Source organism: Haloarchaeobius sp. FL176 (assembly GCF_024609245.1).
In the GTDB taxonomy this organism is placed as follows: Archaea; Halobacteriota; Halobacteria; order Halobacteriales; family Natrialbaceae; genus Haloarchaeobius.
In genome coordinates, this window is record NZ_JANJYH010000002.1 from 436,945 (window position 1) to 493,064 (window position 56,120).

At 67.4% G+C, this 56,120-nt stretch carries 55 protein-coding genes and 3 tRNA genes (1 of these 58 running past the window's edge); 27 read left to right on the forward strand and 31 right to left on the reverse strand.

The window, feature by feature from the left end; genetic code table 11:
- A protein-coding gene (locus NO978_RS05445) for a hypothetical protein (protein WP_257298520.1) crosses the window boundary here: on the reverse strand, positions 1-519 show its start. Its footprint begins 945 nt before the window's first position; only the first 519 of its 1,464 coding nucleotides appear in the window; the start codon lies at positions 517-519; its stop codon lies off the left edge, out of view.
- Positions 520-652: 133 nt separating this feature from the next.
- Here NO978_RS05445 and NO978_RS05450 point away from each other — a divergent pair.
- Positions 653-809: transfer RNA gene (locus NO978_RS05450), tRNA-Met, on the forward strand.
- A gap of 238 nt (positions 810-1,047) precedes the next feature.
- Here NO978_RS05450 and NO978_RS05455 read toward each other — a convergent pair.
- Positions 1,048-1,848, reverse strand: a complete 801-nt coding sequence (locus NO978_RS05455) for a hypothetical protein (protein ID WP_257298521.1) — start codon at positions 1,846-1,848, stop codon at positions 1,048-1,050.
- A 172-nt stretch (positions 1,849-2,020) separates the two neighbouring features.
- On the opposite strand from NO978_RS05455, the gene NO978_RS05460 reads away from it, so the two are divergent.
- The gene (locus NO978_RS05460) at positions 2,021-2,557 is read left to right on the forward strand and encodes a hypothetical protein (RefSeq protein ID WP_257298522.1); all 537 of its coding nucleotides are present in this window, start codon (positions 2,021-2,023) and stop codon (positions 2,555-2,557) included.
- Position 2,558: 1 nt separating this feature from the next.
- Here the strand turns inward: NO978_RS05460 and phoU are convergent, their stop codons facing one another.
- The 5 genes from phoU to NO978_RS05485 are packed head-to-tail and all read right to left on the reverse strand — an operon-like array spanning position 2,559 to position 7,838.
- Positions 2,559-3,230, reverse strand: a complete 672-nt coding sequence (gene phoU / locus NO978_RS05465; RefSeq protein WP_257298523.1) for a phosphate signaling complex protein PhoU — start codon at positions 3,228-3,230, stop codon at positions 2,559-2,561.
- 41 nt (positions 3,231-3,271) lie between these two features.
- Positions 3,272-4,156, reverse strand: coding sequence for a phosphate ABC transporter ATP-binding protein PstB (gene pstB / locus NO978_RS05470; protein WP_257298524.1), 885 nt, complete (start codon positions 4,154-4,156; stop codon positions 3,272-3,274).
- Between the two features lie 3 nt (positions 4,157-4,159).
- Positions 4,160-5,818 (reverse strand): phosphate ABC transporter permease PstA, encoded by a 1,659-nt coding sequence (gene pstA / locus NO978_RS05475; RefSeq protein ID WP_257298525.1) that lies wholly within the window; start codon positions 5,816-5,818, stop codon positions 4,160-4,162.
- Position 5,819: 1 nt separating this feature from the next.
- Positions 5,820-6,779, reverse strand: a complete 960-nt coding sequence (gene pstC / locus NO978_RS05480; RefSeq protein ID WP_257298526.1) for a phosphate ABC transporter permease subunit PstC — start codon at positions 6,777-6,779, stop codon at positions 5,820-5,822.
- Between the two features lie 57 nt (positions 6,780-6,836).
- Positions 6,837-7,838 (reverse strand): PstS family phosphate ABC transporter substrate-binding protein, encoded by a 1,002-nt coding sequence (locus tag NO978_RS05485; protein ID WP_257298527.1) that lies wholly within the window; start codon positions 7,836-7,838, stop codon positions 6,837-6,839.
- A gap of 332 nt (positions 7,839-8,170) precedes the next feature.
- Here NO978_RS05485 and NO978_RS05490 point away from each other — a divergent pair, with 332 nt between their 5' ends.
- Both NO978_RS05490 and NO978_RS05495 read left to right on the forward strand, forming a co-directional pair.
- Complete coding sequence (locus NO978_RS05490) at positions 8,171-9,166, forward strand: phosphate uptake regulator PhoU (RefSeq protein ID WP_257298528.1); 996 nt, start codon at positions 8,171-8,173, stop codon at positions 9,164-9,166.
- 292 nt (positions 9,167-9,458) lie between these two features.
- The gene (locus NO978_RS05495; protein ID WP_257298529.1) at positions 9,459-10,133 is read left to right on the forward strand and encodes a TVP38/TMEM64 family protein; all 675 of its coding nucleotides are present in this window, start codon (positions 9,459-9,461) and stop codon (positions 10,131-10,133) included.
- 3 nt (positions 10,134-10,136) lie between these two features.
- Here NO978_RS05495 and NO978_RS05500 read toward each other — a convergent pair whose 3' ends face one another.
- Positions 10,137-10,229: an HVO_2523 family zinc finger protein gene (locus tag NO978_RS05500; protein ID WP_303647217.1), complete on the reverse strand. Its 93-nt coding sequence runs from the start codon at positions 10,227-10,229 to the stop codon at positions 10,137-10,139.
- An 84-nt stretch (positions 10,230-10,313) separates the two neighbouring features.
- Complete coding sequence (locus tag NO978_RS05505) at positions 10,314-13,439, reverse strand: adenosylcobalamin-dependent ribonucleoside-diphosphate reductase (RefSeq protein WP_257298530.1); 3,126 nt, start codon at positions 13,437-13,439, stop codon at positions 10,314-10,316.
- A 363-nt stretch (positions 13,440-13,802) separates the two neighbouring features.
- On the opposite strand from NO978_RS05505, the gene NO978_RS05510 reads away from it, so the two are divergent.
- The gene (locus NO978_RS05510) at positions 13,803-14,045 is read left to right on the forward strand and encodes a hypothetical protein (protein WP_257298532.1); all 243 of its coding nucleotides are present in this window, start codon (positions 13,803-13,805) and stop codon (positions 14,043-14,045) included.
- Between the two features lie 23 nt (positions 14,046-14,068).
- Here the strand turns inward: NO978_RS05510 and trpG are convergent, their stop codons facing one another.
- From trpG to trpD, 4 genes are read right to left on the reverse strand one after another with little or no spacing between them, the layout of a single operon-like run.
- Complete coding sequence (trpG, locus tag NO978_RS05515; RefSeq protein WP_257298533.1) at positions 14,069-14,698, reverse strand: anthranilate synthase component II; 630 nt, start codon at positions 14,696-14,698, stop codon at positions 14,069-14,071.
- Positions 14,695-16,305: an anthranilate synthase component I gene (gene trpE / locus NO978_RS05520; RefSeq protein ID WP_257298534.1), complete on the reverse strand. Its 1,611-nt coding sequence runs from the start codon at positions 16,303-16,305 to the stop codon at positions 14,695-14,697. The genes trpG and trpE overlap by 4 nt, the downstream gene beginning before the upstream one ends.
- Positions 16,302-16,979, reverse strand: coding sequence for a phosphoribosylanthranilate isomerase (locus NO978_RS05525; RefSeq protein ID WP_257298535.1), 678 nt, complete (start codon positions 16,977-16,979; stop codon positions 16,302-16,304). Before NO978_RS05525 ends, trpE begins: the two co-directional genes overlap by 4 nt.
- Positions 16,976-17,980 (reverse strand): anthranilate phosphoribosyltransferase, encoded by a 1,005-nt coding sequence (gene trpD / locus NO978_RS05530; RefSeq protein ID WP_257298536.1) that lies wholly within the window; start codon positions 17,978-17,980, stop codon positions 16,976-16,978. Before trpD ends, NO978_RS05525 begins: the two co-directional genes overlap by 4 nt.
- 113 nt (positions 17,981-18,093) lie before the next feature.
- Between trpD and NO978_RS05535 the strand changes: the two genes are divergently transcribed.
- The 3 genes from NO978_RS05535 to NO978_RS05545 all read left to right on the forward strand — a co-directional run bounded on the left by NO978_RS05535 (position 18,094) and on the right by NO978_RS05545 (position 20,739).
- Positions 18,094-18,819 (forward strand): PKD domain-containing protein, encoded by a 726-nt coding sequence (locus NO978_RS05535; protein ID WP_257298537.1) that lies wholly within the window; start codon positions 18,094-18,096, stop codon positions 18,817-18,819.
- Between the two features lie 110 nt (positions 18,820-18,929).
- Positions 18,930-19,004 (forward strand) — tRNA-Val (locus tag NO978_RS05540).
- 331 nt (positions 19,005-19,335) lie between these two features.
- Complete coding sequence (locus NO978_RS05545; protein ID WP_257298538.1) at positions 19,336-20,739, forward strand: PAS domain S-box protein; 1,404 nt, start codon at positions 19,336-19,338, stop codon at positions 20,737-20,739.
- Positions 20,740-20,758: 19 nt separating this feature from the next.
- Here the strand turns inward: NO978_RS05545 and NO978_RS05550 are convergent, their stop codons facing one another.
- The 3 genes from NO978_RS05550 to NO978_RS05560 form a co-directional block, all read right to left on the reverse strand.
- A complete protein-coding gene (locus NO978_RS05550) occupies positions 20,759-21,289 on the reverse strand; it encodes a DUF21 domain-containing protein (RefSeq protein ID WP_257298539.1) in 531 nt (176 codons plus the stop codon).
- Between the two features lie 60 nt (positions 21,290-21,349).
- Positions 21,350-21,886, reverse strand: coding sequence for an adenine phosphoribosyltransferase (locus NO978_RS05555; RefSeq protein WP_257298540.1), 537 nt, complete (start codon positions 21,884-21,886; stop codon positions 21,350-21,352).
- A 149-nt stretch (positions 21,887-22,035) separates the two neighbouring features.
- Positions 22,036-22,350: a lycopene cyclase domain-containing protein gene (locus NO978_RS05560; RefSeq protein WP_257298541.1), complete on the reverse strand. Its 315-nt coding sequence runs from the start codon at positions 22,348-22,350 to the stop codon at positions 22,036-22,038.
- Between the two features lie 133 nt (positions 22,351-22,483).
- Between NO978_RS05560 and NO978_RS05565 the strand changes: the two genes are divergently transcribed.
- Positions 22,484-23,641: a CBS domain-containing protein gene (locus NO978_RS05565; RefSeq protein WP_257298542.1), complete on the forward strand. Its 1,158-nt coding sequence runs from the start codon at positions 22,484-22,486 to the stop codon at positions 23,639-23,641.
- 42 nt (positions 23,642-23,683) lie between these two features.
- On the opposite strand, the gene radB is transcribed toward NO978_RS05565, so the two are convergent.
- Positions 23,684-24,382 carry a DNA repair and recombination protein RadB gene (radB, locus tag NO978_RS05570; protein WP_257298543.1) on the reverse strand — a complete coding sequence of 233 codons (699 nt, stop codon included), beginning with the start codon at positions 24,380-24,382 and terminating at the stop codon, positions 23,684-23,686.
- A 72-nt stretch (positions 24,383-24,454) separates the two neighbouring features.
- Here radB and NO978_RS05575 point away from each other — a divergent pair, with 72 nt between their 5' ends.
- Entirely contained in the window at positions 24,455-25,219 is a 765-nt protein-coding gene (locus tag NO978_RS05575; RefSeq protein ID WP_257298545.1) for a hypothetical protein, read from the forward strand.
- A 64-nt stretch (positions 25,220-25,283) separates the two neighbouring features.
- Here the strand turns inward: NO978_RS05575 and NO978_RS05580 are convergent, their stop codons facing one another.
- Positions 25,284-25,538 carry a hypothetical protein gene (locus tag NO978_RS05580; RefSeq protein ID WP_257298546.1) on the reverse strand — a complete coding sequence of 85 codons (255 nt, stop codon included), beginning with the start codon at positions 25,536-25,538 and terminating at the stop codon, positions 25,284-25,286.
- Between the two features lie 302 nt (positions 25,539-25,840).
- Here NO978_RS05580 and NO978_RS05585 point away from each other — a divergent pair, with 302 nt between their 5' ends.
- From NO978_RS05585 to NO978_RS05595, 3 genes are all read left to right on the forward strand, one after another.
- Entirely contained in the window at positions 25,841-28,066 is a 2,226-nt protein-coding gene (locus tag NO978_RS05585) for a CDC48 family AAA ATPase (RefSeq protein WP_257298547.1), read from the forward strand.
- A 259-nt stretch (positions 28,067-28,325) separates the two neighbouring features.
- Positions 28,326-29,951 (forward strand): hypothetical protein, encoded by a 1,626-nt coding sequence (locus tag NO978_RS05590; RefSeq protein ID WP_257298548.1) that lies wholly within the window; start codon positions 28,326-28,328, stop codon positions 29,949-29,951.
- 58 nt (positions 29,952-30,009) lie between these two features.
- Positions 30,010-30,243 (forward strand): hypothetical protein, encoded by a 234-nt coding sequence (locus NO978_RS05595; protein WP_257298549.1) that lies wholly within the window; start codon positions 30,010-30,012, stop codon positions 30,241-30,243.
- An 8-nt stretch (positions 30,244-30,251) separates the two neighbouring features.
- On the opposite strand, the gene NO978_RS05600 is transcribed toward NO978_RS05595, so the two are convergent.
- The gene (locus tag NO978_RS05600) at positions 30,252-31,169 is read right to left on the reverse strand and encodes a DMT family transporter (RefSeq protein WP_257298550.1); all 918 of its coding nucleotides are present in this window, start codon (positions 31,167-31,169) and stop codon (positions 30,252-30,254) included.
- Positions 31,170-31,291: 122 nt separating this feature from the next.
- Here NO978_RS05600 and NO978_RS05605 point away from each other — a divergent pair, with 122 nt between their 5' ends.
- A complete protein-coding gene (locus NO978_RS05605; protein ID WP_257298551.1) occupies positions 31,292-31,927 on the forward strand; it encodes a ribonuclease H in 636 nt (211 codons plus the stop codon).
- Here the strand turns inward: NO978_RS05605 and NO978_RS05610 are convergent.
- Together NO978_RS05610 and NO978_RS05615 are read right to left on the reverse strand one after the other, a co-directional pair.
- Complete coding sequence (locus tag NO978_RS05610; protein WP_257298552.1) at positions 31,924-32,388, reverse strand: hypothetical protein; 465 nt, start codon at positions 32,386-32,388, stop codon at positions 31,924-31,926. The two genes, NO978_RS05605 and NO978_RS05610, sit on opposite strands and share 4 nt — an antisense overlap.
- Positions 32,389-32,695: 307 nt before the next feature.
- Positions 32,696-34,960: an NADP-dependent malic enzyme gene (locus NO978_RS05615; RefSeq protein ID WP_257298553.1), complete on the reverse strand. Its 2,265-nt coding sequence runs from the start codon at positions 34,958-34,960 to the stop codon at positions 32,696-32,698.
- A 151-nt stretch (positions 34,961-35,111) separates the two neighbouring features.
- Here NO978_RS05615 and NO978_RS05620 point away from each other — a divergent pair, with 151 nt between their 5' ends.
- The 10 genes from NO978_RS05620 to bioD all read left to right on the forward strand — a co-directional run bounded on the left by NO978_RS05620 (position 35,112) and on the right by bioD (position 43,830).
- Positions 35,112-35,621, forward strand: coding sequence for a COX15/CtaA family protein (locus NO978_RS05620; RefSeq protein ID WP_257298554.1), 510 nt, complete (start codon positions 35,112-35,114; stop codon positions 35,619-35,621).
- Between the two features lie 37 nt (positions 35,622-35,658).
- Positions 35,659-35,883: a hypothetical protein gene (locus NO978_RS05625; protein ID WP_257298555.1), complete on the forward strand. Its 225-nt coding sequence runs from the start codon at positions 35,659-35,661 to the stop codon at positions 35,881-35,883.
- A 135-nt stretch (positions 35,884-36,018) separates the two neighbouring features.
- Complete coding sequence (locus tag NO978_RS05630; protein ID WP_257298556.1) at positions 36,019-36,831, forward strand: transporter substrate-binding domain-containing protein; 813 nt, start codon at positions 36,019-36,021, stop codon at positions 36,829-36,831.
- Positions 36,832-36,846: 15 nt separating this feature from the next.
- Positions 36,847-37,725, forward strand: coding sequence for an amino acid ABC transporter permease (locus NO978_RS05635; protein ID WP_257298557.1), 879 nt, complete (start codon positions 36,847-36,849; stop codon positions 37,723-37,725).
- Positions 37,722-38,462: an amino acid ABC transporter ATP-binding protein gene (locus NO978_RS05640; RefSeq protein WP_257298558.1), complete on the forward strand. Its 741-nt coding sequence runs from the start codon at positions 37,722-37,724 to the stop codon at positions 38,460-38,462. Before NO978_RS05635 ends, NO978_RS05640 begins: the two co-directional genes overlap by 4 nt.
- A 67-nt stretch (positions 38,463-38,529) precedes the next feature.
- Positions 38,530-39,480, forward strand: coding sequence for a hypothetical protein (locus NO978_RS05645; RefSeq protein ID WP_257298559.1), 951 nt, complete (start codon positions 38,530-38,532; stop codon positions 39,478-39,480).
- A 180-nt stretch (positions 39,481-39,660) separates the two neighbouring features.
- Positions 39,661-40,785 (forward strand): biotin synthase BioB, encoded by a 1,125-nt coding sequence (bioB, locus tag NO978_RS05650; RefSeq protein ID WP_257298560.1) that lies wholly within the window; start codon positions 39,661-39,663, stop codon positions 40,783-40,785.
- A gap of 37 nt (positions 40,786-40,822) precedes the next feature.
- Positions 40,823-41,890, forward strand: a complete 1,068-nt coding sequence (locus tag NO978_RS05655) for a transcriptional regulator (protein WP_257298562.1) — start codon at positions 40,823-40,825, stop codon at positions 41,888-41,890.
- A gap of 63 nt (positions 41,891-41,953) precedes the next feature.
- Positions 41,954-43,168, forward strand: a complete 1,215-nt coding sequence (locus NO978_RS05660; RefSeq protein ID WP_257298563.1) for an 8-amino-7-oxononanoate synthase — start codon at positions 41,954-41,956, stop codon at positions 43,166-43,168.
- A complete protein-coding gene (gene bioD / locus NO978_RS05665) occupies positions 43,165-43,830 on the forward strand; it encodes a dethiobiotin synthase (RefSeq protein ID WP_257298564.1) in 666 nt (221 codons plus the stop codon). Before NO978_RS05660 ends, bioD begins: the two co-directional genes overlap by 4 nt.
- A gap of 114 nt (positions 43,831-43,944) precedes the next feature.
- Here the strand turns inward: bioD and NO978_RS05670 are convergent, their stop codons facing one another.
- Positions 43,945-45,426 (reverse strand): hypothetical protein, encoded by a 1,482-nt coding sequence (locus NO978_RS05670; protein ID WP_257298565.1) that lies wholly within the window; start codon positions 45,424-45,426, stop codon positions 43,945-43,947.
- 112 nt (positions 45,427-45,538) lie between these two features.
- The gene (locus tag NO978_RS05675) at positions 45,539-47,041 is read right to left on the reverse strand and encodes a replication factor C large subunit (RefSeq protein WP_257298566.1); all 1,503 of its coding nucleotides are present in this window, start codon (positions 47,039-47,041) and stop codon (positions 45,539-45,541) included.
- Positions 47,042-47,184: 143 nt separating this feature from the next.
- Here NO978_RS05675 and NO978_RS05680 point away from each other — a divergent pair, with 143 nt between their 5' ends.
- Positions 47,185-47,853 carry an HAD family hydrolase gene (locus tag NO978_RS05680; RefSeq protein WP_257298567.1) on the forward strand — a complete coding sequence of 223 codons (669 nt, stop codon included), beginning with the start codon at positions 47,185-47,187 and terminating at the stop codon, positions 47,851-47,853.
- A 119-nt stretch (positions 47,854-47,972) separates the two neighbouring features.
- Positions 47,973-49,187, forward strand: a complete 1,215-nt coding sequence (locus tag NO978_RS05685) for an MFS transporter (protein WP_257298568.1) — start codon at positions 47,973-47,975, stop codon at positions 49,185-49,187.
- 123 nt (positions 49,188-49,310) lie between these two features.
- Here the strand turns inward: NO978_RS05685 and NO978_RS05690 are convergent, their stop codons facing one another.
- Positions 49,311-49,892, reverse strand: coding sequence for an NADPH-dependent FMN reductase (locus NO978_RS05690; RefSeq protein WP_257298569.1), 582 nt, complete (start codon positions 49,890-49,892; stop codon positions 49,311-49,313).
- A gap of 111 nt (positions 49,893-50,003) precedes the next feature.
- Between NO978_RS05690 and NO978_RS05695 the strand changes: the two genes are divergently transcribed.
- Positions 50,004-50,426: an SHOCT domain-containing protein gene (locus NO978_RS05695; protein ID WP_257298570.1), complete on the forward strand. Its 423-nt coding sequence runs from the start codon at positions 50,004-50,006 to the stop codon at positions 50,424-50,426.
- Between the two features lie 9 nt (positions 50,427-50,435).
- Here the strand turns inward: NO978_RS05695 and NO978_RS05700 are convergent, their stop codons facing one another.
- The 7 genes from NO978_RS05700 to cmk form a co-directional block, all read right to left on the reverse strand.
- Positions 50,436-51,254: a DUF4097 domain-containing protein gene (locus tag NO978_RS05700; RefSeq protein WP_257298571.1), complete on the reverse strand. Its 819-nt coding sequence runs from the start codon at positions 51,252-51,254 to the stop codon at positions 50,436-50,438.
- A 111-nt stretch (positions 51,255-51,365) separates the two neighbouring features.
- Positions 51,366-52,682 carry an erythromycin esterase family protein gene (locus tag NO978_RS05705; protein WP_257298572.1) on the reverse strand — a complete coding sequence of 439 codons (1,317 nt, stop codon included), beginning with the start codon at positions 52,680-52,682 and terminating at the stop codon, positions 51,366-51,368.
- A gap of 51 nt (positions 52,683-52,733) precedes the next feature.
- A complete protein-coding gene (locus NO978_RS05710) occupies positions 52,734-53,669 on the reverse strand; it encodes a ZIP family metal transporter (protein ID WP_257298573.1) in 936 nt (311 codons plus the stop codon).
- 93 nt (positions 53,670-53,762) lie between these two features.
- Entirely contained in the window at positions 53,763-54,065 is a 303-nt protein-coding gene (locus tag NO978_RS05715) for a hypothetical protein (RefSeq protein ID WP_257298574.1), read from the reverse strand.
- Between the two features lie 408 nt (positions 54,066-54,473).
- Positions 54,474-54,544, reverse strand: a tRNA-Pro gene (locus tag NO978_RS05720).
- Between the two features lie 55 nt (positions 54,545-54,599).
- Positions 54,600-55,505 (reverse strand): RNA-guided pseudouridylation complex pseudouridine synthase subunit Cbf5, encoded by a 906-nt coding sequence (locus NO978_RS05725; RefSeq protein ID WP_257298575.1) that lies wholly within the window; start codon positions 55,503-55,505, stop codon positions 54,600-54,602.
- Between the two features lie 3 nt (positions 55,506-55,508).
- Positions 55,509-56,084, reverse strand: coding sequence for a (d)CMP kinase (gene cmk / locus NO978_RS05730; RefSeq protein WP_257298576.1), 576 nt, complete (start codon positions 56,082-56,084; stop codon positions 55,509-55,511).
- Between the last annotated feature and the right edge of the window lie 36 nt (positions 56,085-56,120).

Sequence of the window (56,120 nt, forward strand, 5' to 3'; positions counted from 1 at the left end):
CCGGCCGTCGACCGTCAGCACGAGCTGCGTGGCGACGCTGCCGTCCTCGAAGTCGAGGCCGGTCACGTCCGCGAAGTGGTACTCCTCGTAGTCCTCGTCCCAGACGGCGCTCCCGACGTGCTTGACGAGCCGCTCGGAGGTGATGACGAGGGTCAACTCGTCGAGACGGAACGTCCGTGTGACGGTCTCGTCGGGGTCGGTGACCCCGCTGGCGTTCAACACGCCAGCCAGCACGGGGTGGAGGACGTCGTCGGTCGCGTTCGAGGGGACCGTGAACTCCTCAGTTCCGTCCAGGGAGTACTCGAGGCTGAGACGGGTCTTGCGGCGACCCTCCTTGACGGTAACCCGCTGTGCGTTGTGGGGGTACTCCTCGACCGATTCGTCGCTGAGGAACCCCTCGGACTGGTAGATGAGTGTTCGGCTGGGCGTCACGTAGAGGACGTTCTCGCCGCCGAGCGAGACCTCGGCAGCGATCTCTTCGCCCTCCAGCGCCGATTCTACGATGCCCGGAACGTCCATGCCCACTGGTTTACCACCCCGCGGTATAAATCCGTGGGGCTGCCTAACCGCACGCCGAGAGGCATGCGACCGCAGGACAGCCCGGGCAATAGTTGAGAAGGCTTAAGTCATCTACCCGGTAACGGGAGAGTGAGGCCGGGTGGCTTAGCTGGACATAGCGCCGCACTCATAGGGTTTCAGAGATTCGGTGCGGTACCACAGCCTTGGAAGGCTTACGCGTGACCTCGGGGCCCGCCGAGCCTCGAACCTGGGTCATGCGGAGATCGCGGGTTCGGAGCCCGCCCCGGCCATTCTCAAGTCGTCACGAGCCGACAGGCGAGTGGCGACACCGTAGATTGCCGGGTGCTGGCGGCAGAACCCGCTTGCGGATCCCGCGAACGCAGTGAGCGAGAGGTCGATGCACGACGAACGGAGTGAGGAGTGAATCGGAAGTTCGGAGCCCGCTCCGGCCACTTCCGCTTTACGACGACACTCCAGAACGGTCCCCCCTTGTCCTCGGCGTGAGGCGACGCGAACAGCGAGGGGCGACTACGCCGTCGGGTCGACGAGCTGCGAGCCGTCCTGTGCGACGAGCGCCTTCTCGATAGCGGTGTCGATGACCGCACTGCACTCCTCGACGTCGATGTCGTAGGCACCGACGGCGACGTCCTCTATCTCGCTGCGCTCGATGGGGAAGTCGCGGTTCTGGAGCAGGCGAACGACCTTGTTGTACGTCTGGGGTGAGAGGTTCACCGTACCCTGCTGGCCCTCGGAAGCGCTGGTCGCGGCGTTCCCGTTCCCGGAGTCCACGGTACCGGGACCCGCGGTGCTGCGGTCGACCGTGGAACCCAGCGGGCGACCGCCCTCCGTGGTCTCCGGGTCGCTTTGCTGGCTGGTGTCCGCGCCGGGGTCACCGAAGCTGACGGCGTCGTCCGGGGTCGAGAAAACGGAGTCGGTCCCATCGGAGTCGTCGGGGTCGCCGAACACCGAGCGCTGGTCGTCGTCCCCGTCGTCGTCGGGTTCTCGGAAGGAGATCTCGTCCGCGCCATCGACGGCCGCCTCCGGCGTCGACTCTTCGGACGTCTCGGCGTCGTCGATGGGCGGTGCGGGGGCGTCGTCCTCGGACGACGGGATCATCGTGGGGTCGGTGAAGCCGGCCGCCGGCTGCTCTGTCGGTTCGCTGGCGTCGTCGGCTGCCGTCGGTCCGGCGTCGTCGGCCGCCGACTCGTACTCCAGTTCGAGCCTGACCGAGGTTATCTGCGAGAACTCGATCGGCGCTGCTTCGAGCATCGCCCGGAGGTTCTCGTAGGCGTCTTCGGGGTCGTCCACCTCGATTGTCAACGAACTCACAGCTTATCACCCGTCAGCGTGGTGCGCCATCCACGACCGCATGTCAGGTCCGTCATCGGGGTAAATCACGACAGCCCCCTATCTAAAACTTAGGCTATTTCGCTGAAACACCCCATTTCTTGCCGTTCTCACGTGGGAAAAAATAATATGGTTCGGTTACGTTGCGGACTGTATGAGCCAGAACGAACGCGGGACCACCGGCGGGACGTCGGTCCAGCTCACACCCGACCGTGTGCTGGCGGCGTTCGACGGGCACGCGCCGGAGACGACGCGCTCGCTCGCCGCGGAGCTGAACGCCGCGAACGAGCGCGTCGACGAGACGTGTCGGGCCCTCTGCGACCGGGACGCGCTCGCCCGGCGCGAACTGGACTGTGAGCACGGCACCGTGACGGCGTGGTACCGACCGGCCGACGCCGAGGCCGACCTCGAGGAGCGAGCCGAGCGGACGCTCGCAGAGCTGTCGGTTCCGGGCACGAGCGAGATGATGCGGGACTGGCGACGTGACGCCGTCCGCGCGGCGTTCGAGTTCGTCGTCGAGGACGGACCGGTCGTGGAATCGGAGTTCATCGAGCACGTGTTCCCCACACAGAACGCGGGCTACGACGACGCCGAACAGTGGTGGGAGATGGTGGCACCGCGGCTGGCGGAGGTTCCGGGCGTCTCGCCGCCGACGGACGGCGAGGTGTGGACCAGCGACGTGAGCCGGTGAATCAGTAGATGAGTTCGTCGTCGTTCTCGACCATGTAGAGGGTGCGTGCGGCGATGTTGACCGCGTGGTCGCCGATACGTTCGAGGTCACGGACGGTGAGCAGCAGCCGCGATACCTCTTCGAGCACCGTCTCGACATCGGTGCCGTCGTCGATCTCGTTCTCGATGAGCTCGCGGACGACGGACTGGCTCGCGTGCTCGCACATCGCGTCGAGCTCGTCGTCGCTCTCGTTGATCTCGAAGCAGGCGTCGGTGTCCTGTGCGGCGTAGGCTTCCATCGCCTCCTCGACCATCGATACAGTCTTGTCGCCGATCGACTGCACGTCGACCTCGGGGTAGACGTCGTGGCGCGCGTCGAGCGTGTACTCCCCGAGGTTCGTCGCGAGGTCGCCGATGCGTTCGAGGTCGGTGATGATCTTGAACGACGCGGCGATGAAGCGGAGGTCGCCGGCGACAGGCTGTTGCAGGGCGAGCAGGTCGACGCACTGCTGCTCGATGTCGAGGTAGAGCGAGTTGATCTCGCTGTCGCCGTCGATGACCTCCCACGCGGCGTCGTCGTCCTTGTTCTCGAGGGCAGTGAGCGCGGTCCGTAGTCGGTCGACGACGACCTCGCTCATGTAGAGGACGTCCGATTCGAGACTATCCAGTTTCTCCTGGTAGTTCTGTCTGGCCATTGTGAATCAGAAAGTGCTGGTGTTGATGTGCGTTCCGTTGCTCATCCGAACTTGCCGGTGATGTAGTCCTCGACGCGTTCGTTGTCGGGGTTCTCGAATATCTTCTTCGTGTCGCCGAACTCGACGAGCTCGCCGCCGGTGAGGAACACCGCGGTCTTGTCCGAGATACGCGCCGCCTGCTGCATGTTGTGCGTGACGATGATGACGGTGTAGTCCTCCGCGAGCTCGTCGATGAGGTCCTCGATCTTCGAGGTGGCGACGGGGTCCAGCGCGCTCGCGGGCTCGTCCATCAGGATGACCTCCGGGTCGGGCGCGATGGCGCGTGCGATGCAGAGCCGCTGCTGCTGGCCGCCGGAGAGGTCGAGGCCGGACTCGTCGAGCTGGTCCTTGACCTCGTCCCAGAGTGCGGCGCGCTTCAGCGACTCCTCGACGATGGCGTCGTGGTCGCCGCCGATGTCCTGGATGTTCAGCCCGTAGGCGACGTTGTCGTAGATGCTCTTCGGGAAGGGGTTCGGCTTCTGGAACACCATGCCGACGCGCCGGCGCAGCGCTACCGGGTCGACGTCGTCGTCGTAGACGTTCTTCTCGCCGAGGTAGAGCTCGCCCTCGACGCGGGCGGCGTCGATCATGTCGTTCATCCGGTTGATGCAGCGGAGGAACGTCGACTTGCCACAGCCCGACGGACCGATCATCGCGGTGACCTTGTTCTCGGGCACCTGCATCGTGATGTCACGGAGTGCCTGGTCCTGGTTGTACCAGACGTTGACGTCCTTGGCCTCGACGATGGTCCGCTCGTGTGTCGTCCGCGAGCCCTGAGTGCCCTCTTCGAGCCCGGACGTCACGTCGGTCTCGAGGAGCATGTCGTCGTCCGTCGGGTCCTCGGTCGGCGATTCCACGTTGTCGTTACTCATGTTCTCTTGGCTCATTGGTTACGTTTCTCGCTGATACCTGTTGCGCAAGACGATGGCGATGGAGTTCATCGCCAGCAGGACGGTGACGAGGACGACGACACCGGCCGGCACGGCCTTCTCGTAGAAGTCGTTCGTCGCGAAGTAGCTCGCCCAGCTGTACACCTGCAGCGGCATCGCGCTCACCTTCGAGGAGAGTTCGGACGGGAACGAGTAGAGGACGTTCGGCGCACCGATCATGATGAGTGGCGCGGTCTCCCCGATGGCACGGCCGAGCGCGAGGATGGTCCCGGTCAGGATGCCGGGGAACGCTCGCGGCAGCACGACGTTCTTCATCGTCTGCCAGCGCGTCGCGCCCATGCCGTAGGACGCCTGTCGCATCTCGCTGGGCACCGACCGGATGGCCTCCCGCGACGAGATGATGACGATGGGGAGGATGAGCAGCGCCAGCGTCGCGCCGCCGACGAGGATAGTCCCCGTGGACTGACCGAGGCGGGTCACGAACAGGCCGAGTCCGAGCAGGCCGTAGACGACCGAGGGGACACCGGCCAGGTTCGAGATGTTCACGTCGATGAACCGGGTGTAGCGGTTGTCCGGTGCGTACTCCTCCAGGTACAGCGCCGCACCGACCCCGATGGGGAACGAGAGCGCGGCGACGGTCAACATCAGGAGGATGGAGCCCGCGATGGCGGGGTAAAGTCCCGCGTTCGCCGCGGTCCCGCTGTGATCGCTGGTGAGGAACTGCCAGTCGACCCACGACTGCGGGCCCGCGTAGCCGAGCGTGTCGACGAGCACCTCGCCCGCCAGGGCACCGGCCACGATCACCACCGGGAGGACGAGGCCGATGCGTGCCTGCTCGCGGGTGACCGCCGTGCCACAGACGTACGCCGCTGTCGGGAGGACTGCGACGGACGCCAGGACGACCGAGGGGATGGGCCCGACACCGACGACGGCCGGCCCGACGACCGCCGATGCGGCGACCGTGGCAAGCGCAGCAGCACCCGCGATCAGCCCGGTCCGACGGTCACTGATAGCGGACGCGTAGAGTGCGACGGGTGTCGCGGCGAACACGCCGACCGTCAGCGTGAGCTGTATCCAGTCGAGCGGGACGATCGGCGCGAACAGGATGAGGGTGGCGACGCTCGGGATGAGCTGGGGGAGTTCGGCGTAGCTCCCGACGATGCCCGGGAACCCGAACAGCGAGAGGTAGAACGCGAGCGTTGCGAGGGCGAACCGGGAGACGAACGGGATCTGTCGGCTCCGTTGCTGGAGTCCGACCGTCACCGCGACCGGGACGGCGAACGCGATCACGTACGCGAACCAGACCAGCGGCGGGAGCACCTCCAGGAAGATGATGGCGACCCCGCCACTGAACAGCAGGCCGACGACGAACAGCCCGAGTGTCATCGCGCCGAGTTTGAGCCCGTCGACGTTGGACCAGGCGAGGTAGCCCCCAGTCGCGAGCGATGGGAGCACGAGCGTCAGGAAGAAAGTCAGGTGCCAGCCCGCGTCGGCGGTGAGCGGCTGGATGGCGTCGTTGGCGACGTACACCAGCAGGATCGCCAGTACGGCGATGCCGAACAGCGTCGCGGCGAGCAGCAGGTACCGGAAGATGATCCCGACGGTCCGGCTGACCTGTCCGAATCCGTCTGCGTAGCTTCTGCGGTCTTCCGTCGCCATCTCAGTACTCCTCCCTGTACCGCTGTGCGACCAATTCACTGATGACGTTCATTGCGAAGGTGATGACGAAGAGCGTGAGCCCGATGGCGAACAGGCTGCGGTAGGCGAGCCCGCCGCCGGTGATGTCTCCCGTGAGCAGGTTGACCATCGTCGCGGTCATGGGCGAGCCACCGTCGAGGTACGCCGCGGGGTTGAACGGGTTGTGGAACTTCGCTTGCGCACCCGCGGCGACGGTGACTGCCATCGTCTCGCCGATGGCCCGCGAGAGGGCGAGGATAAAGGACGAGAGGATGCCCGAGAGCGCCGCCGGCACGACGATGCCGGTCGACACCTCGAACTTCGTCGCCCCCATCCCGTAGCCAGCCTGCCGGAGGTCGTCCGGCACCGCCGACATGGCGTCCTCGCTGATGGACGCGACCATCGGGATGATCATGATACCGACGACGATGCTCGCCGAGAGCAGGTTGAACGTGCCGATGCTCGGGAAGACGGTCCGCAGTGCGGGCGTGATGTAGATGAGTGCGAAGAAGCCGTAGACGACGGTCGGAACGCCCGCGAGGATCTCGAGTGCGGGCTTCAGCAGCGACCGCACCTGCGGGTCGGCGTACTCGCTGAGGTAGATGGCCGTCGCGACGCCGAGCGGCAGGGCGATGATGGCGGACCCGAGCGTCACCATGACGGTCGAGGTGACGAGCGCGAGGACGCCGAACTTGCCTTCGCCGATTATCCACTCTGTACCGGTGAGGAACTCGACGACCGACGCGGTCTCCCCCTCGATGCCCATCAGCGGCGCGGTGACGCTGAAGAACTTCGCCGCCTCCGTCACGAGCAGCGCGATGATCGCGAGCGTCGTGAAGATGGAGAGGACGGCACAGAGGAAGAAGAAGGAGCGTGTCAGGAGCTCCGGAGGCGCGTTGGCCGTGTTCCGTGTGAGGTCTTCTGTGAGGTCGTCAGTGCTCATTGAGTGTTGTTCGTTTTCGGTGGATTGTGATCGCGCGATTCGTTCGCCGCTCGGTGGTCAGTTATCCGTGTTCGCCTCCCAGATTGCCGCCTCCAGCCTCGCCAGCTGTTCGGCCTGCTGTTCGGCGTCGAGCGGGACGTAGCCGACCTCATCGGCGACTATCTTCCGGTTCGTCGCGTTCGCGAGCCAGAAACGCGCGAACGACGCGACCTGTTCATTCGCGAGCGACGACTTCGCCGGGTACGTGAACAGCGGCCGCGAGAGCGGGCTGTATTCGCCGGATTTGGCGTTCTCCAGCGACGGTTCGACCGGCCCATCGCCGTTGTCGACGGCGAGGGCCTTCACGCGGTCGGTGTTTTCGCTGTAGTACGCGTAGCCCATGTAGCCGATTGCGAACTCGGAGCCCACGACGCCCTGAATGATGGTGCGGTCCTGTTCGGTCGCAGAGTAGTCCTGCCGGTGGCTCAGCTCGTTCTCGCCGCCGTGGAGGATGGCCTCGACGAAGTAGTCGTACGTGCCGGAGGCGTCCGAGGGGCCGTACAGTTCGATGGGTTCGTCCGGCCAGTCGTCGTTCACGTCGGCCCAGGTCTGTGGTTGCTCCTCGCCGGACCACATGCTCGCGAGCTCGTCGACGGTCACGGAGTCGATCCAGTCGGCGTCGTTGTTGACGATGATTGTCAGCGCGTCCGTCGCGACGGTCAGTTCGACCGGCTCGACATCGTTCGACGCGCAGGCGTCCTGCTCCTCGGACTTGATGGGACGCGAGGCGTTGTTGAAGTCGGTTCGGCCCGGGCAGAAGTGGTTCGCGAAACCGCCCCCGGACCCGGTGGACTGAAGGTTAAAATCGACGCCGTCGTGGAGTATCTTGAACCGCTCGGACATCGTCGTCGCGAGCGGGAAGACGGTCGAAGACCCGGCGATATCGATGCTGCCGGAGAGTCCGCCGCCTCCACCCGCGCGGACACGGTCGTTCTCGACACAGCCGGCGAGGCCGAGTGCACCGAGCGTGCTCCCCGCGGCTGCCACGAACTCCCGTCGATTGATTCCGTCCTCTGCCATTACCGGTGAGAGGGCGATATCCGAATAAATACCCTGCTATGATAAATATATAGAGGTACGTAGTGCAATAGAGTAGTGTATAATTCGGCGGGTGAGAGCCGGCGTAATCACAGAGATTGGCGTTGAATGCAGGGGGTGAGGATAGCCCATACCGCAGCACCAGGGCGTATCTGGCTGCTGTGATGACTGGGTACGCTGTTGGCCTGTCCAGACGAAGGGGTCCGCAGTACCAGCGTATCGGGTTCGCATAGCACTGGGGCCCAGTCCCGCTTAGTGAGTCGAGATATATAGGAACAGGCAGATTTATTTTGCACCCAACCAGACGACCACACATGGAGACCCGCAAGGTCCAGGTCACGGGCGGTTCCACGTTCACTGTCTCGCTACCGAAGTCGTGGGCGACGGACAACGGCGTCTCGGCCGGCACGACGGTCGAGTTCTACCCCGAGGACGACTCGCTGCTGCTGACGCCCCAGAGCGAGATCCAGCGAACCAAGGGTCACCTCGACGTGTCCGACCTCGACGGCGACCGACTCACGCGTGCCGTCATGACAATGTACGTCTCCGGCTTCGACATCATCTCGCTGGAGGCCAACCGCATCACGACCGACCAGCGACGTGCCATCCGCCAGGCTACCCAGAGCCTCGTCGGCGTCGAGGTGCTCGAGGAGACCGGCGACAAGGTGGTCATCCAGGACCTCCTCGACTCCTCGGAGCTGAGCATCCACAACGCCGTCACCCGGATGCGCCTCATCGCCGAGTCGATGCTCCACGACGCGGTCGTCGCCCTCGTCGAGAACGACGACGACATGGCCCGCGACGTACGCGAGCGCGACGACGACGTGGACCGCCTCTGGTTCGTCGTCTCTCGCATCTTCCGTGCCACCCTGCGCTCACCTCACGCCGCCGAGGAGCTCGGGCTCCCGCGCGAGACATGTTTCGACTACCACTCCAGCGCCCGGCAGCTGGAACGCATCGGCGACCACGCCGCGAAGATCGCGTCCCACGCGCTCAACATGGAGGAGATCGACGAGGAGCTCGGCGAGGCCCTCCTCGAGCTCCACGAGGACTCCGCCGAAGTGCTCGAGCACGCCATGGACGCGCTGTTCGCGGAGGAGAGTGACGAGGCGACGCGGCTCGCCAACACCGCCCGCGAGAGCATCCTCGACATCGACGAGCACACCCGGACCATCGACGAACTGCTCCGCGAGCGCGAGCCGCACTCCGCCCAGTCCATCGGGCTCGTCGTCGACTCGCTCTCTCGCTCCGCCGACTACGCCGGCAACATCGCCGAGACCGCGCTCCAGAAGGCCGCGCCGCGTCCCTGAGAGCGCATTGGCCTTCGGTCCCCGACTCACTGCTTCTGCGGCGAATCCTGACGTTCCCACGTGGCGCGCGGCTGTCTCGGGATCGCACCGCGATTCCGATGGCCAGTGAGAGCGAAGCTCTCACGCTGGCGTGCGTGCCGAGCACAGCGAGGGCCGGATAGCTGAGAGCCTCTGGTTGTCTGGCTGTTCGAGTTCCCAGTTCGAGCACGGAGTGCCGGAGAACACTCTCGACCCAACCTATCGACAGATATGACCGAAACAGGGTAGGCCGTGGAAGGTCGACGGAGAGACGATGCGAGTCGAGTTCGGCCGGCGGGCGCTCGCGGGTGCGGTCGTCGCCTGCGCCGTGGTCGCGAGCGTCGCCACATCGCCGGCTGCGGCGATGGGGTACGTCTCAGCGGTCGCGAACGACCCGTTCGCCTTCGCCGCCGTGCTGGTGGGGCTCTACACGGTTCGGCCGTTCCTCGCGTGGCCGGCGACGCTGCTCGCGGCCGTCGTGGGCTACGGCTACGGCGTCACCCTCGGGGTGCCGGTCGCGCTCTCGCTCGTGGTCGGCACGTCGCTCATCCCGTTCTACGCGACGCGCTGGTTCGACGGGGGGACGCTGGCGCCGACCGACACGCCGGACGAGTCGGGCGGCCGACTCCGGGGCCGGGTCGAGGCCTACTTCGGTGCGGCCGGAGACGTGCGCGGGGTGACGGCCGCCAGGCTCGTGCCAATCCCGGCGGATATCGTCTCCTGTACGGCGGCGGTCAGCGGCGTATCGACGTCCGCGTTCGTCGTGGGGACGCTGCTGGGCGAGCTCCCGTGGACCATCGCGGCGGTCCTCGTCGGGAGTTCGGCGAAGGAGCTGTCGACGGGCGGGCTGGGCTCGGTGGGGCTGCCGCTCGGGGTCGTGACGGTCGCCGCGGCGATAGCGCTGCTGGCTGGGCCGGCGTACCGGAGCTACGCGCAGTCCTCGGAGTAGTGGCTAGAAGGTGAAGGGGTCCGAGCAGTCGACGACGACGCCGTGCTGCGGACAGACGTACTTGCAGTGGCGCTTGAACAGCCGTTCCTCGCACATCGGGCAGGTCCGGTCGGAACGGGCGTCGTCGGCCGTCACGCCCGAACGTTGGTGTGACCGGATGCTAAAACTGTCGTCCGGCGTCTAGCACTCCGACCAGCCGCAGGACTCGCACGTCTTGCAGCCCTCGGAGTAGTACAGCGTCATCGACCCGCAGTCGGGACACTCGGGGCTCTCCCCGGCGTCGATGAGCGACTGCGTGTCGTCGTCAGCGCCGCTGTTCTGCTCGGCGACCGCACCGCCGCTGCCGTCGGTCTCGCGGGACTCGGCGGCCGCGGCCGTGCGCTCGGCCTCCTCGGCGGCAGTCTCGTCGAGCGTCGCCTGCTGTGGGTAGTGGGCCTTCTCGATGTCGCCGTCGAGGTAGCGCCGCATCGCGGTGCCGATGGCGTCAGGGATGGACTGGATCTGCTCGCCCTTGTCCCAGGCGACCTTCGGGCTGCGGATGCCCTCGAGCTCGTTGGCGATCTCCCCGGGGTCGACGCCCGAGCGGAGCGCGGTCGAGATGGTCTTCGCCAGCGCCTCGGTGAAGGAGGCGGTGAAGCCACCGGAGTTGCCGATGTTGGCGAACAGCTCGAACGGCCGGCCCTGCTCGTCCTCGTTGATGTTGACGTAGAGCTTGCCGTAGCCGGTGTCGATGCGCTGGGTCACGCCGTGGAGCACGTCCGGCCGCGGGCGCTTGTCGGCGTAGGCGATGCCCTCGTCGGCAGCTTCGAGCAGTCCCGCGACCTCGCGGTCGAGTGCGGCCTGCACGTCGTCGTTGTCGAGGAAGCCCTCGATGCCGCCGAAGATCTCCTCGATCTGGGCGACGAGCTGCTCGGCGGCCTCGTCCTCGTCGGCGAAGTCCGCGTTGTCGGCGCGCGTGGTGAGGACCTGCTTCGAACGGGTGCCGTCCCGGTAGACGGTGACGCCCTTGCCGCCGTTGCGGTAGATGTAGCGGTACACCTCGTCCATGTCCTCCATGGAGGCGTCGTTCGGGAAGTTACAGGTCTTCGAGATGGCGGAGTCGACGCCTTCCTGGCAGGCGCACTGGACGGCGGCGTGCTCCTTGCCGGTGAGGTCCTGCGTGGTGACGAACAGCTCCGTGATGGCGTTCGGCACCGCGTCGAGGCCCTCGACGCCGTCGAACTCGTTGTTGCCCATCTGCTCCTCGGCCTCGGCCATGACGGCGTCGACGTCGATGTCGTTGGCCTCCAGGGTGCGGAGGAAGTAGTCGTCGAACTCGACGAGCATCTCGTCGCCCTGCACGTCGTCGGAGACGTTCTTGTAGTAGGCGACGTTGTAGATGGGCTCACAGCCACCGGTCGTGTTCCCCACCATCGAGGTGGTGCCGGTCGGCGCGATGGTCGTCGTGTTGTGGTTCCGGATGGGGAAGCCGTCGTCCCACTCCTCGGCGTCGAGGCCGGTGTGGTGCTCGAACCAGTCGGCGTACTCGGTCGGGTTCGCGTACTTCGAGTCGTCCCAGTCCGCGAAGGAGCCACGCTCCTCGGCGAGCTCGTGGGAGGCCCACTTCGAGCCGTGGTTGATGTGGCGCATGAGCTGGCGGGCGACCTCGTTGCCGGGGTCGGAGCCGTACTCGATGCCGAGCTGGACGTAGAGCTGTGCGAGTCCCATGACGCCCAGGCCGATCTTGCGCATCTCGCGGACCTTCTGCTCGATCTTCTCGACCGGGAAGTCCGACATGGTGACGACGTTCTCGAGGAAGCGCGTCCCCATCTCGATGCGTCGGTCGAACTCCTCGACGTCGATTGCCTCCTCCAGGAAGGCGTCGATGGCCGCCTCCATGTCCTCGTACTCGTCGGCGTGGCGGTCGGACCAGACGCGCCAGTCGGGCGCGTCGAGGTCGGCCAGCGTCGAGAGGTTGATGTGGCCGAGGTTGCAGGCCTCGTACTCCTCGAGGGGCTGCTCGCCGCAGGGGTTCGTCGCGAGGATGCGGTGGTCCGGATGCTCCTCGACGTCGAACGAGTGCATCTTGTTCACGCGCTCGAGGTAGATGACGCCGGGCTCGCCGTTCTCGTGGGCGCCCTCGACGATGTCCTCCCAGACGACCTCGGCGGGCATCGACAGGACCTCGCCGACCTCGACGTACTCGCCGAGGCCGAACATCTCGTAGAGCTCCTTCGTCTCCGGCGTCGCGACGTGGGGCTCCTCGGTGCGCGGGTTGGTGAAGGTGAACTCCTCGCCGTTCTCGAGGGCGTCCATGAAGTCGTCGGTGATGCCGACGGAGATGTTGAAGTTCGACAGATGCCCCTCGACGGCGTTGCGCAGGTGCTTCGGCACCCGGCCCTCGTCGTCGATGAGCTCGCGGGCCTCCTCCAGTGCGTCGGCGAAGGAGGTGTGCGTGTAGTCGTCGGGGTCGTTCAGGCGGAGGCTCTGGGCGAGCGAGACGTCCTTGTTCTTCGCGTGGATGAACTGGATGACGTCGGGATGGGAGACGCGCATGACCCCCATCTGTGCGCCGCGTCGCGCCCCACCCTGCGCGATGGTCTCGCACATCTGGTCGAACGTTCGCATGAAGGTGATCGGGCCGGAGGCGATACCGCCGGTCGAACCGACCGCGTCACCGTAGGGGCGGAGCCGCCAGAAGGCGTAGCCCATGCCGCCACCGGACTGGAACACCTGGGCCGCCTCCTTGGCGGTCTGGTGGATGTCGTCGATGTCGTCGTCGGGCGAGTCGACGAAACAGGCGGAGAGCTGCTGGAGCTCGTCGCCCGCGTTCATGAGCGTCGGCGAGTTCGGCATGAAGTCCAGCTTCGACATCATCTCCTGGAACTCCTCGGACACGTCCTCGACGTGCGTGCGGACGTCCTCGGGCAGCTCCGGGACGATGGTGTCGTAGGCGAACTTGTTGACGTTGTAGACGGTGAGTTCGGTCTCCGCGTCAGCCTCGGCGGTGACCCCCGTCCCGAAGACCTCCGCGGCCAGCTCGTCCCGTCGCGGGTGGTCCGGTTTGAGCTGGTCGGGCGTCACCGTGATGGTCTCGTCCTGTTTCTCGGCCTCGTAGACGGCCTCGGCCAGTGCGATGTTCTTGCCGACGCGCTCGAAGAGGTCCTCCTGTTGCTCGATGAGCTCGCCGTCGGCGTCCTTCCGGAGGTAGCGTGCCGGCAGGATGTTGTGGTACGCGTTGGCGGTCAGGCGCTCCTCGAGGGTGTCACCCTCGGTGCGCTTGACCGGTAGCTCGAGTTCGTCGGCGGACAGATCCGACCGACTCATTCGTGCCCCTCCCCACCGGCAGCGACCGGCTGCCGGACGTTTCCGTGTGTCGAGTGTGATGTCGTTTGCATCGTTCGTAGACGAAGTTTCGTTACTGTTGCACCCGTCATAAATGGACAGGTTACGGTTCGTTTGTGTTACTGCAATCTCGGTTGTATTCGCAGCGTTGCCACTGTGCCAAGATGCTGCGATTCCCCGAGCCACGGCTGTCTGTGGCTACGCGGAGAAGTACGATGTGCGCATCTATAACCCCACGGAAACCGGAGTGAAAGTGAAATCACGGCGAAACGACGAGGGGGTACTGGTCGCAGCCCAACTAGTTTCGCCCGCATCCTTATGCCGCCACGGAGTGTCGGCCCGGGTATGGTAGACGCCTTGTCCCTGCTCCCGTTGCAAACGACGGTTGAGCTCGTCGGCGCGGCCGTGCTGCTGGTCGTCGCGCTCGTGGTCATCTTCAAGGTCATCCGGCTGGCCTACAGCATCGCGGTGAAGATAATCGTCATCGCCATCGCGGCGCTCATCGTGCTCTACGCGCTCGCGCTCGCCGGCATCAACCCGCTGGGGCTGCCGATGGCGATGGCCGTCCCGGCGCTCTTCGGGTTCTGAACGGGGCGCTGAACGACGACCGCTCAAGCTGTCGGTGACTGGCGGAGCGAGCCGAGGAAGTTGTCGACCACGTCGTGTCCTCGCCCCGTGAGCACCGACTCCGGGTGGAACTGCACGCACTCGATGGGGTGCTCGCGGTGCCGTACGCCCATGACGAGCTGTTGCGTGCTGTCCGTGCCCGTGTGGTCGGCCGTCGCGGTCACCGCGAAGCAGTCCGGCACCGTCTCGGCGACCAGCGAGTGGTAGCGGCCCGCCGAGAACCCCTGCTCGATGCCCGCGAACACGCCCGCGTCGTCGTGGTCAATGGGCCACGCCTTCCCGTGGACCGGCTCTGGAGCGCGCCCGACGGTTCCGCCGTAGGCGTAGACGGCGGCCTCCAGCCCGAGACAGACGCCGAACGTCGGCACGTCGGGGCTGACCTCGCGGAACACGTCGGGCGTGACGCCGACGTCCCGCTCGTTCTCCGGGTGCCCCGGCCCGGGAGAGACGACGATGGCGTCGGGGTCGAACGCCCGTACCTCCTCGAGCGTCGCGGTGTTCCGCAGCACCAGCGTCTCCGGGTCGTCGCCCGATTCGAGCAGCGACGACTCGACGTACTCGACGAGGTTGTAGGTGAAGGAGTCGAAGTTGTCGACGAACAGCACGCGGGTCATCGCGGCACCTCCGGCACGGGCTCGTCGGGGTCGCGCTCGACCCGCCGGAGCGCGGTCAGCACGCCGTCCATCTTGGACTCCGTCTCCTCGTACTCCGCCGTGGGGTCGCTGTCGGCGACGATGCCAGCACCCGCCCGGACGCGAACGTTGTCGCGGCCGTCAGCGGCCGCGCCGCGCTCGACCGTCGCGGTGCGGATGACGATGGCAACGTCGGCGTCGCCGGTCCACGAGTAGTAGCCGACGCCGCCGCCGTAGAGCCCGCGGGGGTCGTCCTCGAGTGCGTCGATGATCTCCATCGCGCGGACCTTCGGCGCGCCGGTCAGCGTTCCCGCCGGGAAGGCCGCCCGGGTGGCGTCGAACGCGTCCGCGTCGTCGGCGAGCGCACCCGTCACGGTGGACTCGATGTGCTGGACGTGACTGTACTTCAGGACGTTCATGAACTCCTCGACGCGGACGGTGCCCGGCTCGGAGACGCGACGCACGTCGTTGCGCGCGAGGTCGACGAGCATCGTGTGTTCGGCGCGCTCCTTGTCGTCGGCGAGCATCTCGCCGGCCAGCCGGCGGTCCTCGACGGGGCTGTCTCCTCGCCGGCAGGTGCCCGCAATGGGATTCGAGGTGACGCGACCGCCGCCGACAGAGACGAGCGTCTCCGGGCTCGCGCCGACGCCGTGTCGGTCGCCATGGGCGAGCAGGTACATGTACGGCGACGGGTTCACGTCCCGCAGCGCGGCGTACAGCCCGAGCGGGTCGCAGTCGCCGACGAGCTCGCGGGTCCGTGAGATGACGCCCTGGTAGATGTCGCCGTCGAGGACGTGTTCCTTCGCGTGCTCGACCGCGCGCTCGTACGACTCGCGCGAGCCTGCCGTCCCGTCCGTCCGAACGAAGCCGTCGGGGTCCGGGTCGGCGGCGGCCGCGAGCACGCCGGCGACGTACTCGGCTTCGGCGACGAGCGAGTCGTACACCGCGCCGGTGTCCTCGTCGTCGCGGACGACGGGTGTGACGACCAGGCTCACCTCGTCGGCGTGGTGGTCGAAGACGAGCGTCTTCGTCGTCAGGACGAACTCGGCGTCCGGCACGTCCGAGTCGGGACGTTCGAGACCGACCTCGTCAAGGAACAGGTCGTAGACGGACTCGTACCCGAGGAATCCGACGAGTCCACCGCCGAGCTGCTGGCGCTCCGTGTCGGGGAAGCCGACCGGTTCCGCGTCGGGCATCGCCGAGCGGAGCGTGTCGAGCGTGTCCTCGCCGTCGGGGGCGACGAGCCCGTCGTATCGGTCGTCGCAGACGTCGACCGTCGCCTCGTTGTCGGTAATGGTGACGACCGCGGCGGGGTCGTAGCCGACGAACGAGTAGCGTGCGTGGCGGTCGCCGTCGTCCGGCCGGAACGCGCCGTCGGGGTCGCTGGAGGCCGTCTTCTCCGCGCTCTCCAGCAGGAACGAGTGCTCGGCCTCGCCGGAGAGGGCGGCATACGCGGCGAGCGGCGAACTGTCCACGTCGAGGGTCGTCTCCGCGCGGACGACCGCCGGGGTCTCGGCGGTGGCGGTCGCGTCGACGAGGTCACGGAAGGTGTCGCGGTCGGGTGTCAGTGCAAAACCGGCGTCGTTCATGGCTCCACCGTCGGCCGGTCGGCGACCGGCTCCCCGTCGGAGGTGGCCCGCCCCGCGGCGGCGATGAACGCGGCGACCGCGTCGTGGTCCTTCACGCCGCTGCTCGCCTCGACGCCGCTGGCCACGTCCACGGCGAACGGGTCGAGCGTCGCGACGGCCTCGGCGACGTTCGCCGGGGTGAGCCCGCCCGCGAGGATTATCGGGACGTCGAGGTCGGCGGTCGCCGCGCGGGTTCGCTCCCAGTCGTGCGTCTCGCCGGTCCCGCCGCCGCCGTCCTCCCCGATGGAGTCAACGAGGAGCGCGTCGACCACGTCCACGTACCGCGCGGCGGTCTCGGGTGTGGCCGCGTCGACGTGCTTGATGACCCGGGCGTCGACGCGCGAGCGGAGGTACGCCACGTCGCCCGGCGGCAGGTCGCTGTGTACCTGGACGGCGTCCGGCTCCACCCGTTCGACGAGGTCGGCGGCGCGGGCAGGTGCCTCGGGCATCGTCACGAGCACGGTCGTCACGAACGGCGGCGCGCGGGCGACGAGTTCGGCCGCACGCTCTGTGGAGACCTCTCGCGGCGTGTCGACCGGCACGTCGACGACGAAGCCGAGGGCGTCAGCGCCGGCCTCGACGGCCGCGTCGACGTCCGTCTCACGGGTCAGCCCGCAGACCTTCACGCGGGTCATTGCGCGACCGCCGACTGGAGATCCGCCAGCTGGTCGGCGGCGGCGCCCGACTCGATGGCCTCGCGTGCCCGGTCGATGCCGGCCTCGATGGTGTCGGCCTCGCCCGCGACGTAGATCGCCGCGCCGGCGTTCGCGAGGATGATGTCCCGCTTCGCCCCGGTCACGTCGCCGCGGAGGATGCCTTCGAGGTCGGCGGCGTTCTCCTCGGGCGAGCCACCGGCGACCGCGTCGACGGGCGCACGCGCCAGGCCGAGGGCCTCGGGCGTGAGCGTGTACTCTTCGACCTCGCTGCCGGTGACCTCGGCGACGACGGTCTCGTCGTGGATGGCGATCTCGTCCATGCCGGAGCCGTGGACGACCAGTGCGCGTTCGACATCCATCCGGGCCAGCGCCCGCGCGAGCACGGGAACGAGGTCGGGGTCGTAGACGCCGATGACCCCCGCGTCGGCCCCTGCGGGGTTCGTCAGCGGGCCGAGTACGTTGAACACCGTCCGCATCCCGAGCTCCTGGCGCGGGCCGATGACGGCCTTCATCGCGGGGTGGAACACCGTCGCGAGCATGAACCCGATGCCGTCGTCCTCGATCTGAGCCTCGACGGCGGCGGGCTCTGCGGCCACGTCGACCCCGGCGACCTCCAGCACGTCCGCGCTCCCCGAGGACGAGGAGACGGAGTAGTTCCCGTGCTTGGCGATGGGGACGCCCGCGCCGCTGGCGACGAGTGCGCTCGTCGTCGAGACGTTGATGGTGTCGTAGTCGTCACCGCCGGTGCCGACGATGTCGACCAGTGGCGAGCGGTCCGGCGAGATTGTCCGTGCCGCGGCGTGCATCCCCTCGGCGAAGCCGGCGATCTCGGTCTCCGTCTCGCCCTTCACGCGGAGTGCCGTCAGCAGCGCGCCGATCTGGGCGTCGGTCGCGTCCTCGAAGATGTGGCCTGCGACCTCGCGGGCCTCGGTCTGTGTCAGATCCTCTCCCTCGGTCACACGTTCGATGTAGTCCTTCATTGTAAGTCACCAATGTATGATTCAGTCTTACGATGTACAAATTCGTACATTAACTTAAACGTGTCGTCACTGGCGAGGGTTCAAGTACCGGAACGGGACCACTCCGGGGCACGATGTCGCGAGACCACAGCCGACGACACGTACTGCGGACAGCTGCCAGCGCCCTCGCAACGGGCGGCCTCGCCAGCGCCAGCCTCATCGGAACGGGGGCCGCAGCCGAGGGGGAACCTGCCGAGGGCGACGCCGAGGAACCGGCGGTCGCCGTCCACGGGGCCGAAGCGGTCGCGTCAGGCGAGGACGGCCACTACCGGACTGTCGCCGGCCGTGAGGTCCGATTCGCACTCGCCCGGATGACCACGATGGTCGTCCGCCCCGGTGGGGCTCGCGTCAGCGAGTGCCGCTGGAGCATCGACGGGACGGTCTCGCTGTCCGGACCCGCGGTGACGCGGACCTGGAAGACCACGGGCACACACGAGGTCGGGCTCACTGTCGAGTACAGCGACGGCTCCTCGGCCCGCCGCACGCTCCAGGTCGACGTCGTCGAGGACAACGAGGCCCCGCTTGCCGTCCCCGACGTCTACCCCGCTCGGTGGTTCGACGACGGTGCCATCGTCACCGCGGGCGAGGTCGTGACCTACGACGCGGCCGGCAGCGAGGACGACGACGGCACGGTCGTCGATGTGACCTGGGACTTCGACGGGTACGTGGCCGACGGACTGGTGGTCGAGCACGAGTTCCGCCGCACCGGTCCCAAGACGGTCACTCTCTCCGTGACCGACGACGAGGGTGCGATCGACGAGACGGAGCTGTTCGTCTACGTCGAACGCCCGGACCGCTGACCCGCCGCTGTCGCCCTGTCTCGCACCACCACACGCCGCCCCAATCGAAACCCTTTTTTATACCAGCGGTGAACGATTGAGTGCACGCAGCAGAAGACCAGTGCGCCACCGGGTTGGTGGTCTAGTCTGGTTATGACACCTCCTTGACATGGAGGAGGCCGGCAGTTCAAATCTGCCCCAACCCACTTCTTCCAACACTACGACCACGAGCGGAGCGAATTGTCCGTGCTCGGAGAACTGTGGTCGGCAGATTCGAACCAGGGAGCGGAACGGAGTGGAGTGACCGTGGTTCAAATCTGCCCCAACCCACTTCTGACGACGTTACGACCACGAGCGTAGCGGCGGCTCTCCGCCGCTGAAGCGGTCGACGGATTGGTGACCAGAGGGGCTGCACAGTCCACCGGACGCGCCCGACCGTTCGCCGGATTTACTCTCCGGAGAGATGTTCCGACAGCGGTAGTTTCCCGACGTGTCTTGACAGAAGCCTTTTACGAGGTGGTGCCTTTAAGTGAACAGATGAGTTCACCCACCGATTCCGAGCAACCGACGTGGGTGGCACTCTACGCCGACGCGTCTGACCTGCTCGGTGGGCGGCTGGCTGCGTTCGACGACGCCACGCTTCGCCGGGTCGACACGGTCGACGCGTTGCTCGACCGTGTGGACGACGGGCTAGACTGCGTGGTCTGCACCGGTCCGGACGCGTTCACGGTCCTCGACGGGATTCGGGGCGACCATCGGACACCGGTTGTCGTGGTCGACGAGGCACCCGACGTGACGCGTGCGAGCCGCCTCTCCGAGTACCGGAACACCCTCTACGTGCCCGTCTCTCGGCTCGACGATGCCGACTACGACCTGGAGACGGCGGTCAGGGAGCTTGTGACGGACTGGCGGGAGACGAGCGACAGTCGACGGCGGCTCGCGGCGCTGGAGTCCGCACGGGAAGGAATCGGCATCCTCGACACGGACGGGAAGTACGTGTACGCGAACCGGGCCTACGCGGCGAAGTACGGCTACGATTCGTCGGAGCTCATCGGCGAGCATTGGCGGCTGCTCTACCCGAGCAAGGAGGTGGCCCGCTTCGAGGAGGAGATACTGCCGACGCTGGCGCGCGAGGGCACGTGGACCGGGACGGCCATCGGCCGCCGGGTCGACGGGGAGGAGTTCCCAGAGGAGCTTTCGCTCGCGACGCTCGACGACGGGGGCCACGTCTGCGTCCTCCGCGACATCACTGACCGGCAGCAGCGCGAGGAGCGACTGCAGGTGCTCGACCGGGTCCTCCGGCACAACCTCCGGAACAAGATGTGCGTCGTCCAGGGTCACATCGACGACGCGATGCGGGTGACAGCCGAGGACGCGGTCCGCGAGCCGCTGGAGACCGCCAAACGGGAGAGCGAGGACCTTCTGGCGCTCGCCCGGAGGGCCCGCCGGTTCCACCGGCTGCTCGACCGCGCGACGCTGGACCAGACGTCCGTCGACCTCACGGAGTTCGTCGCGGGCGTGGTGACGTCGATATCGCAGGACGGCTGGCGTATCGAGGTCGAGACGCCCGACGACGCCGTCACTGTCGACGCGGATCCGGAGGTACTCGAGACAGTCATCCAGGAGCTCGTCACCGTACTCGTCGAAGCCAGCACCACCGGCGGACCGGTCACCGTGCGGGTCGACGTTGCGGCACCCCGCGGCGCGGCGGTCCAGCTTTCGGTCCCTGGCGCGTCGCTCCCGTCCTCCGAGTTCGATGTCGTCGAGCGAGGGGAGGAGACGCCACTGTACCACGGCGAGGGCATCGGCCTCTGGTTCGTCCGCTGGGCGAGCGTGCTGATGGGTGGCCGTGTCGAGTTCGACACGGACGAGGAAGGCGTGCGGCTCTCGCTCCCGCGCACCGACACGACGGTCGGCGGTGCGGTCGTCGACGAGCCCTGACCGCGGCAACTGCTACCTGCTACAGTCCGTCGTCGTCGTCGACGTACGGCTCCTCGACTGCGGCCTCGCCACCGATGGCCGTGCTGAGCCGTCGCGTCGCCACGTCGAAGACGACGACGAGCGGGAACAGCACAAGCTCGATTACACGGAGCGGCCGCGCTACCCGGAGCGCCCACGCGAGCGCGTTCCCGAGCCCGTAGGACTTCGGGACGATCTCGCCGAACACGAGCACCGTCGCGCTCGCGACGACGGTCGCCAGAACCACGGCGATACCCGTCGAGAACGACTCCACGAGCAGCGCGGTCGTGATGCTCGAGATAGCCACGTTCACCACGTTGTTCCCGACGAGCAGCGTCACGAGCAGCCGGTGTGGGTCCTCGCGCATCTCCGAGAGGCTGCTCGCACGCTGGTCGCCTGCCTCGGCACGCTTGGTCAGCTGCTCGACCGGGAGCGAGAAGATGGCCGTCTCGCTGGAGGAGAAGAACGCACTCAGACAGACCAGTACGACCACCGCGGCGACGCCGAGCAGGACGAGCGGAACTGTGACCATACCACCGCGTCCAGCCACATCGGGAAGAAACCCCGGTCGCCCTGCGGTCGAGGGTCGCGCTCAGTCCACGATCTCGACGCCATCGCCGCTCACGCGCACGTCGAGGAGGCTCTTGACCTCGTGGTCCATCGGCACCGGCTCGGTCTCGACGCGCCGGATGACCGTCACCACGTCGACGACGTTCGCGCCGACTTCCTCCAGCGCCTCCGTGATTGCCGCGAGGAACGCGCCCGTGTTCGTCAGGTCGTCGAGGACGAGCACGTCGTCGCCCGCCTCGACGTCGTTCAGGTAGAGCCGGTTGTCGCCCGCGTCGAAGCCGTACTCGTCGTCGAAGCCGTACTGTCGGTCGCGGATGACGACCAGCGGGATGTCCGAGACGAGCGACACAGCCGTCGAAACGTGGACGCCCATCGTCACCGGCGTCGCGATGACGTCAGCGTCGGCGAGGTCCGCCACCTGGCAGATGCCGTTGACGACCTCGCGGACCAGTCCCGGGTCGAGCGTCGGGATGCCGTTGCTGATGGGGTGGACGAGGTACGGCTGTCCGTTCCGTTCGGTGACTGGCGACTCGTGGACCGAGCGCTCCAGGGCGTCCATGGTGGTGGCTGCTCCGTGGGGTAGGAGTAAAACTACGTGGATTTCCGTTCGCCTTCGTCGACGGCGTGAGAGCTGACGACGACACCAGCCGGAACAGCCCTGCCGACTCGACGGGGAGGCTTGCCAGGCGTTTACAACGAACGTACACCTCACTCCCGGTTTTCGTCCCGCAGGCGCAGGTTCTCGTGGATACCGAGCACGAAGGCGGGGACGACGACGATGAAGATGTGCTCCTCGACCGGGATCCAGAGGAGTTCGACGCCGGTCCGCATCTCGATGGAGAACACGCCGACCGCCAGCGTGTACCAGTCCCAGACGTACGCGACGGGGTAGAGGATGGCGACGGTCCTCGCGGCGCGGCCGACGGCGTCGGCCCGGAGGAGCAACAGGAGTGCAGCAGTGCCGAAGACGACCTCGGTCGCGAGGTACGTCCACGGGCCGAGGACGGTGATATCAGGGAGCATGCCGGAGGGTTGGGGCCGGAGCGACATGGTTCCAGTGCCGTCGCGGATACCGGTGGGGCACGCAGACTGGACGCGAGTGGGTGGGAATTGGCGGTATCTTCAAGACCGGTCGGGCGGAACTTGCAGACGTACTATGGATATTTCTGATATTGCGACCGAGGAGTTCATCGAAGTCGACGTGCAGACCCGGCTGGGGAAGGTCCGGTCCCTGTTCGAGCGGGAGAACCCGAAGGGAATCATCGTCACCCGGGATGGCGAGTACGATGCGGTTCTCACCGAGCGAGAGATCATCCAGTCACACGTCGAAGACGATGCGAAGGTCGCGGCGCTGGTCAAGCCGAGCCGGAACGCACCGGCACCCAAGGTCGACCGGCACGAGGACATTCGGGAGACGGCACGTGTCCTCGTCGAGGGCGGTGTGAAGGTCGCACCCGTCTTCGAGGGCGACAACCTGTGGGGAATCGTCACGGCCGACGCGATTCTCGAGGCCGTGCTGGACAACCTCGACGCGCTCGACGTCGAGCAGATATACTCCGACGACCCGGTCGTCGTCAGCGACGACGACAGCCTCGGGAAGGTCGTCAACCTGCTCCGGGAACACGGGGTCTCGCGCCTGCCAGTCCTCGACGACGCCGGCGGGCTGACCGGCGTCGTCACGACCCACGACGTCGCCGACGTCGTCATCCGCGGGATGACCAAGTCGACCCGGGGCGAACGCGCCGGCGACACCGACCGGATGCTCGACATCCCGGTGGTCGACATCATGACCAGTCCGGTCCAGACGACGACGCTCGGCCAGTCCGTCGAGGAGGCGGTCTCGCGGATGCTCGAGGACGACTTCGGCGGCCTGGTCGTGGTCGACGCCGAGGACGACGACCACGTCGTCGGCGTCGTCACCAAGACCGACGTGCTGCGTGCGCTGACGTTCACCGAGGAGGAGCACATGGACGTCCAGATCACCAACATCTCGCTGCTGGACACGCTCTCGCGCGAGAAGATCCGCGACTCGCTGACGAACGTGCTCGACAAGTACCAGAAGATGCAGGTGGTCCACGTCCACGTCCGCTTCCAGCAGCACAAGGAGAAGCTCCGTGGCACGCCGCTCATCTACAGCCAGATCCGGGTCCGCACCACCAGCGGGCAGGTCGCGGGCTCCGGTGAGGGCTACGGCGCGGAGAGCGCGTTCCGCGTCGCGCTCGACAAGCTGGAGCGCAACGTCCTCGAGATGAAGAACTACCGGTCCGACGAGGAGTACCGCGGCCAGCTCGCCCGGAAGCTCAACGAACTGTAGGTCGGCCCGCGTGGGGCCGACGGCCTCGCGTCCACCGGCGGCTCACAGTTCGGTCGCCGCGATACCGCTGTCCGTTATTTCGAACTGAATCGACTCACCGGCGGGTTTGGCTCGATGTTTCTCCAGCGTCGCTCGCCGGTTCCCGCCGCGGAACCGGTCGATGCGGACGACCGTGCCCATCCAGTGCTCCAGCGTGTTGCCACCCAGAGCCCGCGTCCGGTCGCCGTCCGGGTCGCTGAACACCTGGTTCGTCAGCAACACGGCGAACTCGTGTCGGCGCGCGAGCGAGAGCAGGTGGGTCACTTGTCGTCCGACCTTCCGGAGTGCGTCGCCGGCCTCGCCGTCCTCGCCACGTTTGAGGCGGTAGAAACCCGTCGCGGAGTCCACCACCACGAGGTCCGCACGCTCGGCGAAGCCTTCGACGTCGCGGACGGCCTCCTCCTGCTCCTCGAAGTCGAGGGCCTCCTCGACGACGATGCGGTCCGTGATGGCAGAGAGCTCCTCGTCGGAGCGCTCGGCGCGGGCGCTCGCGACCTGCTCGAACCGGTCGAGCGAGAGACCCTCGGTGTCGACGTAGACCACCGTCCCGCCCTGTGCGGCCGTCTCGACGGCGGCCACCAGCGCGATGTTGGTCTTCCCGGCGGCCGGGGGGCCGTACACCTGCGAGACGGTGCCGCGCTCGAAGCCGCCGCCGAGGAGCTCGTCGAGCGGCTCGTACCCGGTGGTGATGCTCTCGGTCACGTCTGCCCCTGAGTCGGCTCCGGATAAAAGTCCACGGAAGGCGTTAAGCCCGCTCGCACTGAACTTTGGAGAGTGATAGTCGTCGCGACGGCTGACTTCGAGCTGTACCACGAAGTCGTCACGGAGCTGCGGGACCGTGGGGTGGCGTTCACGACCGTCGAGGCGGGCGACCCGCTCCCGGACGGCACCGACGTGGTCGTCGTCGGCGAGGACGAGGAGGTCGACGTGCCTGCCGACGAGGACGACCGGCCCGCGCCGAGCGTCCACGTCGTCCACGGCTCGCCCGACGCGCCACGGCGCGCGGTCGACGCGGCGCTGGCGTACCTGCGTGGCGGCGACGGTCGAACCGTCATCGGTGTGGACCCCGGCCGCAAGCCCGGCGTCGCGGTGCTGGCCGGCGACACGGTCGTCGCGGCGTTCCAGGTGCCACGCGACGACGCGGCGGCCGTCGTCGAGGCCGAGGTGGCCGACGCGGCGGACCCGGTGGTGCGGGTCGGCGACGGCGCGCGGCTCGACGGTGCGGCCATCGTCAACGAGCTGGAGGACGTGCGCGTTGAACTCGTCGACGAGACCGGGACGACGCCGTACCTCGGTACCGGGGCGCGCGGGATGGGCGACGTGCTCGCGGCGGTGAACATCGCCCGGCTGGAGGGCGAGGTCGTCGAGCATCGCGAGGTCGAGCCGACCGCTGGCGAGCTACAGGTCATCAAGGACCGCTCGCGGGAGCAGTCCGCGGAGAACCGGGCCATCGACGAGGTGCTCGCTCGGCGGGTCGCCGCTGGTGAGTTGAGTATCGAGGAGGCGCTGGAACAGCACGGAGCGTCGAGCGAGGAGTAGTGCCCGCGTGGAGTCCCCCAACTCCACGACACGGGCTGTCGGTGTCGTCGGTCGAGCCTGGCCGTCAGCGGGTGTTCCAGTCGCAGTCGGAGCAGGCGGGCACTCCCTGGACGTTGAGGAGGTCGCCGGTACACGACGGGCAGTCCATCGTCACGGCAACGCCGCCGTCGGTGACGGCGGTCGGCGTCTCGTCGGTTGTCCCGCCAGCGTCCGGTTCGTCCTCGGTGGCGGGCTCGGCGGTCCGCCAGATACCGAAGTTGAACGGGTGGTGGTCGTAGATTGTCTCGCCTTCCCCGGTGGTGTCGTTCTCGGTGGGCATGGCCTCGTACCTATCAGAAAATCATGTGCCCATTCTATATAAGGTTAGCTGACCGTATGTATAGAGGACTAATGAGTATTAATACAGTCTAAGGTTTCTGGCTGTATGCCTATGTATGCAACATATTCTCGTGGGTCGGTCAGGGAGAGCGACACGTGGCCGGTAGGATTTAGAGTGCGACGGCACGAATCTCACGTGCTAGCATGACTCAGTATCGCGTCGCCGGCGGGCGTGCCGCCCCCGGTAGCAAAAGACATATCGGGCCACGAACCGGAGTGGTCACCATCCCCGTAGCCTGAATCATGAACGAAGTTCAACTGGAGGTTGCCAAGGCGTACCCGAACGACTCGGGGCGCGGTATCGCCAGGCTCGACCCGGATACGCTGTTACATCTGAAGTTGAGTCCCGGCGACATCATCGAAATCGAGGGTGCAGACACCACCGCGGCCAAGGTGTGGCGTGCGGACCGGCAGGACTGGAACACCGACACGGTGCGCATCGACGGGTTCACCCGTCAGAACGCCGACGTCGGAATCGGCGAACGGGTGACAATCCGGAAGGCGGAGGCGACGAAAGCGGAGACGCTCGTCCTCGCACCGCCCGAGGAAGCGTCGGTGCAGTTCGGCTCCGACGCGGCCGGCATGGTCAAGCGGCAGATACTGAAGCGGCCGGTCGTCGAGCGCGACATCGTCCCGGTGATGTCGAGCACGAACCACCCCTTCATGCGCTCGCCCGGCCAGGCCATCCCGCTCATCGCGGTCGAGACCGAGCCGGAGGGCGTCGTCCTCATCACCGAGGACACCGAGGTCGAACTCCGCGAGGAGCCCATCTCGGGCTTCGAGAAGACCGGCGGCGGCATCACGTACGAGGACATCGGCGGACTCCAGGGCGAGATACAGCGGGTCCGCGAGATGGTCGAGCTGCCGATGAAGCACCCCCAGATCTTCAAGAAGCTGGGCATCGAGCCGCCCCAGGGGGTCCTGCTCCACGGCCCGCCCGGCACCGGGAAGACGCTGCTCGCGAAGGCGGTCGCCAACGAGACCTCCGCCAGCTTCTTCTCCATCGCCGGCCCGGAGATCATCTCGAAGTACTACGGCGAGTCCGAACAGCAGCTCAGAGAGATCTTCGAGGACGCGAGCGAGGAGTCACCCTCCATCATCTTCATCGACGAGCTCGACTCCATCGCGCCCAAGCGTGAGGACGTGACCGGCGAGGTCGAACGCCGTGTCGTCGCCCAGCTGCTGACGATGATGGACGGCCTCGAAGCCCGGGGTCAGGTCATCGTCATCGCGGCGACGAACCGCGTCGACTCCGTCGACCCCGCCCTCCGTCGCCCGGGTCGGTTCGACCGCGAGATCGAGATCGGCGTCCCCGACGAGGTGGGTCGCGAAGAGATCCTCCAGATCCACACGCGCGGGATGCCGCTCTCTGACGACGTGAACCTCTCGCACCTCGCCGACGAGACCCACGGCTTCGTCGGTGCGGACATCGAGAGCCTCACCAAGGAGGCCGCGATGAAGGCGCTGCGCCGGTACCTCCCCGAGATCGACCTCGACGAGGAGGACATCCCGCCGAGCCTCATCGACCGGATGATCGTCAAGCGACAGGACTTCCGCGGCGCGCTCAACGAGGTCGAGCCGAGCGCGATGCGCGAGGTGCTCGTCGAACTGCCGAAGATATCCTGGGACGACGTCGGCGGCCTGGAGGACGCCAAGGACAACATCGAGGAGTCCATCGAGTGGCCGCTGAACCAGTCCGAGAAGTTCCAGCGGATGGGCATCGACCCGCCGAAGGGCGTGCTGCTCTACGGCCCGCCCGGCACCGGGAAGACGCTGATGGCGAAGGCGGTCGCCAACGAGACGAACGCCAACTTCATCAGCGTGCGTGGCCCGCAGCTGCTCTCGAAGTGGGTCGGCGAGTCCGAGAAGGCAATCCGGCAGACGTTCCGGAAGGCCCGGCAGGTGGCCCCGACGGTCATCTTCTTCGACGAGCTCGACTCGCTCGCGCCCGGTCGGGGCGGCGAGATGGGCTCGAACGTCTCCGAGCGCGTCGTCAACCAGCTCCTCACGGAGCTCGACGGGCTGGAGGAGATGGGTGACGTGATGGTCATCGGCGCGACCAACCGCCCGGACATGATCGACCCGGCGCTCATCCGCTCGGGCCGGTTCGACCGGCTCGTCATGGTCGGCCAGCCCGACGTGGAGGGCCGCGAGCAGATCCTCAAGATCCACACCGAGGACACGCCGCTCGCGACCGACGTGAGCCTGCGCGAGCTCGCCGAGCTCACCGACGGCTACGTCGGCTCCGACCTGGAGTCCATCGCCCGCGAGGCCGCCATCGAGGCGCTGCGCGAGGACGAGGACGCCGAGGCGGTCGACATGCACCACTTCCGGTCGGCCATGGAGAACGTCCGGCCGACCATCACCGAGGATATCCTCGACTACTACGAGCAGATGGAAGACGAGTTCAAGGGCGGTACGGCGGACGTCGGGCCGGACCGTCGTGGCGGGCGCATCGGCTTCCAGTAGCGCGATTCGGAACTTTTTCTGCCGCTCGCGCGATTCACCAACCACGAGCAGTGCGCGGTCCGGAGCGAGTGAAGCGAGCGAGAACCGCGACGGCGAACGGGGAGCCTGCGACCCGTGAGTCGGTGCGAGCCGCCGCCCGTTTTCTCCATGTGCTTCTCGAGGAGTGCTCCGGGCGAAAGAGAGCCCGACGAGGAAAGAGATGGTCGTGAATCGGCGGACGGGCTTAAGTTGCTGCCCCACCCATCAGTGGGTAGAGCAGATGCCGCCGGATGCACCCCGTCCAGTTCCCGGTTCGGCTCCCATCCGGGCGGACGACCGTTATCGCCCCCTCCGCGACCCACAGGTTATCGTCCTCGTACTCATCGTGCTGGGGACGTTCGTGGTCATGATCGGCGGACTCGGGACCGGCCCGCCGTTCGGCGACGACAACAGCTCGGACGGGCCGGTGTTCCCGGTCTTCGACTACGACGGCGAGCAACAGCCCGAACCCGAGGAGGTCAGCCTGTCGGCGAACCGGACCGTCGTCGACCCCGACGGCTCCATCGAGTTCACTGTCCGCGCGGGCGACAAACCCGTTGCGAACGCCACCCTGCGGGTCGCCGGCCAGTCCGTGGAGACCGACCGGAACGGCACCGCGACCCTCCGCCTGGACACGCCCGGTGACTACACCGCACGCATCGTCGAGCCCGACGGTGACAACGCCACCGTGGCCCGCCTGCCACTCCGAGTCCGGCGGTTCAGCGTCTCGCTGTCGGCGTCCGCGTCAGCGACGACCGTCGTCACCGACGAGGCGGTGCGGGTCGCGGTGACCCGGGCCGACACCGGTGAGGCGGTGACCGGCCGGGTCGTCGTGGCGGACGGACGGACCGTCCAGACGAACGAGTCGGGAGTGGCGTCGCTCTCCTTCGATACCGCGGGCGGCTACGAGCTACGGGTCGAGAAAGAGCGGACGGAGACGGAGCGGTTCGAGTCGGTCCGCATCCCGGTCTCGGTCGAGCGCCGGGCCGTCGCGCTGGACGTGACGCTGTCGTCGGAGCGGACGCGGGTCGACGGGACGGTGACGGCGACAGTCACCCGGGCGGACACGGGCGAGCCGGTGAACGCCTCGCTGACGGTCGCCAACGAGAGCGTCTGGACCGGTCCGGAGGGGGAAGTCCCGGTCGAACTGGACGCCAGTGGCACGTACGACGTGACGGCCTCCGCGCCACAGACGGACGCCGTCAGGTTCACCGACGGCGCGACGAGCCTGCGGGTGCGACCGCGGCTGGTCGGGCTCGACCTCGCAGCGAGTCGCACGATGGTCCCGGCAGGCGAGCGCGTGACGTTCACCGTCACCCGTGCGACGACGGGCGAGCCAGTCGTGGGCACCGTCGAGCTGTTCGGAACGCCGTACGTGACCGACGAGGACGGCGAACTACGGGTGGCGTTCCAGGTGCCGGGCGAGGTCACGGCGGTCGCGCGGGCCCCGGAGACGCCCCGTGAACGGTTCCTCGCGGACCGGGTGAACCTCACCGTCGTCGGGGCAGACTACACTGTGACCGAACTCGACGCGCCCGCGACCGCCGCGCGCAACGGGACGATGACGGTCGCAGCGACGGTGACGAACGAGGGCAACGCACGGGAGTCGGAGACCGTCACGTATCGAGTCGGTGACACGGTCCTCGCCACGGAGACGGTCGCCCTCGACCCGAACGAGTCCTCCCGGGTCGAGTTCGTCGTCGAGCGGCTACGTGTGCCACCGGGCGAGTACGTACAGACCGTCGCAGTGGGGAGTAAAACCGTCGAGACCGGACTCACGGTGACGGCGAACGAGTCGGCCACGTGGCTCCCGTTGGCGTGGAGTACACAGGCGCTGTCGGCCAGTAATCAACGCCCACACATATAAAAGAACGAAACAGTTTCTGCTGGTTATAAGTCTCTGCGTCCGGTAGCACCGGCCGACGATGACGGGCCAGTCCCTCCTCGGACGCCTCCCCGAGCGCCCCATCGATACCGTCGCCCGGTCGGTCCCCCGGTCCGTGCGCATGGTCGGCTTCTGGAGTGCCATCTCTCTCCCGGTCGTGAACCTCGGCCTCCTCGTTTGGGGGCTCGACAGCACACCGAAGACGGCCGCGTTCCTCCTGTTGCTCGTCTGGAACGCGCTCGCGCTGGTCGTCGGGAAACGGTACGACCCCTGAGACGGCAGTCAGCTCGATTGCAACAGCTCGACCTCCCGCGCGACGGCCCGCCGTTTCACCACGACGAAGCCTACGAAGATGACCAGGAAGCCGACGACGGTGGCGGGCGTGAGGGCCTCGCCGAGCACCAGCCAGCCCGACAGCGCGGCGAACACCGGGGCGACGTACGAGACCATGTTGATCTCGACGGGACCGAGGCGGTCGAGCAGGTCGAAGTAGACGAGGAACCCGACCGCGCTGGCGGCGACCGCGAGGTACGCGAGGGCGAGGAGGGCGGTGGCGTTCCACTCGACCATCGCGAACGACTCCGAGGGCATCGCGACGCTGACGGCGTGCATCAGGCCCGCCCCGAGCAGCATCGACCACGCCTCCATCGTCTCTATCCGGAGGTCGCCGTTGACACGGCGGGTGAGGACGCTGCCGAGCGCGAACGCCGCGGCGGCACCGAAGACGAGCGACTTCGAGACGACGGCGTCGGTCAGCAGGCGCTCGGGGTCGGGGTTCATCAGCACTACGACGCCGACGAGCGCGAGGCCCATCCCGAGCCACGTCGTGGCGGTCACGGGCTCCTCGGGCAGGAGCAGCCGGGCGAACGCGGTCGTCAGCACCGGCGAGAGCGCGACGAGCACGGCCGCCGCCGCGCTGCTCACGGGACCGGTCTCCCCGACGAACAGCAGCGCGTGGTAGGCCGCGATCATGAACACGCCGCCGATGACGACCTCCGTCCAGCCCGCCCGCGTCGTCGGGTACCAGTCGTCGACGGCGACGACGGCGTAGCCGAGCATCAGGACGCCCGCGATGTCGTAGCGCAGTGCGGCGAACAGCACTGGTGGGATGAACTCGACGCCGGCCTTGATGGCCATGAACGCGCTCCCCCAGACTGCCGCGAGGAAGAGGAACAGCGTGACGTTGCGATACCGGGACACGTCACGTGTGAGAGTGTCGGTGGTAACAGTGCTTTCCCCTCCGGGGAATTCGGCCTCAATCCATGTGTGATACTCACTGTCACAGCCGTTCGATTTATATGACCTAACACGTTACTGCAACCATGGCCGCCCACGGCCGACCCGCCTTGCGGGACCTGTTCGACGAGTCGCCGACGCCGCACATCGCCCACCCGCCCGAAACGCATCACCGAGACTTCTACGTCGCCACAGACGGTTCGTACAGGACGGACCGTGCCGGCGGGCTGGGTGCTGTCATCGAGACGCGGGACGGCACGCGTGTCGCCCGGGTCGCGTCGTCCGACTCGCCGCCGGACAACAACGTCGCGGAGTACCGCGCGCTCCACCTGGGGCTCGACGTGCTCGCCGCCCGCGCGCCACCGACAGCCCGCGTCGGTATCCTGGTCGACCACGACGACCTCGCCGCGAACGTCAACAACGCGTTGCTCGCCGCCCGCCACCCGAACTGGGAGCCGACGAGACGCTTCGACGTCCCCGAGGCCAGCGTCAACCACTGGCGGGGCATCCGGGCGCGTCTCTCCGGCTTCGGCGAGGCGCGTGCCGCACGCATCAACTCCGACCAGAACCCGGCGCATCCGCTGGCCAACGAACCGTCACGGTACGCACACGTCAACCGCGAACCCGACCGGTGTGTGCTGCCGGAGCCGGTCGAACCGTCGCGAACGACCGGCCCGCAGTACCCGCCGCCGTCCCGGGCGGACCGCAACGCCTCGGACTAGAGCAGGCGTCGTTCGACCAGCTTGACCGTGCGTCGGTCGACGATCTCGAGGACGACGCGCTCCCCGGCGTAGACCGGCCGCTCGACCAGGAGGGAGTCGTCGACGCTCAGGTCGAACAGGTAGTTCGTCCCCTCGGTGAGCAGCCCCGAGAGGTAGGCCCGCTCGCCGTACTCCAGTTCTCTCGTTCGTTCGTGTACCGTGCGCAGACTCTCGTACTCCTTGAGCTGGAACTTCGCATCGATGGTCCCCGAAGCGGTCGAGAGTATCTCCAGTTCCGCTGCCGGCGGCGTTCCCGACGTGCCGTCGCCGGCGGTCGCGTCCGTCGCTACCGGGTCGTCAACCGTGAACGTCGAGTCGTCGTCCCTGCCGTCGTCGCCACTCGACGAACGGGGGAACGCGAGGCCGGCACAGCCAGCGGCGGCGACCGACCCGGCGACCGCGAGGAACTGACGACGCTCCATACCGAAGAGTACGCTCGGAAACGCAAAAGTCCAGAGAAAAGACAAACGGTTCTTTGAGATATCACGCGACATCTATCATCTGTCACTCTCCCGGTCGGTGGGTGCGACTGCGATTACTCCCTCGTAACCGCCGCCCTCGCGATGTGACACATCCACGACGACACGCCCGTCGACGACACGACCGACTGGTCGCCGAACCCGATACACCACACCGCGGCCGGCACCGTCGTCGTCACCGCGGCGCTGATCGCCAGGAGCGTCCTGCTCGACGCTCGTAAGCGCTGGGCGAAAAAGTGGTTGCGGCGACCTACTCGTTCTGCTGTGCGTCGACCACCGCGACGCCGGCCAGGTTCACGATGTCCTTGACCTCGTCACCGCGCTGGAGCACGTGGACCGGCTTGTCCATCCCGACGAGCATCGGGCCGATGGCCTCCGCGCCGCCGAGACGCTGGAGGAGCTTGTAGCCGATGTTGCCGGCCTCGAGGTTCGGGAACACCAGCACGTTCGCGGGGTCCTCCAGGTCCGAGAACTCGTAGGTCCCCCTGAGTATCTCCTCGACGACGGCGGTGTCCGCCTGCATCTCGCCGTCGACGGGGTAGTCGATGCCGTCGTCGTTGCGGAGCATGCCGGCGGCCCGGCGGGGCTTGCGCGTGCCGGCGTTGTCGACGCTCCCGAAGTTGGAGTACGAGAGCATGGCGACCCGCGGGTCGACGTTGAAGCGGCGGGCGAGCTCTGCGGTGTGGTCGGCGACCTCCGCGAGCACCTTCGCGTCGGGGTCCTGGTTGACGGTCGTGTCCGCACAGAAGATGACGCGGTTCTTGAACGTCAGCATGTAGACGCCGGCCGCGAAGTCGGCGTCCTCGGCCGTCCCGATGACCTGCAGCGGTGGGCGCAGGGCGGAGGGGTAGTGGTGGGTGAGGCCGGTCAGGAGCGCGTCGGCGTCGCCGCATTCGACCATCACGCTGCCGTAGTAGTTCGTGTCGCGCCGGATGAGGTCCTCGGCCTCGCTCTTGGTCAGGCCCTTGCGCTTTCGCACCTGGTAGAGCCGCTCGGCGTAGTCCTCGTGCCGCTCGTCGTCGGCGCGCGGGTTCGCGATGGTCGGCTCGAAGTCGAGCCCGAGACGCTCGGTCGTCTTCGTGATACGCTTGTCGTTGCCGATGAGGATGGGCTCGGCGATACCCTGCTCCTCGAGCTGGTAGGCCGCGCGGATCATCTTCTCGTCGGCGCCCTCCGCGAGTGCGATGCGCTTGGGATCCGACTTCGCCTTGTTCAGTACGACGCGCATCATCTCGCGGGACTTTCCGAGCCGGGCCTCCAGGCGCTCCTCGTACGCTTCGAGGTCGAGCTCCTGACGGGCGCAGCCCGAGTCCATCGCGGCCTCCGCGACGGCGGGCGCGACCTCGAACAGCACGCGCGGGTCGAGCGGCTTCGGGATGATGTAGTCCGCGCCGAACTGCAGCGGTTGGTCGCCGTAGGCCTTGACGACCGCGTCGGGCACGTCCTGCTTCGACAGCTCGGCGAGGGCGCTCGCGGCGGCGACCTTCATCTCCTCGTTGATCTCCGTCGCGCGCACGTCGAGCGCGCCCCGGAAGATGAAGGGGAAGCCGAGCACGTTGTTCACCTGGTTCGGGTAGTCCGAGCGACCGGTCGCCATGATGACGGTGTCGTCGCGGGCTTCCTTGGCCGCCTCGTAGCCGATCTCGGGGTCCGGGTTCGCCATCGCGAACACGATGGGGTTGTCGGCCATCGACCGGACCATCTCCTGGTCGACCAGCCCGCCGATGGAGAGTCCGACGAACACGTCCGAACCCTCCATCGCGTCGGCGAGCCCGCCCCCGTTGATGTCGCGGGCGAACTCCTGTTTGTACTCGTTGACGTCGCCGGACTCGGCACGGGCGGTCGTGATGATGCCCGAGGAGTCACACATCGTGATGTTCTCCTTCTTCGCGCCGAGCGAGACGTAGAACCGCGCCGTCGCGAGCGCCGACGCACCAGCGCCGGAGAAGACGATCTCGAGGTCTTCTAAGTCCTTGCCGGCGATCTCGGCGGCGTTCAGCAGCGCGGCCCCGGAGATGATGGCGGTGCCGTGCTGGTCGTCGTGGAAGACGGGGATGTCCATCTCCTCTCGGAGCGTCTCCTCGATGGTGAAGCACTCGGGCGCGGAGATGTCCTCCAGGTTGATACCGCCGAAGGTCGGCTCCATCGCGCTGACGGCCTCGATGATCTTCTCGGGGTCGTCCTGGTCTAGCTCGACGTCGAACACGTCGATGTCGGCGAAGCGCTTGAACAGTACGCCCTTGCCCTCCATGACCGGCTTGCTGGCCTGGGCGCCGATGTCACCGAGGCCGAGGACGGCGGAGCCGTTGGAGACGACGCCGACGAGATTCCCCTTCGCGGTGTACTTGTACGCGTCGTCGGGGTCGTCGGCGATGCGCCGGCACGGCTCCGCGACACCCGGCGAGTACGCGAGCGAGAGGTCTCGCTGTGTGTTGGTGGGTTTCGTCGTCGATATCTCCAGCTTTCCCGGTGGCTCGGCCTCGTGGTAGTCCAGTGAATCCTCGTCGAGTCCCATACGAAACCCACCACCGGGTACGACTAAAAGCTAATCGAACCAACGCTTCGACAGTCGTCGAACTCAGCGGGCCGCGAGGGGCCCTCCGAAGCGTTCTCACGGCGCTGGAAGGACCGTGCGCTTGATATGGTCGTGACCCCGAGCAACGAGCATGAACTGGCTCGACCGACGCAACGTCGCCATCCTGAGTACGGTGACGACGGTGCTGACGTTCCTGCTCATCCTACTCGGCGTGTACACAGCCGCGACGGGGACGGGACTGACCTGCGAGGGAGGGTGGCCGCTCTGTGGCGGCCCGCTGTTCGGCCTGCTCCCGCCGAACGTCGCGTCGTACCCCGAGTGGATCCACCGGTTCGTCGCCTCGATCACCGGCTTCTTCATCCTCGGCACCGCCTACGGTGCGTGGAGGGCGTTCGACAGCCGGCGTATCCACGCCGCGGTCGCCATCGCCATCGCCGTCCTGCCGGTCCAGGTCCTGCTCGGCCGCCAGACGGTCGTCACCTACACCGCGGGCGTCCAGACGCTGCACCACGGTGCGGCGATGATCATCTTCGCCGGCCTCGTCGGCGCGACGGCGTGGATGTTCGAGCGCAGCACGGACGAAGAGACGACGGCCACGGCGGAGCGCGAGAGCACGACGCGGGCCGTCGACGCGGACTGACCGCATAGTTTTCACGCTCGGCGTCGAACACGCCGGCATGCTCACCGCTGGAACCAGTTCCATCTTCGACTGGGGCGACGACTACTTCATCAAGGAGTACCGCAACGCTGCGGTCTACGGCGACCGCGACGGCGAGGACCTCCTCCACGAGGGCGAAGTCCGGGTGCTCGCCAACGGCTGGGTCGAACTGCCGACTGGTCGGCTCATCTCGCCCGACGCAGTCCACCACGTCGACCCGCAACCGATGCAATCGGAGGAGTGATGTCGTACCTCCGGGGTAGAGCACTGGCGACCCGGGACCGACCGTCGGATACCGACTGACCTGGAGCCAGGCACCCTGTAAAGTATCACTGTCTCAGCTAACGGTTTTATAACCAAGGCGCTGTACGGACGTGGTATGGATAGACGAAGCTATCTCAAGGCAAGTGGTGCGACGTTTGCGGCGATGGGTGTTGCTGGGTGTCTCGATTCGTTCACCGGCGGCGATGGTGAGACGATCACCATCGGGTCGGACATCCCCTACCGTCCTTTCGAGTACAATACCGAAGCGGGTGACCTCGTCGGGTTCGACGTCGAGATAGCGGAGGCGGTGTTCGCCGAGGAACTCGACTACGAGTACGAGTTCCAGTCGACCTCGTTCGACAGCATCATCGGGTCCCTCAACAACGGGAACTTCCGTGTCATCATGAGCGCCATGACGATCAACGAGGAACGCGCGGAGCAAGTCGACTTCTCGGACCCGTACTTCACCGCGTACCAGACGGCGGTCATCCTCTCGGGCAGCGACATCACCTCGAAGGAGGACCTCCGAGGGGTCGACGTCGGCGTCCAGAAGGGAACGACCGGCGAGACCGCTGCTGAAGCGATCCGGGAGGAGTTCGATGGCGAGCTCAACATCCAGAGCTTCGACCAGATCACCGGCGCGTTCGACGCCCTGCTGAACAATCAGGTCGTCGCCGTCATCAACGACAACACGGTCAACGCCGAGTTCGCGAACCAGAACGACGAGGTCCAGTTCCTCGAAGGAGAGGGCGAAGCCGCCGATATGGGGGAGAACGCGCCGCCGTATCTCACTCTCACGGTCGAGGAGTACGGCATCGCCTTCCGACAGGGCGACGACGAGTTCCGTCAGGAGGTCAACGAGGGTCTCGCAGCGATCCGCGAGTCGGGGCGCTACGACGAGATTTACGCCGAATACTTCGAGGGCTGACCACCCCCCTGTACCATGTCGGATGCTCTCTCCGAACGCGAAGAACCGACCGGTGCGAGCAGCGGCCTGCTCGCCAACGACAACCTCGTTCGACGAATCGGCGAGGTGGTCGCCGGGCTGTTTCTCGCGGTGGTCCTCGGTGTGCTCGGCTGGACCGTCTTCTCGGAAGTGGACCCGGACCTGCTCCAGACGATCTTCCCGCGGTTCGTGACCGCGTACCTGCTGGTCATCCGTATCGTCATCGTCTCCAGCATCCTCTCCGTGTCGGCGGGTATCATCGTCGGGCTCGCACGTATCTCGTCGTCACCACTGACGAGTAACGTCGCCCGGGGATACATCGAGTTCTTCCGTGGCACGCCGCTGCTGTTCCAGCTGTTCCTCATCTACTTCGGGATTCCGAGCCTCTGGGGGACCGGCCAGTTCCCGATTAGCGACTGGGAGATCCCCGCCGCGGTTATCGGACTGACGCTCAACCACGCGGCGTACGTGGGTGAGGCGATGCGTGGCGGCATCAACGCGGTCCCCGACGGACAGATGGAGGCGGCCCGCTCCATCGGGATGTCCCGGGTCCAGGCGATGCGCGAGGTCATCCTGCCTCAGGCCTGGCGGAACGCCCTCGCCGCGATCGGTAACGACCAGATCATTCTGGTCAAGGACACCTCGCTCCTCACGCTCATCTCGGTGCCAGAGATCATGCAGGTGTTCCGGAGCGTCAACTCCGCGACGTTCGACCCGTGGACGCCCCTCGTCTGGGTCTGCCTGTTCTACCTGGCGGTGACCCTGCCGATGAGTAAACTCGTCGGGGTCCTCGAAGCCCGGGCGGACTGGGGGAGCGACCGGAAATCGCTCGCCAAACGTCTCGGGAGCCGAATGCCCGGCGGTGGTACGTCGTGAGCAAACCGAAGCCGCTCGTCGAGTTCGTCGACGTGAACAAGTGGTTCGGCCAGAATCACGTCCTCAAGGACGTCTCGTTCTCGGTCGACGAGCGCGAGGTCGTCGTCATCATCGGTCCGTCCGGGTCCGGGAAGTCGACGCTCCTCCGCTGTACGAACCGCCTCGAAGAGGTACAGAAGGGCGAGATACACCTCGACGGTATCCCAATCACCGACGAGGACGTGAACATCAACCACCTCCGCCAGCGCATCGGGATGGTGTTCCAGAGCTTCAACCTCTTTCCCCACCTGACCGCGCTGGAGAACGTGGCGGCAGGGCCGACCAAGGTCAAGGGCGTCGACGAGACGGAGGCATACGAGCACGCTCAGGAGCTCCTGAACCGGGTCGGTCTCGGGGACCAGGGGGACTCCCATCCGAACGAACTCTCGGGCGGACAGCAACAACGGGTCGCAATCGCCCGGGCGCTCGCGATGGAGCCGCAGGTGATGTTGTTCGACGAGGTCACCAGTGCGCTCGACCCCGAGCTCGTCGGCGAGGTGCTCGACGTGATGGGCGACCTCGCCAACGAGGGGATGACGATGCTCGTCGTGACCCACGAGATGGGGTTCGCCCAGGAGGTCGGTGACCGGATCGTTCTGATGTCCGAGGGCGAGGTCGCGGAAGTGACCGAGTCCGACCAGTTCTTCGAGCAGCCCCGGACGGAGCGTGGTGAGCGGTTTCTCTCGCGCCTGCTCTGACCTGGTTGTCACCGGGCGTACACGCCCCCGTCATCTTTTAGCACGCTCGGCCCCGAGTCCCCACCCGATGACCGACGTGTCCCCCACCCGCACGGGCGGCCTCACTCCGGGCCAGCGCGAGCGGTTCGAGCGGCTCAGGCGGACACGGAGTCTCGCGGAACTGGCCGACGTGACCGCAGCCCCCGACGAGCATGCGGCCTACCTCGCGGCCAAACGCGAGTGGCGCGCGCTCCAGGAGCGCCGGCTCGACCCGACAACCGGGCCCGGCGTCCCGGGGACGACCGTCCGGGTCGGCGACCGCGAGTTCCACGTCCACGGCATCACCCACGCCGACACCGACGCCGAGCGGTCGTTCCTCCGCGAACACGTCGCCGAGTTCCTCGATTCCGGCGCGTCGGTGTACTGCGAGCAGGGCATCTGGCGGATGTACTTCCCGGACTTCGACCGTGCCTGCGAGATGGACGACTACCGCTGGGCGATGCAGCGCTGTCGCGACCTCGACGTCGACTCGCACCTCGCGGACCTGCCCGGCAACTTCGAGGGGCTCTTAGAGGACGTGGACTCGCTCACCAGCGAGCTGCAGGACGCCGTCTTCTCGCTCGTCGAGGACGGCAACGGCGTCTACGGCACCACGTTGGAGCGCGCCCTCGGCGACCTCGCCTCGGACTTCCTCACCAGCCACGAGGGCCTGGCGACCGGCGACGACTACGAGTCGTTCAAACTCACGAAGCGCGCCGCCGCCGACCCCTCCCACCTCGTCCACCTCCAGTACTACTACCGGACGACGTTTCTCCCCCAGCCCCTCGAACGCGAGTGGCTCCGGCGACACGACCCAGAACTGGAACTACTGACTCACGCCCGTAACGAGCGCATGGCCGACTACGGGATGTCCCACACCGGCCCCGGGGACACGGTCCACCTCGTCGTCGGCGCAGCCCACCAGCCCGGCATCGAGTACTACCTCGACCGGTTCGACGCGGGCGACCGGACGCTTGTGGACTTCGAGTTGACGGAGTGAAGCCGTACCGGGCTGTGGGCTGGTCTCCCTCTCCGAGTGTTCGGCCGTCGTGCCCTGCTCACCCCGGCACGCGCTGGCGTAACGCGAGTGGTGCATGGAACACGCTGGTCCACCACGGCGCCGCCACCGTTTCACGACGAGACCCCAAGAACTAATATCTCGTCAACCGCCGTCGCTAGAGTGGTTTACGAGACGGGAAACCAGACGGTCGACGACGCCGTCGAGCGCGTGCTCGCGGGCGAGCGTCTCGACCGCACGAACGGTCTGGCATTGATCGCACAGCCGGTGGACGACCTCGCGCCGGCAGCGGACTACGTCCGGTCGGAGCTGGGTGACGACACCGTCGACGCCTGCTCCATCGTGAACGCCAAGGCGGGCGACTGCGCGGAGGACTGCGGCTTCTGTGCGCAGTCGGTCCACTTCGACACGGGCATCGAGACGTACGGCTTCCTCGACCCGGCGGAGATACTCGACGCCGCGAAGCGCGCGGAGCGGGACGGCGCACAGCGGTTCGGCATCGTCGTCGCCGAGAAGGGTGTCTCGAAGGAGCACCGCCCGGACGAGTGGGACGAGGTCATCCGGGCCATCCGTCTCGTGCGCGACGAGACGGACGTGGAGGTTGACGCCAGTCTGGGCATCCTCACGCGCGAAGAGGCCGAGATACTCGCCGACGAGGGCATCAACCACTACAATCACAACATCGAGACCTCGCCACGGTTCTTCCCCGAGATCGTCGACACCCACTCCTTCGAGGACCGCGTGGAGACGCTCGAACTCGCCAAAGAGGTCGGGATGGACCTCTGTGCGGGCGTCATCCTCGGCATGGGCGAGACGCCGACCGACCGCGTCGAGGCGGCCATCGCGCTGCAGGAGGTCGGCGTCTCCTCGCTGCCGGTGAACATCCTCAACCCCGTCGCAGGCACCGAGCTGGGCGACGAACTCGGCGACTCCGCGGACATCTCGACCGAGGAGATCATCCGGACCATCGCGGTGTACCGGCTGCTCCACCCCGACGCCCGAGTCCGCCTGACCGGCGGGCGGGAGGTCAACCTCGCCGTCGACGAGCAGCACCGCCCGTTCGAGGCGGGCGCGGACGGCATCCTCACCGGCGACTACCTGACCACGGGCGGCCAGACCCCCGGCGACGACATCGAGGTCATCGAGCGCGCCGGGCTGGAGCCGAACACCGCGGCCAACGAGTTCGACCCCGAGGCGGTGAAGTCCCGGGGCGACGACGACCAGCGCGACGAACCCGTCGAGACGGCGGCCGGGACGGCGACGAGCAACGCGGAACTGGACGACTGACCGACGACGGACGGACGACTGACACCTGCTTTCAGCCATGGACGACCTGACATTCGCGGTACTCGGAACGGGCGGTATCGGCCGACGAACGCTCGAAGTGAGCGAGCACAAGGACGGACTCACGCCGGTCGCGGCGTGTGACCGGAACGGCATCGCCGTCGACCACGACGGCCTCGACGTCGACGAACTCCTCACAGCGACGGAGGGGAACGTCGCCAGCGAACATCGGGAGAACGCCACAACCGGCGACGACACCCGCACCGACGGCGGCACGGCGGTCAAACAGCACGGCGAGGGCGCGGGCGTCGTCGCCAGCGCACAGGCCCGGCCGACGGAGACGCCCATCCAGGATGTCGTCGACGAATCGGCCGAGATCGACGCAGTGCTGCTCGCCCTGCCGAACCTCACGCACGACTTCATCCCACAGACCGCCGAGCGATTCGCCGAGGCGGGCTACGAGGGCGTTCTGGTGGACGTGCTCAAGCGCTCGCGGGTCATCGGCATGCTCGACGAGCGCGCCGACCTGTTCGAGGAGTCGGGCATCACCTTCGTCTGCGGCGCGGGCGCGACCCCGGGCTTCCTCACCGGCGCGGCGGCACTCGCCGCGCAGTCCTTCGTCGAGGTCGACGAGGTCGAGATCTGGTGGGGCGTCGGCCTCAAGTCGGGCTACGAGGACAACCGCGGCACCGTCCGAGAGGACATCGCCCACCTCGACGGGTACGACATCGAGAGCGCCCGCGAACTGAGCGACGAGGAGATCGAGGCCATCGTCGACGAGCACGACGGCGTCATCGAGTTCGAGGACATGGAGCACGCCGACGACGTGTTGCTCGAACGCGCCGGTATCTGCGACGCCGCGGACGTCACCGTCGGCGGCGTCCTCGACGTCCGCAGCGACGAGAAGCCCACGACGACAACCGTCCGGGTGACGGGCCGTACCTTCGACGGCGAGCGCGGCACCAACACGTTCCAGCTCGACGACGCGACGAGCATGGCCGCAAACGTCAACGGCCCCGCGTTGGGCTATCTCAAGACCGCCGTCCGGATGAACCGCGTGGGCGACTACGGCGTGTTCGGCCCGGCGGACCTGCTGCCGGGATTTTAGTTCTCACCTGCAACCGTTCCGTACCGAACGGTTCAAGGCCCGGTAACTGACACCTACGACCAGATGACAGAGCGCGGGTTCGACCTCGCCGACCGCGTCGCCGCCCGACAGGACTCCACCCTCTACCGCGACATCGCACCGGTCGACCGGATCGCCGAGCGAAGTTACTTCGCGCCCGACCCCGGCCGCGACCTCCCCGTCCTCGACGGCGAGGAGCACCTCGTCTTCGCCGCGAACAACTACCTCGGGCTGACACAGGACGACCGCGTTCAGGACGCCGCTGCGCAGGCCGCCGAGGTGGTCGGTACCGGCGCGGGTGCCAGCCGGCTCGTCACCGGCGACACGCTGGTCCATCGGGACCTCGAACGTCGGCTCGCGGAGGTCAAGGGGACCGAGCGGGCGCTCGCGTTCTCCTCCGGCTACGCCGCGAACGTCGGCACCATCGCGGCGCTCTCGCCGGACGTCGTTTTCTCCGACGAGTTCAACCACGCGAGCATCGTCGACGGCTGTCGGCTCTCCGGGGCCGAGATCGTCGTCTACGAGCACCGCGACGCCGCCGACCTCGAACGGCGGATGGCCGAGCGCGCCGACGCGGCACCTGAAGCCGCCGCTGACGAGTCCTGGCTCGTCCTCACCGACAGCGTGTTCTCCATGGACGGGACGGTCGCGCCGCTAGAGGCCATCTGCGACGCCGCCGACGCGTTCGGCGCGTGGCTCATGGTCGACGAGGCACACGCGACCGGTCTGCACGTCGACGGCGGCGGCATCGTCCAGCGCGAGGGACTCGAAGACCGCGTCCACGTCCAGATGGGCACGCTCTCGAAGGCGCTCGCCAGCCAGGGTGGCTACGTCGCCGGCAGCGACACCCTGATACAACATCTCGTCAACGAGGCGCGGTCGTTCGTCTTCTCGACCGGGCTGGCCCCGCCAGCTGCCGCGGCTGCCAGCGAGGCGCTCCACCTCGCCCGTCACGGGGAGTGCCGCGACCGCCTCTGGTCGAACGTCGGCCAGCTGCGCAACGGGCTCGAATCGGTGGGCTACGAGGTCCGTGGCGACACGCAGATCCTCCCCGTCGTCGTCGGCGACCGAGAGGACGCGCTCGCACTCGAACGCGCAGTCAGGAAGCGCGGCGTCGTCGCCCCTGCCATCCGCCCGCCGACGGTGCCGGCGGGGACGAGTCGCATCCGCGTCGCACCGATGGCGGCGCACTCGCGGAGCGACGTGGAGCACTGCATCGAGGCGTTCCGCGCGGCCGGCGAGGAGGTCGGCCTGCTGTGAGGATCGCCGTCGTCGGCACCGACACCGGGGTCGGCAAGACCGTCGTCACTGCAGGCGTGACCGGCGTGCTCCGCCGGGACGGCGTGGACGCCCGCGCAATCAAGCCCTACCAGACCGGCTTCCCGCCGGACGACGACGCCGCGTTCGTCCGGGCCGCCTGCGACGAGGACGCTGCTGCAGCCACCTGTCTCGGTCGCCTCGAACCGCCGCTCGCCCCCCGGGTCGCCGCCGAGCGCGAGGGGACCGAACTCGACTACGACGACCTCCGGACCCGGGCAGCCGACGCGCTCGCCGCCGCCGATGTGGGAGTGCTGGAGGGGGTCGGCGGGCTACGCGTCCCCCTGACAGCCGAGCACGACGTGCTCGACCTCGTCGCCGACTGCGGCTGTGAGGCGCTACTCGTCGCTCGCTCCGGGCTCGGCACGCTGAACCACACGGCCCTCTCGGCCGACGCTCTCGAGGCTGCCGGGGTGCCGGTGCGGGGCGTCGTGCTGAACGAGTGGGCTGGTGAAACGGTCGCCGAGCGGACGAACCCCACCGAACTCGAACGCATGACGGGTCTGCCCGTCGCGACGGTGCCGCCGGCCGACATCGACGAGCCGGCCGATTCGGTCGCCCTCGTCGACGCACACCTCCCGGACTCGTTCCTGCCGAGCGCGTGACGCCACGGCGGTCCTGCGGTGTTCGTCGCTCGCTATCCACTCCTCGGCGGAACGTGGCGTCGCCACTCCCCGTCGAGTGCGCGAAAGAAGGTGGTCGGTGTCGGTTTCCCCGGTTCAGACCGCTGCACGGACCGCGCTGGCCTGTGCGGTGACGAGGCGCTCCTCGTCGTCGTCGTCGGACTGAACGCTGCTGTTCGTCTGGTCGGCGTCGGTCATCGTGACCGTCACGTCGGTCGAGTTGCCCGTTGCGACGGTCTGGGTCGTAAAGCGCTCGTGACCGGCGAGCACGACGACCGTCTCGTCGCTGATCTCGACCATCCGGTAGGTGTGGTCCTCGTCCATCTGGTAGACGCCGTTGTTCAGGGGTCCGCGGCTCTCCAGCCAGCCCTGGAAGGTGCTGCGGAACTCGTCCTGCTCGGAGGCGTTGTCGAACCGGAGCGTCCACGCGTAGCCGTACTTGTAGGCGTCGCCGTAGCTCTGGTTCTTGAAGACCATCACGCGGTCTGCGCCCCAGCCCTCGGCAGCGGCGGCGGCGTCGGGGCCGCTCACGCCGGCACGGAGCGAGGAGCGCAGGAACAGCTCACCGCGCGTGTTCGTCGAGTAGTGGTTCCAGACGGAGTCCTGACCGCGCTCGACGCTCAGGTCGAGCGGGCGTTCTTCGTCCGGCATGTAGTTGTGCATGATCTGCTCCGTCGAGATGGGCGGATTGTCGTACAGCGTCTGGAACTCGCTGGTGGAGTTGACGCGGAACTTCGTGTAGCGCTCGCCCATCACGTACGGGCCGAGCTGGTACATCGAGAACGCCGAGGAGTTCGTCCACGCGGAGACGTCGCGAGAGGCGGCGTCGCGGTTCATGTACTCCTCCTGGTACTCGCTCTCGAAGTACACCGCGCTGCCCTCGACGAGCGAGGTCTCGACGTCGCCGAGGTTGACGCCATCGCTGGTGAGGTTGGCGGCCAGGCGGTCCTGGCTCCCCTCGTAGAACTGGATGGCGTGCAGGAACTCGTGGGCGAGCGTGATTTCGGCTTCCTCGGGGCCCTGCGGGCGCCCCTCGCCGCCGCTGGCGTTGATGTACCGCATCACGACGTCGACCTCAGTGCTCCCGTCGGGGCCGTTCTGTGGGGATGCGAAGCCCGCGACGTACACGTCGGGCGTGCCGTCCGGTGCGATGCCCATGACGGCCTGGAAGGACTCGTTGTCGAACCCGAACTGGTCGAACGTGTACGGGTTCGTCTGCTCGGGCGAGAGCGACCGCACGGACGGGCCCTGGTCCAGCTCCACGCCGGCCATCTCCATGACGTTCAGGTAGACCTGGTTGGCGTCGAAGCCGAGACAGGCACCCTGCACCTGCACGAGGTCGCCCTCCTCGCTGCGGTACTCACAGGGTTCCGCCTGCTCCTCCCCTTCGTCATCGTCGGACGTGGTGGTCTCTGTCGGTTCGGACGTCTGCGTGTCGGTCTGTTCCGCGGTCGTCTGCACGTCGGTCGGCTCTCCGGTGGTCTCGACTGTCGTCGAGTCCCCACCCTGGTCGGTGGTGTTACACCCAGCGACCACGAGCATGAGGGCCAACGCGACTGCGAGAAGCGCTCGCTTCATGTGAGAACTATTCACAACACAGTAGTTTGCACGCTTAGGCGTTGCGGTCTCGTTTCACCGAAAACAGAAAGAAAGTTTCGGCGAGTTCCGGAGACGGCAGCAGGTTCGAAGCTTACACCCAGTCGTCGAGTCCGGACTGTCCGTCATCTGTTTCGTCAGTCTCGGTGTCAGTATCGGCCGGCGACGGATCGTCGGGATCGGCCGCCGGGCCGCCGAGTGTCCGCTGTCCGTCGTCGTCGGCGTCGTCCGCGGTCGTCTCGCCATTCGCAGCCGCCTCGTCGTCCGTCGCCGCCTCGCCGTCTGATTCGAACTGCGCGAACGCGCCGCCGGCGTTGTCGACGACCGCGTCGTTCCGTCGCTCCTGAGCCTCGTCGACGATGCCCTGCACCTTGTTCGTGTCCTCGCCGCTGCCAGTGACGAACGACACGTCCGAGGCGTCGAGGTCGTACACCATCGTCATCCGGATGGTGAGCTCGCGGGGCTTGCAGTGGTGGGTCATCTCCGCGAGGAACGGCATCACCTCGCGGCGCGCCGTCCCCATGCTGAACCCGCCCTTCTCCGCAATCTTCCGGGCGATTGCGTCGCGCCTGTTCCGCGTCGCCTTCGAGCGCCCGAGCTTCGACCAGTACGACGGCGGGCCGTACCGGGTCCAGCCGCCGTGGTCGTGTCGCCGCGCGGCAGCGACGCCCGCGGCAACGTTGTCCGTCGCGTAGCGCCAGAACGAGTAGTCCTGCGTGGCCCGCACCCGGCCGAGCCAGCGGTCGGCGTTCGCGAGGAAGCCGTACGCGTCGGCCAGCTCATCGCCGCGGTAGTCCTTCGGGACGTTGTCCTCGACCCAGTTGAGCAGGTCGTCCGGCGTCTCGTCGACGTCGTAGGACGCGTACAGCGCCTCCTCGGCGGAGTTGTGCTTGATGACGTCGTCGAGGAAGTCGAAGATGCCCTCCGTGCGGTCGCGCTCGCCCGTCACCACGTCGTCGACGGTGAGCCGCTGGTTCCGTTCGGCGAGCGCCTGCAGGTCGTTCACCGCCGACCGGAGGTCGCCGCTGGTCTCGCTGGCGATCTCGTCGAGCGCGTCGTCCTCGTACTCGATGCCCTCCTGGCGACAGATATCGCGCAAGACGGGGACGATGGAGCGCCGGGAGACGTCGCGGAACTCGATCTCGCGGCAGGCGTTCCGGAGGCTGTTGCTCATGTCGTAGAACTCGTTGGCGATGAGTACCATCGGCTGGTTCGCCTCCTTGACGATCCGGGTCACCTCGCGGGAGCCGCCGTAGTCACTGTTCCCGTGGAAGTTGTCCGCCTCGTCCACGACGAGCAGTTGCCGACCGTCCGCGCCACCGAGCGTCTGGTTCTGCGAGGCGCGCCCGGCGAACCGCTTGATATCGTCGGCGGTCCGCGAGTCGCTCGCGTTCAACTCCATCACCGGCCAGTTCATGTCGTTGGCCAGCGCGTGCGCCGCCGAGGTCTTCCCCACCCCTGGAGAGCCGTGGACGATGGCGGCCTCGCGGTGGTCGTCCCAGGTCTCCGCCCACTTCCGGAGCTCGTCGCGGGCCTTGTCGTTCCCGCGCACCTCCGAGAGCGTCGACGGGCGGTACTTCTCCGTCCAGTCTGCCATTACCGGAGGGAGGGGCGGGCCGCGTTTAGTGGTTGCGGAGCGGGCCGTCCACCGACGCCGAGGCGGGCCAACGGCGGGGAATCACGAGGGCGACCCACACACGACCAAAACACCCAACTGCCGACCGGTACTACCGCCGACAAGTGACGACCTACGACGCGATTCTCTTCGACAACGACGGCGTCCTGGTGGATCCACCGGGGCACGGGGACCAGCTCGCGGCGATCCGAGACGCGTTCGACGAGCTCGGCATCGAGTCGCCCGACGAGAATCACCTCTCCGCCCTCACCGGTGGCGTGACACCCGAACTCCTCGCGGAGCTGGAACGGACCTACGGTGTGGACCGCGAGGCGCTGTGGGACGCCCGCGAGCGCCACGACGAGCGGTCGCAGTTCGAGGCGTTCCGGGCGGGGCGACGCGACAGTTACGACGACGTGACGGCGCTCTCCGGCATCCCGCAGCCCTGCGGGCTGGTGAGCAACAACCACCACACGACGGTCGAGTTCGTCCTCGACCGGTTCGGCTTCGCCGACGCCTTCGAGACGTACTACGGCCGGCCGATGACCATCGAGAGCCTGTCGCTGAAGAAGCCGAACACGCACTACCTCGACCGGGCGCTCGCGGACCTCGGCGGCGGGTCGGCGCTGTACGTCGGCGACAGCGAGAGCGACGTGGTGGCCGCCGAACGCGCCGGGATGGACTCGGTGTTCGTCCGGCGCGAGCACAGCCGCGACGTCGAACTGCCGACGGAGCCCACGCACGAGGTGGAGACACTGCACGCGGTGCGGGATATCGCGAACGACGCAGCGTGACCGCACGGCGCGGCACCGAAACTGTCTGAATCCGTACCAAAGCGGATTCCAGAAAGACTGTTTACAAAAGAGAATTTCCGGGAAACCCTACAAGTCTGTCAGCCGTACCTCTAGCTGTAATGGCGACGGACGAATCAGTCGTGCGGCGGTACTACCTGTTCCGTGCGACGAACGCCGCCGGGTTCTACCTCCCCATCAGCGTCCTCTACCTGCTGGACAGAGGGTTCGGCCTCGGCTTCGTCGCGCTGGTGCAGGCGACGTTCTCTCTGGCGATGCTGGCCGCCGAGATCCCCTCGGGATACCTCGGCGACCGAATCGGCCGGCGGGCCAGCCTGGCCGTCGGTAGCCTCCTCCGGGCAGCGGGGATGGCGGGGTACGCCTTCGTCGACACGCCGGCCGGGTTCGTGGCGATGCAGGCCGTCTGGGCCACGGGCTGGGCGTTCCGCTCGGGGACGGGCGACGCCTGGCTCTACGAGCTGCTCGCCCGGACCTGCGACGACGACGAGTTCGCCCGCATCAAGGGGCGGGGGAGCACGGTCTTGCTCCTCACCTCGGCGGTGACGGCCATCGCCGGCGGGCTGCTGTACGGCGTCGCCCACGAGCTGCCGTTCCTGCTCAGCGCGACGCTCGCGGTCTCCGGCGTGTCCGTGCTGTACACGTTCCCCTCGGTCCGGGTCGACGACGAGGACGCCGACGCGTTCACGGTGCGCGAGGCGGTCCGGATGCTCCGCGTGCAGGCGAGCCGCGAGAGCGTCCGCTGGCTCGTCGCCTACGTCGGACTGTTCTACGGGCTGTTCGGGCTGGCCCGGATGGTCGAACAGCCGGCGCTGGACGCGCTCGGGGTCCCGGCGGCCGGGCTCGGCGTCGTCTTCGCGGCGTTCAAGCTGGTGTCCGCGGGTGCGGCCTCGACGGCCGGCTGGTTCGAGGACCGCCTCGGCGCTCGCGGCGTGCTCGGCCTGCTCGTCCCGGTGTTCGCCGTGGCGTTCGTCCTCGGGGCGCTGTTCCCCGTGCTCCTCGTCCCGACGTTCTTCCTCTACCGGAGCGTCCGGTCGGTCGTCCAGCCCGTCCAGAACCAGTACCTGAACGACCGGCTCGCGGACGTGGGGCGTGCGACGGTGCTCTCGGGGGTCTCAATGGTGCTGTCGCTGTCGAGCGGGCTGCTGAAGCTCGCACTGGGGGGCATCGCGGAGCGGCTCGGCCCGCTCGCGTTCCTCCCCAGAGTGGGCGCGGTCCTCGTGGTCGCCGCCAGCCTGCTCTGGTTCTTCACCCGGCCCGTGCGGAGCGGCGGGTCGACGACCGGTGTCTCCGGTGGAGGCGCGGCCGCCTCGGACTGAGAGAGAAGCGCGGTTGGACGGTCCGTCAGCCCCGGGGGTACCGCAGGTCGAACTCCCGGGCCAGCACGTCGTGCCACTCGTTCGGGTCGGCCGCGATGCGGTCGAAGTAGCGTACTGCGGCCATCAGTCGCCCGTCACCGGGTCGAACGTCTCGGTGACGGCGGTCGGGTACGACTCGACGCCGGCGTAGGCGACCAGCTCCTCGCCGAGCCGGTCGACGCGCTCGGCCAGGTCCGCATCGACGAGGTCGCCGTGGGTGAACGTCGACCCGGAGTTCCCGATGCCCACCTGCAGCGGCAGCGTCCAGGCGCCCACCGCCCGGGCGACCGACCGCATGTGTTCGAGCGCCGGCGTCGGGTGGCTCCCGCCGGCGACCGCAAGCAGGCCGACGGTCGTTCCCTCGAACTCGTCGAAGCCACAGTAGTCGAGCGCGGTCTTCAGCGGGGAGGCGTACGAGCCGTGGTACACCGGCGAGGCCAACAGGACGGCGTCGGCGGCTGCGACCCGTTCGCGGACTGCAGGCGCGTCGCCAGCGTCGGCGTCGTCGCCGTCCCGGGGCGGAAGGTCGTACTCGCGGAGGTCGACCAGTTCCGTCGTCGCCCCCGCGGCCTCGGCGGCGGCGAGAGCACGGCGTGTCGCCGTCCGTGTGCCGCTGTCGCCGCTCAGACTCCCGCAGATACCGACCACGTGTACGGTTCGTTGCATGAATCCAGATGCCAGACAGAGCCACTAAAGCGCTCGCTGAAGCACGTTTTTGTACAGATTGTGGTAGCTCTCGGTCGGGGTTTTTTGTCCGTTCGCGACCGACAGCCGGGTATGAGTCGTTCGTTCGGGGGTACCCTCCTCAGACTCCTCGTCTGGGCGTTCGTGCTGCTGATCGCGCTCTCCGTCGTGGGGACCGTCGTCGGACTGGTGCTCGGCATCCTCAGTGCGGTGTTCACTGTGGTCGTCGTGCTCGGGTTGCTCGCGGCGTTCGGCGCGGTCGCCGCCGGACTGGTCTCGCTGCTCGGCGGGAGCAGCGACGACGGGAGCGCGTCGGACTGGTTCGAGGCCGAGACCACCGTCGACACGGAGCCGGCGGACGCTGCCACCGAAGCCGCCCGGCTCCGCGAGCGGTACGTCGCCGGCGAGATAGACGAAGTGGAGTTCGAGCGTCGGCTCGACCTGCTGCTCGACGACTCCGGGAGCGAGACGCTGCTGGACGACGACCGCGAGACGGAGTGGGAGTTCGACCGGTAACGGGCCCCTTCAGAGCGAGCGGAGGGTCACGTCGCCGGTCGTCGTCTCGGCAGTGACGCGGTCGCCGCCGCCGTTCAGGTCGCCGACGATTCGGTTCGAGCTGTCGGTCGAGCGGTCGAGTGACAGTCCCTGGACGGACACGTCGCCGACGCTGGTCTCCAGGTCGAACGTCGCTTCGAGCGCCGTGGCGGCACGGAGAGTCACGTCCCCGTTCGTCGTCTCGACGGGCACGTCGCCACGGATAGCCTGTAGCTCGACGTCGATTTCCCCGTTGGTCGTCGCCGCCCGGTCCACCCCGGCGACACCCGTCACGTCGACGCCCCCGTTGGTCGTCTGCAGGCGCACGTACCCGTCGACGTCCTCGGCCTGCACCGGGCCGTTGGCGCTCGCGAGGGAGACGTCACCGGCGACGCCGGTCGCAGACACCTCTCCGTTGGCCGTCTCGACGGTGTCGACGGGGATGCCGGACGGAATCCCGACCTCGAAATCGACGGCGACCGGCCGCTCGATCAGGTCGCGGTTCTCTGGATACGCGGCCTGTATCAGCACGCCGCTGCCCGTCGAATCGATCTGAACTTCGACCGTGTCGAGTGCGTCCTGGCCACCGCGAGTGCGTTTGGTCGCGTCAATCTGGACGGCCTCGGCGTCCGTGGCCGTCACTTCGATGGGGCCGTTCTGTCCCACCACGCTGACCGGAGTCCCCTCCTCGACGTCGACCTGTCGGTCGACCGTCTCGGTCACCTCCGTGCCGTCGTCGAGGAGGCTACAGCCCGCGAGGGCGGTGGGGAGGGCGATGCTCGCAGCAGCGAGGACCGTTCTGCGGCGCATACCTCGAACCACTGTTCAGCGCCACAAAAAACGCGGCCCTCACGCGACGCCTGCACGGGAATGGACGCGTCGGGTCGGTGTAACGTAGCCGGGCGTTCCCCGTCGAGTGACCTACTCTCCTCCCCGCTCGACTGGTCGTGCCCGGGTCGAGTCGCCGACGAACGCGACTCCGTCGAAGGTCTCGCGGAGGTCGTACGCGGGGACGTAGTCGCCGGGGTAGTCGTCAGCGTCGAACGTGGCACCGATGGAGTGGACCCGACGAGGTTCCGCGAGCCAGTCCTCCAGCGGCGACCCATCGTCGACCGCGTCGAGGTCGAGCACCGCCGCGTCGCCGCCGAGCGTGTCGAACAGATTTGGCAGGCTCTCCGCCGGCGGGTCGGCTATCGACACCGCACGGGTCGGGGCGTCGCTGTCGGGGTCGTACACCTGGAACTCGCCACGGGCGAACTGGAGCGACAGCGCGTAGTAGTCGGCCCCGAACTCGCTGTCGAGGTCCTCGCCCATCGTCTCGGCCGTCCAGTCCGGGGCCTCCACCTCGCCGCGCCGGACGTGGTCGTCGTGTGCCCAGACCGCGACTCGGTGCTCGTCCTCGTAGTCGAGGAGCCACGCGACGTTCTCGGCCATCGCAGCGTCGCGTACCTCGTAGGCCGCCTGCCCGTCGTCGTCGAGCTGTGCCTGCTTGAACGCGGTGGCCTGTTGCAGGACGCGGCAGTGTCGCCGAGCCAGTTCGAACGCCGACCGGGAGCTGGCCTCGACGTACGCGTCCTCGTTGGCCTCCAGGCGTGCGTCGAGGTCGGTGGCCAGGTCGATCGCTCGGTCCAGCTCGGTCTGGGCCTCAGCCACCGCATCGTCGTCGAGGTCGTAGGTAGAGAGCGGGTCGCCAGCGAGCGCGTCGCAGTCCGTCTCGACGGTCGCCAGATACTCCGGGTCGACCGCGGCGAGGTACTCGGAGAGCGCGGTCGCCGCTCCGGGCAGGTACTGTGCGTCGATACCGTGGAAGCGCACCCGCTCGGAGCGAGGGCGACTCTCGTTGTACTCGCGCATCCACTCGACCAGTGCGAGCACCTCCTCGGTGGCCCACGTCCAGAAGTAGATGTTCGCCAGTCCGTCGCGCGGGTCGCCATCGCCGTCGACGACGTACTCGTTCAGCGCCAGCGTCTCGGAGAAGTTCGCCTCGATGGCGAACAGCTGGTAGTCCAGTTCCGCGACCAGAAAACGGAACAGTCGGTGCTTGAACCGGAAGCACTCGCGGGTGCCGTGTGTCGACTCACCCATCCCGACGACGCGGACGTCGGCGAGTACGTCACGCAGGGGGGCGAGGTCGTCGAGCGGCGCGGTCGGGTCCGTGCCGTCGAGGGCGACGGCGGTCTCGCCCAACTCCCCCACGAGCGCCTCGTCGAATGTAGCGCCAACAGTCTCGTCTGCCATACCTCGACCGACCGAGAGCGTCGGGATAAACGATGGGGTGGCATGTCACGCCTACACGAACGCGAACGGGACCATCACCGCAAAGCCCACGACCAACCCGACGGCCAGCTCGGGGTAGCCCTTCGACTCCAACCGCTCGCCCGCCTCGAGCGCGTCCGGGATGAACTCGCTCAGCACGAGGAACACCATCGCCCCCGCTGCGAAGCCGAAGCCGAACGGGAGGAAGTCGCGTGCGTACCGGACGAACGCGAACGCGATGACAGCGCCGATGGGCTGGGGCAGGCTGGAGAACACCGCCGCGCCGACCATCCGCCAGCGGTTGACGCCCATCGCCCGCAGCGGGATGGAGATGGCCAGCCCCTCCGGGACGTTGTGGATGGAGATGGCGACGGTCATCATGATGGCCAGCACCGGTACGGTGAGCCCGAGCATGCCGATGCCGCCGGCCAGCCCCATGTCCGCGAAGGAGACGCCGATTGCGACGCCCTCCGGAAAGGAGTGGACGGTCAGGATGCCCAGGACGAGCACCAGCGTCTTCAGGTCGCCCTCCGCGACGAGTTCCGGGTTGACCAGCTCGGCGTGGTCGTGTGCGCTGTCAGCGTGCTCGTCGTGGTCCTCGGCCGGCTCACCGTGGTCGTGGACGCCCTCGACGGCTCCGCCGTCGGTAGCCTGTTCCGGGCCGTCGTCGGCATACTTGGCCACGTCCACACGCTCGAGCAGGTTGTCGGCGACGACGACGAGCAGCACGCCGACCACGACACCCGCGAGGAGGACCGTCGGGAACCCCTCGCTGGCGGCGAGCCCCTCGTTCATCAGCCCGAAGATGGACGCCGAGATCATGATACCCGAGGCGACGCCCCAGAGCGCGACGTTCCACCGCTCGCTTACGTCGTCGACGAGGAAGAACGGCAGCGCGCCGAGTCCGGTTGCCAACGCGGTCGCCAGCCCGGCGAGGAAGACGACGACGAGATTTCCCACGAGGCTCATGTGTGATGCTACTGGCTCGGGAGAGATAAGTTCTATCACTTTAGCTACAATTTTTCGGTCGGCCTAAACGCCGGGTGTCGACGAGTGGGATCGCTACAGCGACCCCGACCGCAGTTCCTGTTCGCTCATGTGCAGCCACTCGTCTATCTTGTCGTTCATGAGTTCCCTGTCGTCCTTGAAGCCCCACTTGCTCAGGTCCTCCTCAGCGACCACCGTCTGACTCGGATGGTGTAGCGCGACCACGAAGGGACGAAACCGAATCAACCCCGTCTTGATGAAGACCCCGACGAAGGCGTACTCTCCCTCTATCTCGACCCGATGGAACTTCTTCGTCCCACTGTACTCGCTCTTCGCGTAGTTCCGCACCTGCGACTTCACTTCAGGGACTCCTATCATTACTATGTGCTTTCATGTCGGGTATAATAAGTCGTCGGGGCGGGCGACTCTGCTGGCGAAAACCCGTTCGTCGTGCAGTTCGTCGAAGCCCCAGCTCGGGTCGGAAATCCGCGCGCACTACTTACACCAGAAGTGGATGCTCGCGGGCTACGGCTTCTGGTGTTCGCGCCGAAGAAGCCCGTCGGGCGTGATGCCGAAGTGGTCGGCGCTCACGGGAACCACCTCGACGGCTGTCGCTGGTGGCATGTGAGTATCTAAGGAAACAGGCTCTCAACCCGAGGGTTTGATCTTCGGGCGTTTCGGATAGGTATACTCTCCGTTGTTGGAGGGTTACAAAATTTCGAGTGGGACCACGGTTGCTCGCTACGCTCGCAACCTGATCACATTTCTCTCACGAAGAATTCGAAGTGGGACCGCCGAGAATTGAACTCGGGTCCTACGGACCCCATCCGCAGAGGATACCACTACCCCACGGTCCCGTACGTCAACTGATGCCCGTTTGCCGTTTAAGCGTGTCGTTTCGTCGGCACCACGCTACACCAGCACGCGCTCCAACTCGACGACGGTGCCCGATTCGGCGTCGGGGTCGCCGACGAGCGTCCCCAGACAGACGGCGGTGCCGCCGGGCAGGTAGCAGGCTACCAAGTCACCCTGCTCGCCGCCGTCGACGCTGATGACGCCGGGGGAGTACACCTGTGCGCCCTGGGCCACCTGTTCGGCGGCAGACGGGGCGATCGTCACGCTGGGGAGGTGCGTGAGCGCGCGCTCGGCGGGCTGGACGACATCTCGCAGGGGTTCCTCGTCGCCGTCCTCGACCCAGAATTCGAGCGCATCGACGAGGTCGTGGTAGCTGACGAGCGTCGAGTCGTCGAAGGGGTCGGTGGCGGTCCTGCGGAGGTGCCCCATGTGCGCGCCGGTGCCGAGCGCGAGGCCGAGGTCGTGGCAGAGCTTCCGAATGTAGGTGCCGGACTCACAGCGGATGCGGACGAGGGCGCGGCGGTCCTCGACCTCCAGCACGTCGAGGTCGTGGACCTCGCGGACCCGGAGGCGGCGCGTGACCGCGCTCTTCCGGGGTGGTTTCTGGTAGAGCGGGGCCTCGAACTCGCTGGCGACGGCCTCGACGTCGCCGGGGGCGCGGCCGTGGAGTTCGAGCACGGCGACGTACTCCTTGGTGCCTTCGAGGAACACCTGGGCGAGGCGGGTGGCGTCGCCGAACAGCGTCGGGAGACAGCCGGTGACCTTCGGGTCCAGCGTGCCGGAGTGGGCGGCCTCCTCGACGGTGACGTCGCTGCCGGCGCGGTCGAGGGCGTCGGCGACGGCGTCGCGGCACCAGCCTGTGAACTGGTGGGCCGACGGGCCGGCGGGCTTGTCGAGATTGACGACGCCGAACTCGAGCAGTTCGGCGGGCGGGCGCTCGTCGGGCGGTGCGCGCAGGGACATGGGTCAGAACTCGTAGTCGAGCTCGACGGGCGCTTTCCCCTCGTCGGTCTCGGGGTCGTAGGACTCGACGGCCTCGACGAGGACGTGCTGGACGTGCTCGGCGTTCCAGCGCGCGGTGTTGACGCTCAGGTCGTAGATGGAGAGGTCGCCGATGTCGATACCGTAGTACTCGTGGTAGCGCTGGGCCTCGCTGGACTCGCGGGCCGCGGTCTCCTCGCGGGCGAGTGCGGCGTCCTTGTCCTCGCGGTCGGCGATGCGCTCGCCACGTACCGCGAGGGGGGCGTCGAGCCAGAAGCGGAAGTCGGCCTGTTCGGCTGCGAGCCAGCCGGCGAGCCGTGATTCGAGCACGAGGTCGTCGCGTTCGACGGCGATCTCGCGGAGGCGTCGGTCGAGGTCGCGGTCGATATCCTCGTCCTCCTCGGCGAGTTTGTTGAACTCGAGCGGTGTATAGCCGCGTTCGTCGGCGAGTTCTCGGAAGATATCGCCGCCGGAGACGTGATCGAGGTCGAACGCATCGGCCAGCCCGGCCGCAGTGGTGCTCTTGCCACTGCCCGGCGGGCCGGAGACGGTGAGCAACATATCCTATCTGCGCGGGTGCCGGTAAAATGGGTTGTG

Coding starts and splice junctions, on each gene's coding strand:
- NO978_RS05610 (WP_257298552.1), bottom strand. CDS start 32,388: ATGGAGCGTCGTCAGTTCCTCGCGGTCGCCGGGTCGGTCGCCGCCGCT.
- NO978_RS05605 (WP_257298551.1), top strand. CDS start 31,292: ATGGCCGCCCACGGCCGACCCGCCTTGCGGGACCTGTTCGACGAGTCG.
- NO978_RS05510 (WP_257298532.1), top strand. CDS start 13,803: ATGGTAGACGCCTTGTCCCTGCTCCCGTTGCAAACGACGGTTGAGCTC.
- NO978_RS05505 (WP_257298530.1), bottom strand. CDS start 13,439: ATGAGTCGGTCGGATCTGTCCGCCGACGAACTCGAGCTACCGGTCAAG.
- NO978_RS05535 (WP_257298537.1), top strand. CDS start 18,094: ATGTCGCGAGACCACAGCCGACGACACGTACTGCGGACAGCTGCCAGC.
- NO978_RS05495 (WP_257298529.1), top strand. CDS start 9,459: ATGCGAGTCGAGTTCGGCCGGCGGGCGCTCGCGGGTGCGGTCGTCGCC.
- NO978_RS05500 (WP_303647217.1), bottom strand. CDS start 10,229: ATGTGCGAGGAACGGCTGTTCAAGCGCCACTGCAAGTACGTCTGTCCG.
- trpD (WP_257298536.1), bottom strand. CDS start 17,980: ATGAAGGACTACATCGAACGTGTGACCGAGGGAGAGGATCTGACACAG.
- phoU (WP_257298523.1), bottom strand. CDS start 3,230: ATGGCCAGACAGAACTACCAGGAGAAACTGGATAGTCTCGAATCGGAC.
- NO978_RS05670 (WP_257298565.1), bottom strand. CDS start 45,426: ATGAAGCGAGCGCTTCTCGCAGTCGCGTTGGCCCTCATGCTCGTGGTC.
- NO978_RS05490 (WP_257298528.1), top strand. CDS start 8,171: ATGGAGACCCGCAAGGTCCAGGTCACGGGCGGTTCCACGTTCACTGTC.
- NO978_RS05555 (WP_257298540.1), bottom strand. CDS start 21,886: ATGGACGCCCTGGAGCGCTCGGTCCACGAGTCGCCAGTCACCGAACGG.
- NO978_RS05525 (WP_257298535.1), bottom strand. CDS start 16,979: ATGACCCGCGTGAAGGTCTGCGGGCTGACCCGTGAGACGGACGTCGAC.
- NO978_RS05620 (WP_257298554.1), top strand. CDS start 35,112: ATGAACTGGCTCGACCGACGCAACGTCGCCATCCTGAGTACGGTGACG.
- NO978_RS05695 (WP_257298570.1), top strand. CDS start 50,004: ATGAGTCGTTCGTTCGGGGGTACCCTCCTCAGACTCCTCGTCTGGGCG.
- NO978_RS05710 (WP_257298573.1), bottom strand. CDS start 53,669: ATGAGCCTCGTGGGAAATCTCGTCGTCGTCTTCCTCGCCGGGCTGGCG.
- NO978_RS05675 (WP_257298566.1), bottom strand. CDS start 47,041: ATGGCAGACTGGACGGAGAAGTACCGCCCGTCGACGCTCTCGGAGGTG.
- trpG (WP_257298533.1), bottom strand. CDS start 14,698: ATGACCCGCGTGCTGTTCGTCGACAACTTCGACTCCTTCACCTACAAC.
- NO978_RS05585 (WP_257298547.1), top strand. CDS start 25,841: ATGAACGAAGTTCAACTGGAGGTTGCCAAGGCGTACCCGAACGACTCG.
- NO978_RS05715 (WP_257298574.1), bottom strand. CDS start 54,065: ATGATAGGAGTCCCTGAAGTGAAGTCGCAGGTGCGGAACTACGCGAAG.
- pstB (WP_257298524.1), bottom strand. CDS start 4,156: ATGAGCCAAGAGAACATGAGTAACGACAACGTGGAATCGCCGACCGAG.
- NO978_RS05545 (WP_257298538.1), top strand. CDS start 19,336: ATGAGTTCACCCACCGATTCCGAGCAACCGACGTGGGTGGCACTCTAC.
- trpE (WP_257298534.1), bottom strand. CDS start 16,305: ATGAACGACGCCGGTTTTGCACTGACACCCGACCGCGACACCTTCCGT.
- NO978_RS05625 (WP_257298555.1), top strand. CDS start 35,659: ATGCTCACCGCTGGAACCAGTTCCATCTTCGACTGGGGCGACGACTAC.
- NO978_RS05630 (WP_257298556.1), top strand. CDS start 36,019: ATGGATAGACGAAGCTATCTCAAGGCAAGTGGTGCGACGTTTGCGGCG.
- NO978_RS05580 (WP_257298546.1), bottom strand. CDS start 25,538: ATGCCCACCGAGAACGACACCACCGGGGAAGGCGAGACAATCTACGAC.
- NO978_RS05645 (WP_257298559.1), top strand. CDS start 38,530: ATGACCGACGTGTCCCCCACCCGCACGGGCGGCCTCACTCCGGGCCAG.
- NO978_RS05595 (WP_257298549.1), top strand. CDS start 30,010: ATGACGGGCCAGTCCCTCCTCGGACGCCTCCCCGAGCGCCCCATCGAT.
- NO978_RS05700 (WP_257298571.1), bottom strand. CDS start 51,254: ATGCGCCGCAGAACGGTCCTCGCTGCTGCGAGCATCGCCCTCCCCACC.
- NO978_RS05685 (WP_257298568.1), top strand. CDS start 47,973: ATGGCGACGGACGAATCAGTCGTGCGGCGGTACTACCTGTTCCGTGCG.
- NO978_RS05615 (WP_257298553.1), bottom strand. CDS start 34,960: ATGGGACTCGACGAGGATTCACTGGACTACCACGAGGCCGAGCCACCG.
- pstA (WP_257298525.1), bottom strand. CDS start 5,818: ATGGCGACGGAAGACCGCAGAAGCTACGCAGACGGATTCGGACAGGTC.
- pstC (WP_257298526.1), bottom strand. CDS start 6,779: ATGAGCACTGACGACCTCACAGAAGACCTCACACGGAACACGGCCAAC.
- NO978_RS05485 (WP_257298527.1), bottom strand. CDS start 7,838: ATGGCAGAGGACGGAATCAATCGACGGGAGTTCGTGGCAGCCGCGGGG.
- NO978_RS05460 (WP_257298522.1), top strand. CDS start 2,021: ATGAGCCAGAACGAACGCGGGACCACCGGCGGGACGTCGGTCCAGCTC.
- NO978_RS05655 (WP_257298562.1), top strand. CDS start 40,823: ATGGACGACCTGACATTCGCGGTACTCGGAACGGGCGGTATCGGCCGA.
- NO978_RS05690 (WP_257298569.1), bottom strand. CDS start 49,892: ATGCAACGAACCGTACACGTGGTCGGTATCTGCGGGAGTCTGAGCGGC.
- NO978_RS05705 (WP_257298572.1), bottom strand. CDS start 52,682: ATGGCAGACGAGACTGTTGGCGCTACATTCGACGAGGCGCTCGTGGGG.
- NO978_RS05635 (WP_257298557.1), top strand. CDS start 36,847: ATGTCGGATGCTCTCTCCGAACGCGAAGAACCGACCGGTGCGAGCAGC.
- cmk (WP_257298576.1), bottom strand. CDS start 56,084: ATGTTGCTCACCGTCTCCGGCCCGCCGGGCAGTGGCAAGAGCACCACT.
- NO978_RS05660 (WP_257298563.1), top strand. CDS start 41,954: ATGACAGAGCGCGGGTTCGACCTCGCCGACCGCGTCGCCGCCCGACAG.
- NO978_RS05725 (WP_257298575.1), bottom strand. CDS start 55,505: ATGTCCCTGCGCGCACCGCCCGACGAGCGCCCGCCCGCCGAACTGCTC.
- NO978_RS05560 (WP_257298541.1), bottom strand. CDS start 22,350: ATGCTCCCTGATATCACCGTCCTCGGCCCGTGGACGTACCTCGCGACC.
- NO978_RS05550 (WP_257298539.1), bottom strand. CDS start 21,289: ATGGTCACAGTTCCGCTCGTCCTGCTCGGCGTCGCCGCGGTGGTCGTA.
- NO978_RS05590 (WP_257298548.1), top strand. CDS start 28,326: ATGCCGCCGGATGCACCCCGTCCAGTTCCCGGTTCGGCTCCCATCCGG.
- NO978_RS05565 (WP_257298542.1), top strand. CDS start 22,484: ATGGATATTTCTGATATTGCGACCGAGGAGTTCATCGAAGTCGACGTG.